48 protein-coding genes and 1 pseudogene (2 of these 49 running past the window's edge) are annotated in these 57,671 nt (G+C 74.2%); 24 read left to right on the top strand and 25 right to left on the bottom strand.

The features are described 5' to 3' along the window. Both QPK52_RS09350 and QPK52_RS09355 read right to left on the bottom strand, forming a co-directional pair. Positions 1-626: pseudogene (locus QPK52_RS09350) on the bottom strand (DeoR/GlpR family DNA-binding transcription regulator); it reaches 401 nt to the left of the window's first position. Between the two features lie 159 nt (positions 627-785). Beyond that, positions 786-2,234: an NAD(P)H-quinone dehydrogenase gene (locus tag QPK52_RS09355; RefSeq protein WP_410540264.1), complete on the bottom strand. Its 1,449-nt coding sequence runs from the start codon at positions 2,232-2,234 to the stop codon at positions 786-788. A gap of 143 nt (positions 2,235-2,377) precedes the next feature. Between QPK52_RS09355 and QPK52_RS09360 the strand changes: the two genes are divergently transcribed. The 3 genes from QPK52_RS09360 to QPK52_RS09370 all read left to right on the top strand — a co-directional run bounded on the left by QPK52_RS09360 (position 2,378) and on the right by QPK52_RS09370 (position 5,652). Next, positions 2,378-2,815 carry a gamma-glutamylcyclotransferase gene (locus tag QPK52_RS09360; protein ID WP_093661664.1) on the top strand — a complete coding sequence of 146 codons (438 nt, stop codon included), beginning with the start codon at positions 2,378-2,380 and terminating at the stop codon, positions 2,813-2,815. 151 nt (positions 2,816-2,966) lie between these two features. Further along, a complete protein-coding gene (locus QPK52_RS09365) occupies positions 2,967-3,788 on the top strand; it encodes a purine-nucleoside phosphorylase (RefSeq protein ID WP_410536847.1) in 822 nt (273 codons plus the stop codon). 199 nt (positions 3,789-3,987) lie between these two features. After that, positions 3,988-5,652 carry a phospho-sugar mutase gene (locus tag QPK52_RS09370; RefSeq protein WP_410540265.1) on the top strand — a complete coding sequence of 555 codons (1,665 nt, stop codon included), beginning with the start codon at positions 3,988-3,990 and terminating at the stop codon, positions 5,650-5,652. Between the two features lie 84 nt (positions 5,653-5,736). Here the strand turns inward: QPK52_RS09370 and QPK52_RS09375 are convergent, their stop codons facing one another. After that, on the bottom strand, positions 5,737-6,363 hold the full coding sequence (locus tag QPK52_RS09375; protein WP_410536849.1) for a PH domain-containing protein: 627 nt from the start codon (positions 6,361-6,363) through the stop codon (positions 5,737-5,739). Between the two features lie 145 nt (positions 6,364-6,508). On the opposite strand from QPK52_RS09375, the gene deoC reads away from it, so the two are divergent. The 3 genes from deoC to QPK52_RS09390 are packed head-to-tail and all read left to right on the top strand — an operon-like array spanning position 6,509 to position 9,850. Continuing rightward, entirely contained in the window at positions 6,509-7,516 is a 1,008-nt protein-coding gene (deoC, locus tag QPK52_RS09380; RefSeq protein ID WP_410540266.1) for a deoxyribose-phosphate aldolase, read from the top strand. 5 nt (positions 7,517-7,521) lie between these two features. After that, positions 7,522-8,958, top strand: a complete 1,437-nt coding sequence (locus QPK52_RS09385) for an aldehyde dehydrogenase family protein (RefSeq protein ID WP_410536851.1) — start codon at positions 7,522-7,524, stop codon at positions 8,956-8,958. Continuing rightward, positions 8,951-9,850 (top strand): aldehyde dehydrogenase family protein, encoded by a 900-nt coding sequence (locus QPK52_RS09390; protein ID WP_410536853.1) that lies wholly within the window; start codon positions 8,951-8,953, stop codon positions 9,848-9,850. Before QPK52_RS09385 ends, QPK52_RS09390 begins: the two co-directional genes overlap by 8 nt. A gap of 30 nt (positions 9,851-9,880) precedes the next feature. On the opposite strand, the gene QPK52_RS09395 is transcribed toward QPK52_RS09390, so the two are convergent. After that, complete coding sequence (locus QPK52_RS09395) at positions 9,881-10,348, bottom strand: hypothetical protein (RefSeq protein ID WP_410536855.1); 468 nt, start codon at positions 10,346-10,348, stop codon at positions 9,881-9,883. A 119-nt stretch (positions 10,349-10,467) separates the two neighbouring features. Between QPK52_RS09395 and QPK52_RS09400 the strand changes: the two genes are divergently transcribed. Beyond that, positions 10,468-11,115: an ATP-binding protein gene (locus tag QPK52_RS09400; RefSeq protein ID WP_410536857.1), complete on the top strand. Its 648-nt coding sequence runs from the start codon at positions 10,468-10,470 to the stop codon at positions 11,113-11,115. A 117-nt stretch (positions 11,116-11,232) separates the two neighbouring features. On the opposite strand, the gene QPK52_RS09405 is transcribed toward QPK52_RS09400, so the two are convergent. Continuing rightward, positions 11,233-11,991: a SigE family RNA polymerase sigma factor gene (locus QPK52_RS09405; protein ID WP_410536858.1), complete on the bottom strand. Its 759-nt coding sequence runs from the start codon at positions 11,989-11,991 to the stop codon at positions 11,233-11,235. A 203-nt stretch (positions 11,992-12,194) separates the two neighbouring features. On the opposite strand from QPK52_RS09405, the gene afsQ1 reads away from it, so the two are divergent. The 5 genes from afsQ1 (at position 12,195) to QPK52_RS09430 (ending at position 16,201) form a co-directional block, all read left to right on the top strand. Then, positions 12,195-12,872 (top strand): two-component system response regulator AfsQ1, encoded by a 678-nt coding sequence (gene afsQ1, locus QPK52_RS09410; protein WP_173915081.1) that lies wholly within the window; start codon positions 12,195-12,197, stop codon positions 12,870-12,872. Between the two features lie 88 nt (positions 12,873-12,960). After that, positions 12,961-14,616: an ATP-binding protein gene (locus QPK52_RS09415; RefSeq protein ID WP_410536859.1), complete on the top strand. Its 1,656-nt coding sequence runs from the start codon at positions 12,961-12,963 to the stop codon at positions 14,614-14,616. Beyond that, on the top strand, positions 14,613-15,245 hold the full coding sequence (locus QPK52_RS09420) for a hypothetical protein (protein ID WP_410536861.1): 633 nt from the start codon (positions 14,613-14,615) through the stop codon (positions 15,243-15,245). The genes QPK52_RS09415 and QPK52_RS09420 overlap by 4 nt, the downstream gene beginning before the upstream one ends. A 110-nt stretch (positions 15,246-15,355) precedes the next feature. Then, entirely contained in the window at positions 15,356-15,910 is a 555-nt protein-coding gene (locus tag QPK52_RS09425) for a VanZ family protein (RefSeq protein WP_410536863.1), read from the top strand. Positions 15,911-15,997: 87 nt separating this feature from the next. Then, positions 15,998-16,201 (top strand): PspC domain-containing protein, encoded by a 204-nt coding sequence (locus tag QPK52_RS09430; RefSeq protein WP_410536864.1) that lies wholly within the window; start codon positions 15,998-16,000, stop codon positions 16,199-16,201. Positions 16,202-16,338: 137 nt separating this feature from the next. Here QPK52_RS09430 and QPK52_RS09435 read toward each other — a convergent pair whose 3' ends face one another. Together QPK52_RS09435 and QPK52_RS09440 are read right to left on the bottom strand one after the other, a co-directional pair. Continuing rightward, on the bottom strand, positions 16,339-16,707 hold the full coding sequence (locus QPK52_RS09435; protein WP_410536866.1) for an ATP-binding protein: 369 nt from the start codon (positions 16,705-16,707) through the stop codon (positions 16,339-16,341). Positions 16,708-16,872: 165 nt separating this feature from the next. Then, entirely contained in the window at positions 16,873-18,012 is a 1,140-nt protein-coding gene (locus QPK52_RS09440; protein WP_410536867.1) for an adenosine deaminase, read from the bottom strand. Positions 18,013-18,177: 165 nt separating this feature from the next. Between QPK52_RS09440 and QPK52_RS09445 the strand changes: the two genes are divergently transcribed. Further along, on the top strand, positions 18,178-18,933 hold the full coding sequence (locus QPK52_RS09445) for an alpha/beta hydrolase (protein WP_410536869.1): 756 nt from the start codon (positions 18,178-18,180) through the stop codon (positions 18,931-18,933). A 57-nt stretch (positions 18,934-18,990) separates the two neighbouring features. Here QPK52_RS09445 and QPK52_RS09450 read toward each other — a convergent pair whose 3' ends face one another. After that, positions 18,991-19,899, bottom strand: coding sequence for a LysR substrate-binding domain-containing protein (locus tag QPK52_RS09450; RefSeq protein ID WP_410540268.1), 909 nt, complete (start codon positions 19,897-19,899; stop codon positions 18,991-18,993). A gap of 158 nt (positions 19,900-20,057) precedes the next feature. On the opposite strand from QPK52_RS09450, the gene QPK52_RS09455 reads away from it, so the two are divergent. After that, positions 20,058-21,308 (top strand): MFS transporter, encoded by a 1,251-nt coding sequence (locus tag QPK52_RS09455; RefSeq protein WP_410536870.1) that lies wholly within the window; start codon positions 20,058-20,060, stop codon positions 21,306-21,308. Between the two features lie 464 nt (positions 21,309-21,772). After that, entirely contained in the window at positions 21,773-22,438 is a 666-nt protein-coding gene (locus tag QPK52_RS09460; protein ID WP_410536872.1) for a fascin domain-containing protein, read from the top strand. A gap of 68 nt (positions 22,439-22,506) precedes the next feature. Here the strand turns inward: QPK52_RS09460 and QPK52_RS09465 are convergent, their stop codons facing one another. From QPK52_RS09465 to QPK52_RS09525, 13 genes are all read right to left on the bottom strand, one after another. Further along, complete coding sequence (locus QPK52_RS09465; protein ID WP_410536874.1) at positions 22,507-25,068, bottom strand: alpha-L-arabinofuranosidase C-terminal domain-containing protein; 2,562 nt, start codon at positions 25,066-25,068, stop codon at positions 22,507-22,509. Between the two features lie 145 nt (positions 25,069-25,213). Continuing rightward, a complete protein-coding gene (locus QPK52_RS09470; RefSeq protein ID WP_410536875.1) occupies positions 25,214-25,744 on the bottom strand; it encodes a hypothetical protein in 531 nt (176 codons plus the stop codon). 67 nt (positions 25,745-25,811) lie between these two features. Further along, complete coding sequence (locus QPK52_RS09475) at positions 25,812-27,092, bottom strand: thymidine phosphorylase (RefSeq protein ID WP_410536877.1); 1,281 nt, start codon at positions 27,090-27,092, stop codon at positions 25,812-25,814. 96 nt (positions 27,093-27,188) lie between these two features. Continuing rightward, positions 27,189-27,545: a cytidine deaminase gene (locus QPK52_RS09480; protein WP_093661752.1), complete on the bottom strand. Its 357-nt coding sequence runs from the start codon at positions 27,543-27,545 to the stop codon at positions 27,189-27,191. A 72-nt stretch (positions 27,546-27,617) separates the two neighbouring features. Further along, entirely contained in the window at positions 27,618-28,883 is a 1,266-nt protein-coding gene (locus tag QPK52_RS09485) for an ABC transporter permease (protein ID WP_093661622.1), read from the bottom strand. Continuing rightward, positions 28,880-30,016: an ABC transporter permease gene (locus QPK52_RS09490; RefSeq protein WP_410536879.1), complete on the bottom strand. Its 1,137-nt coding sequence runs from the start codon at positions 30,014-30,016 to the stop codon at positions 28,880-28,882. Before QPK52_RS09490 ends, QPK52_RS09485 begins: the two co-directional genes overlap by 4 nt. Next, positions 30,013-31,539 carry an ABC transporter ATP-binding protein gene (locus QPK52_RS09495; RefSeq protein WP_410540269.1) on the bottom strand — a complete coding sequence of 509 codons (1,527 nt, stop codon included), beginning with the start codon at positions 31,537-31,539 and terminating at the stop codon, positions 30,013-30,015. Before QPK52_RS09495 ends, QPK52_RS09490 begins: the two co-directional genes overlap by 4 nt. 398 nt (positions 31,540-31,937) lie before the next feature. Then, entirely contained in the window at positions 31,938-33,002 is a 1,065-nt protein-coding gene (locus QPK52_RS09500; RefSeq protein WP_410536881.1) for a BMP family lipoprotein, read from the bottom strand. 476 nt (positions 33,003-33,478) lie between these two features. Beyond that, positions 33,479-34,726 (bottom strand): amidohydrolase, encoded by a 1,248-nt coding sequence (locus QPK52_RS09505; RefSeq protein ID WP_410536882.1) that lies wholly within the window; start codon positions 34,724-34,726, stop codon positions 33,479-33,481. 169 nt (positions 34,727-34,895) lie between these two features. Beyond that, positions 34,896-35,954 (bottom strand): hypothetical protein, encoded by a 1,059-nt coding sequence (locus QPK52_RS09510; protein ID WP_410540270.1) that lies wholly within the window; start codon positions 35,952-35,954, stop codon positions 34,896-34,898. A 216-nt stretch (positions 35,955-36,170) separates the two neighbouring features. Then, the gene (locus QPK52_RS09515; RefSeq protein WP_093661611.1) at positions 36,171-37,106 is read right to left on the bottom strand and encodes an N-acetylneuraminate synthase family protein; all 936 of its coding nucleotides are present in this window, start codon (positions 37,104-37,106) and stop codon (positions 36,171-36,173) included. A gap of 2 nt (positions 37,107-37,108) precedes the next feature. Next, a complete protein-coding gene (locus QPK52_RS09520) occupies positions 37,109-38,329 on the bottom strand; it encodes a cytidylyltransferase domain-containing protein (RefSeq protein WP_410536884.1) in 1,221 nt (406 codons plus the stop codon). A 47-nt stretch (positions 38,330-38,376) separates the two neighbouring features. Beyond that, positions 38,377-39,747, bottom strand: coding sequence for a DUF6716 putative glycosyltransferase (locus QPK52_RS09525; RefSeq protein ID WP_410536886.1), 1,371 nt, complete (start codon positions 39,745-39,747; stop codon positions 38,377-38,379). Between the two features lie 187 nt (positions 39,748-39,934). Here QPK52_RS09525 and QPK52_RS09530 point away from each other — a divergent pair, with 187 nt between their 5' ends. The 3 genes from QPK52_RS09530 (at position 39,935) to QPK52_RS09540 (ending at position 42,772) form a co-directional block, all read left to right on the top strand. Then, positions 39,935-40,927 (top strand): glycosyltransferase family 2 protein, encoded by a 993-nt coding sequence (locus QPK52_RS09530; RefSeq protein WP_410536888.1) that lies wholly within the window; start codon positions 39,935-39,937, stop codon positions 40,925-40,927. Continuing rightward, positions 40,924-42,279 carry a hypothetical protein gene (locus QPK52_RS09535; RefSeq protein ID WP_410536890.1) on the top strand — a complete coding sequence of 452 codons (1,356 nt, stop codon included), beginning with the start codon at positions 40,924-40,926 and terminating at the stop codon, positions 42,277-42,279. Before QPK52_RS09530 ends, QPK52_RS09535 begins: the two co-directional genes overlap by 4 nt. A gap of 340 nt (positions 42,280-42,619) precedes the next feature. After that, on the top strand, positions 42,620-42,772 hold the full coding sequence (locus tag QPK52_RS09540; RefSeq protein WP_107436782.1) for an SCO1431 family membrane protein: 153 nt from the start codon (positions 42,620-42,622) through the stop codon (positions 42,770-42,772). 46 nt (positions 42,773-42,818) lie between these two features. Here QPK52_RS09540 and QPK52_RS09545 read toward each other — a convergent pair whose 3' ends face one another. Next, positions 42,819-44,429 (bottom strand): methylmalonyl-CoA mutase, encoded by a 1,611-nt coding sequence (locus QPK52_RS09545; protein ID WP_410536892.1) that lies wholly within the window; start codon positions 44,427-44,429, stop codon positions 42,819-42,821. 269 nt (positions 44,430-44,698) lie between these two features. Between QPK52_RS09545 and QPK52_RS09550 the strand changes: the two genes are divergently transcribed. Further along, positions 44,699-45,643: a L,D-transpeptidase family protein gene (locus QPK52_RS09550; protein ID WP_410536894.1), complete on the top strand. Its 945-nt coding sequence runs from the start codon at positions 44,699-44,701 to the stop codon at positions 45,641-45,643. Positions 45,644-45,902: 259 nt separating this feature from the next. Here the strand turns inward: QPK52_RS09550 and QPK52_RS09555 are convergent, their stop codons facing one another. Then, positions 45,903-47,093: a hypothetical protein gene (locus QPK52_RS09555; protein ID WP_410536896.1), complete on the bottom strand. Its 1,191-nt coding sequence runs from the start codon at positions 47,091-47,093 to the stop codon at positions 45,903-45,905. Next, positions 47,090-47,734, bottom strand: a complete 645-nt coding sequence (locus tag QPK52_RS09560) for an RNA polymerase sigma factor (protein WP_410536897.1) — start codon at positions 47,732-47,734, stop codon at positions 47,090-47,092. Before QPK52_RS09560 ends, QPK52_RS09555 begins: the two co-directional genes overlap by 4 nt. 548 nt (positions 47,735-48,282) lie before the next feature. Here QPK52_RS09560 and QPK52_RS09565 point away from each other — a divergent pair. The 5 genes from QPK52_RS09565 (at position 48,283) to QPK52_RS09585 (ending at position 56,893) form a co-directional block, all read left to right on the top strand. Further along, entirely contained in the window at positions 48,283-51,048 is a 2,766-nt protein-coding gene (locus tag QPK52_RS09565; RefSeq protein ID WP_410536899.1) for an FG-GAP-like repeat-containing protein, read from the top strand. A gap of 238 nt (positions 51,049-51,286) precedes the next feature. Continuing rightward, entirely contained in the window at positions 51,287-51,916 is a 630-nt protein-coding gene (locus tag QPK52_RS09570) for an RNA polymerase sigma factor (protein ID WP_093661593.1), read from the top strand. Then, complete coding sequence (locus tag QPK52_RS09575; protein ID WP_410536901.1) at positions 51,913-53,154, top strand: hypothetical protein; 1,242 nt, start codon at positions 51,913-51,915, stop codon at positions 53,152-53,154. The genes QPK52_RS09570 and QPK52_RS09575 overlap by 4 nt, the downstream gene beginning before the upstream one ends. 53 nt (positions 53,155-53,207) lie before the next feature. Next, complete coding sequence (locus tag QPK52_RS09580; protein ID WP_410536902.1) at positions 53,208-55,985, top strand: alpha/beta fold hydrolase; 2,778 nt, start codon at positions 53,208-53,210, stop codon at positions 55,983-55,985. Beyond that, positions 55,982-56,893 carry an ABC transporter permease gene (locus QPK52_RS09585; RefSeq protein ID WP_410536903.1) on the top strand — a complete coding sequence of 304 codons (912 nt, stop codon included), beginning with the start codon at positions 55,982-55,984 and terminating at the stop codon, positions 56,891-56,893. Before QPK52_RS09580 ends, QPK52_RS09585 begins: the two co-directional genes overlap by 4 nt. Before the next feature lie 122 nt (positions 56,894-57,015). On the opposite strand, the gene QPK52_RS09590 is transcribed toward QPK52_RS09585, so the two are convergent. Next, positions 57,016-57,671, bottom strand: partial view of a beta-N-acetylhexosaminidase gene (locus tag QPK52_RS09590; RefSeq protein WP_410536904.1) — the 3' portion only. 973 nt of this gene lie beyond the right edge of the window; only the last 656 of its 1,629 coding nucleotides appear in the window; its start codon lies beyond the right edge, outside the window; the stop codon is at positions 57,016-57,018.

Consider the following 57,671-nt stretch of genomic DNA (forward strand, 5'->3'; position numbering starts at 1 on the left):
ACGGTCTGGAACATCGTGTCGACGCCCAGCTTGGTGTGGTCGGCCAGGACGACCACCTCCGCGGCGGCCTGCACCAGCGCCCGGTCCACGCTCGCCGACAGCATGTTGGAGGTCGACAGGCCGCGCTCGGCCGTCAGCCCGCTGCCGGACAGGAAGGCGCGCGAGACCCGCAGCCCCTGGAGGGACTGCTCGGCGCCGCTGCCGACCAGCGCGTAGTCGGCGCCGCGCAGCGTGCCGCCGGTCATCACGACCTCGACGCGGTTGGCGTGCGCCAGCGCCTGCGCCACCAGCAGGGAGTTGGTGACCACCGTCAGGCCGGGAACGCGCGCCAGGCGGCGGGCCAGTTCCTGCGTGGTCGTCCCGGCGCCGACGACGACGGCCTCACCCTCCTCCACGAGGCCCGCGGCGACGTCGGCGATCGCGCTCTTCTCCGCGGTCGCCAGGTGCGCCTTGTGCGGGAAGCCGGATTCACGTGAGAAGCCGCCGGGCAGCACCGCACCGCCGTGCCGGCGGTCCAGCAGCCCTTCCGCCTCCAGCGCCCGGACATCACGACGCACGGTCACTTCGGAGGTCTGGACGACACGTGCGAGTTCGCGGAGCGACACGGCTCCGTTGGCCCGCACCATTTCGAGGATCAGTTGACGACGTTCTGCAGCGAACACGGAACAGACAGTAACCCGCGCGACCGTCTGCTTTCAGCTGTTTCCGCTGAATAACGGAAATTGTTCGTAGGCGGAACCCTGCCGTGGTATACGCGGACGGCCCGGTGGAACCCGGGCCGCCGGTCAGCCGCCCTCGGCCGCCTTCCGCGTCTGCAACTGCCGCGCCACCTCGGCGATCGAACCCGACAGCGAGGGGTAGACCGTGAAGGTGTTCGCGATCTGCTCGACCGTCAGGTTGTTGTCGACCGCGATCGAGATCGGGTGGATCAGCTCGCTGGCGCGCGGCGCGACCACCACGCCGCCGACCACGATCCCCGTGCCCGGACGGCAGAACAGCTTCACGAAACCGTCCCGCACGCCCTGCATCTTCGCCCGCGCGTTGCGCAGCAGCGGCAGCTTGACGGCGCGGGCGTCGATCCGGCCGGCGTCCACGTCGGCCTGGGTGTAACCGACGGTGGCGATCTCCGGATCGGTGAAGACGTTCGCCGAGACCGTCTTGAGGTCCAGCGGGGCCACCGTCTCGCCCAGGAAGTGGTACATCGCGATCCGGCCCTGCATGGCCGCGACCGAGGCGAGCGCGAACACGCCCGTGCAGTCGCCGGCCGCGTAGACGCCGGGCGCGGAGGTGCGCGAGACCCGGTCGGTGCGGATGTGGCCCGAGTCCTTCAGCGTCACCCCCGCCTCCTCCAGGCCGATGCCCGTGGTGTTGGGGACGGCGCCGACGGCCATCAGGCAGTGGCTGCCGGTGATGACCCGGCCGTCGGAGAGGGTGACCTCCACCCGGTCCCCGACGCGCTTGGCGGAGGCGGCCCGGGAGCGGGACATCACGTTCATGCCGCGGCGACGGAAGACGTCCTCCAGCACGACCGCCGCGTCCGGGTCCTCGCCCGGCAGCACGCGGTCGCGCGAGGAGACCAGCGTCACCCGGGAGCCGAGCGCCTGGTAGGCGCCGGCGAACTCGGCGCCGGTGACGCCGGAGCCGACCACGATCAGCTCCTCGGGCTGCTCCTCCAGGTCGTACACCTGCGTCCAGTTCAGGATGCGCTCGCCGTCGGGCCGGGCGTCGGGCAGCTCGCGCGGCTTGCCGCCGGTGGCGATGAGCACGGCGTCGGCCGTCAGCTGCTCCTCCTCGCCCCCGGCCGTCTCCACGACGACCTGCCGCGTGCCGTCGGCCGCCTGGCCCGGCTCCAGCCGGCCGCGGCCGCGCAGCACGCGGGCGCCGGCGCGGGTGACGGCCGCGGTGATGTCGTGCGACTGGGCCAGCGCCAGGCGCTTGACGCGCCGGTTGACCTTGCCCAGGTCCACGCCGACGACCCGGGCCGGGCTGTCGGGGTCGGGGGTGCCGTCCTCGACGATGATGCCGAGCTCCTCGTAGGAGGAGTCGAAGTTCGTCATCACCTCGGCGGTCGCGATGAGCGTCTTGGAGGGGACGCAGTCGGTCAGCACCGACGCGCCGCCCAGACCGTCGCGGTCGACGACGGTCACTTCCGCTCCGAGCTGCGCGGCCACCAGCGCCGCCTCGTAGCCGCCGGGTCCACCACCGATGATCACGATCCGAGTCACGTACTCCAGTCTCGCACGCGCCCTTCCGGCGGCCGCCACCACCCGCCGTGCGCATGACGGCTTACACGGCGGTGCGCATGACAGGACACACGGCGGTGCACACGGCGGCGGTCCGCCCGGGTGGCGGAGGCCGCTGCCTATACCCTCGTCGCATGTCGCTCTACGCCGCATACGCCGGAAACCTCGACGCCCGGCTGATGTCCCGCCGCGCCCCGCACTCGCCGCTGCGCGGCACCGGGTGGCTCAGCGGCTGGCGGCTGACCTTCGGCGGCGAGCACATGGGCTGGGAGGGCTCGCTGGCGACCATCGTCGAGGCCCCGAAGGCGACGGTCTTCGTCGCGCTCTACGACATCGCGCCCATGGACGAGGACTCCATGGACCGCTGGGAGGGCGTCGGCATGGACATCTACCGCCGCATGCGGGTGCGGGTGCACACCCTGGACGGCGAGGAGCCGGCCTGGTGCTACGTCCTCAACGGCTACGAGGGCGGGCTGCCCTCGGCCCGCTACCTGGGGGAGATCGCCGACGCGGCGGAGTCCGCCGGGGCCCCGCACGACTATGTGACGGAACTGCGCAAGCGCCCCTGCTGAACGGAGCGGACGGACCGCACGGGCCCTCCGCCGGCCGCCTGCGGACACTTAAGGGCATTCCGGTCCGCCCGGGTCCACTTTCAGCCGCTTCCGGGACCACTCCCGGACACCCGTCTACGCGCGTAGGCGATTACCGGCTACCCTCATCGGCGTGAACGCTTCTGCCACCACCGACTACTCCGGCGACCCGTACGCCGCCGCGGGCACCGCAGCGGCCCGCCTGCGCGAGCTGACCGGCGCGGAGACCCACGACGTCGCCCTGGTCATGGGCTCGGGTTGGGTGCCGGCCGCCGATGCGCTCGGGGAGCCGGAACACGAGTTCCCGGTCACCGACCTGCCCGGCTTCCCGCCGCCGGCGGTCGAGGGCCACGCCGGAAAGGTCCGCTCGCACCGCCTCGGCGACAAGCGGGCGCTGGTCTTCCTCGGCCGCACCCACTACTACGAGGGCCGTGGCGTCGCGTCCGTCGTCCACGGGGTCCGCTCGGCCGTGGCCGCGGGCTGCAAGACCGTCGTGCTGACCAACGGCTGCGGCGGACTGCGCCCCGGAATGCGCCCCGGCCAGCCGGTCCTCATCCGGGACCACATCAACCTCACCGGCGTCTCGCCGATCGTCGGCGCCAACTTCGTCGACCTCACCGACCTGTACTCGCCGCGGCTGCGCGCGCTGTGCCAGGAGGTGGACGCCACCCTGGAGGAGGGCGTCTACGTCCAGTTCCCCGGCCCGCACTACGAGACGCCCGCCGAGATCGGCATGGTCCGGGCGATCGGCGGCGACCTGGTGGGCATGTCCACCGTCCTGGAGGCGATCGCCGCCCGCGAGGCGGGCGCCGAGGTGCTGGGCGTCTCCCTGGTCACCAACCTCGCCGCGGGCATGACCGGCGAACCGCTCAACCACGAGGAGGTCCTCCGGGCCGGCCGCGACTCGGCCACCCGGATGGGCTCGCTGCTGGACCGGGTCCTCAGACTCATCTGATCCGGTCCGGCGCACCCCTCGGTACGGGCCCCCACCGGGCCCCTCGGACAGCCCACCCCGCGGCGGGTCCCGCCGGCTTCCCGGGTACCGGTGGACATCGGAGGAGCCCGCGCCCACCGGCGCGGAGCGCAGCGAAGCAGGAGCGGCGTACGGCGCCGCCCACAGGCGACACGCGAGAGGCGGAGAGACCGTGGCAACCGTGCACGAGGACCTGACCGCGCAGGCGCGGTCCTGGCTGGCCGAGGACCCCGACCCGCAGACCCGTGCGGAACTGGCCGCCCTCATCGAGGCGGGAGACCTGGAGGAGCTGAAGGCCCGCTTCTCCGGCACCCTCCGGTTCGGCACCGCCGGGCTGCGCGGGGAGCTGGGCGCCGGCCCGATGCGGATGAACCGCGCGGTCGTCATCCGCGCGGCCGCCGGGCTCGCGGCGTACCTGCGGGCGCACGGACACGGCGGCGGCCTGGTCGTCGTCGGCTACGACGCCCGCCACCGGAGCGAGGACTTCGCACGCGACACCGCGGCCGTGATGGTCGGCGCCGGCCTGCGGGCGGCCCTGCTGCCGCGCCCCCTGCCCACGCCCGTACTGGCCTTCGCCGTCCGGCACCTGGGCGCCGTCGCGGGCGTCACCGTCACCGCCAGCCACAACCCGCCGCGCGACAACGGCTACAAGGTCTACCTCGGCGGGGGCTCCCAGATCGTGCCGCCCGCCGACGGGGAGATCGCCGACGAGATCGCCTCCGTCGGCTCCCTCGCGGACGTCCCCCTGGCCGGGTCCGGCTGGGAGGTGCTGGGCGAGGAGGTCGTGGACGCCTACCTGGAGCGCGCGGTCTCCGTCCTCACCCCCGGCGGTCCCCGGGACGTGAAGGCGGTCCACACCTCGCTGCACGGTGTGGGCGGCGCCACGGTCGCCGCCGCCTTCGAGCGCGCGGGCTTCCCCGTCCCGGTGCCGGTGGCCGAGCAGGCCGATCCCGACCCGGACTTCCCCACCGTGGCCTTCCCCAACCCGGAGGAGCCCGGGGCGATGGACCTGGCCTTCGCCACGGCCCGCGAGCACCGGCCGGACCTGGTGATCGCCAACGACCCCGATGCCGACCGCTGCGCGGTGGCCGTCCCCGACCCGGATGCGGACGCGGGCTGGCGGATGCTGCGCGGCGACGAGGTGGGGGCGCTGCTGGCCACCCACCTGGTGCACAAGCGGGCGCGGGGGACCTTCGCCACCACGATCGTCTCCTCCTCCCTGCTGTCGCGCATCGCCGAGGCGGCGGGCGTGCCGTACACCGAGACGCTGACCGGCTTCAAGTGGCTGGCCCGCGTCGACGGGCTGCGCTACGCCTACGAGGAGGCGCTGGGCTACTGCGTGGACCCCGAGGGCGTGCTCGACAAGGACGGCGTCACGGCGGCGCTGCTCGTCGCGGAACTGGCCGCCGAGCTGAAGGGGAGCGGGCGCTCCCTGACCGAGCTGCTGGACGACATCGCGGTGGAGTACGGCCTGCACGCCACCGACCAGCTCTCGGTGCGGGTGGAGGACCTGTCCGTGATCGCCGGAGCGATGCGCCGGCTGCGCCAGGCGCCGCCGGCCGGCCTGGCCGGCCTGACGGTGCTCGCGGCCGAGGACCTGAGCCGGGGCGCCGGGGACCTGCCGCCGACCGACGGCCTGCGCTACCGGCTGGCGGGCGATCCCCGGCAGCGGGTGGCCGGCGCCCGGATCGTCGTCCGCCCCAGCGGCACGGAGCCGAAGCTGAAGTGCTACCTGGAGGTGGTCGTCCCCGTGGCGGACGCCTCGGAGCTGAGCGCGGCCCGCGCCACGGCGGAGCAGGTGCTGGGCGCCCTCAGGACGGATCTCGCCGCCGCCGCGGGCATCTGACGTACGCCGGCCGGGGCCGGCCGCCCGGCGGCGTGGGAAGCCCCGTCGACCGCCCGCGCGGCGCCGCGCGGGCGGTCCGGGACCTCAGCCCAGGAAGAGCAGGACCAGCAGGGCCGCTCCGCCGACCGCCGCCGGGACGATGATCTCGTAGGCCCAGCGGACGCTCGGGGCGCCCTGCGCCGCCTCGTCCGAGGCGTGGCGCTCGGCCAGGACGCGGATCTCGTCCACCGCCTGGTCCGCCTGGGCCCGGTAGCCGCCGGTGTCGGACATCCCCGGGGCGAACACCGCCCCGGGGCCCGACAGGTTCGCCGAGGCCGCGCCGCCGCCCCGGCTCTGCCGGAGCGCCTTCTTGCGCTGGCGCAGCGAGACCGGGATCGCCCACATCTGGTACTTGCCGTCGCCCGCGAAGACCTCGGCGGAGTAAGCCGCCCGTACGCCCTCGACCGACGCCCACGGCAGCGTGATCGTGCGGAACGGGTTGCGCACCCGCAGCCGCTCGCGCCCGGCGTACACGGCGGGCCGCAGGGAGAAGGCGAAGATCAGCGGCACGAACGCCACCAGCGCGGCCAGCGAGATCCACCGGGTGCGGCCCTCCCCGTTGGCGATCCCGTCGGCGGCCAGCAGCACGACGAGCGCCAGCAGCAGCGTGCCCCCCACCATCCCCATGGCCGAGCGGTAGGTGTGGTCCGCGTACCCGGTCTGCTCACTCATGCCTCCGATTCTGCACGACACCGCCGCACGGGCGTCCGGCCGGTGGGGCGCCTCACGGGCCGGACGTGCGCCCGTGGGGGCCCGGCCGGGATACGGGGAGGGGATGACAGTTTGCTACGCGCGTAGATATGCTCATCTGGTGACCATGTCTGCTTCGTCTCCCACCGCACCTCCCGCACCGCCTCCCGCCGCGCCCTCCGCACTGGCGGACGCGACCGCCTCCGACGCCGCGCTGCGCCGCTTCCTGCACGGCCTGCCCGGGGTCGACGCCGTCGGCCTGGAAGCCCGCGCGGCCCAGCTCGGCACCCGTTCGATCAAGACCACGGCGAAGGCGTACGCCATCGACCTCGCCATCTCGATGATCGACCTGACGACCCTGGAGGGCGCCGACACCCCGGGCAAGGTCCGGGCGCTGTGCGCCAAGGGCGTCAACCCCGACCCCACCGACCGCACCGTGCCGAAGGTCGCCGCGATCTGCGTCTACCCGGACATGGTGGCCACCGCCAAGGAGGCCCTGGCCGCCGCCGGCGGGCAGGACGTCAAGGTCGCCTCCGTCGCCACCGCCTTCCCCTCCGGCCGCGCCGAGCTGAACGTCAAACTGGCGGACACCCGCGACGCGGTGGCGGCCGGCGCCGACGAGATCGACATGGTGATCGACCGGGGCGCCTTCCTCTCCGGCCGCTACATGAAGGTCTTCGAGGAGATCCGGGCCGTGAAGCAGGCCTGCGCCCGCCCCGGCCGCGAGGACGCGCACCTGAAGGTGATCTTCGAGAACGGCGAGCTGTCCACGTACGACAACATCCGCCGCGCCTCCTGGCTGGCGATGCTCGCCGGGGCCGACGTCATCAAGACCTCCACCGGCAAGGTCGCGGTCAACGCCACCCCGGCGAACACCCTGGTGATGCTGGAGGCCGTGCGCGACTTCCGCGCCGCCACCGGCACGCGGATCGGGGTCAAGCCCGCGGGCGGCATCCGCACCACCAAGGACGCGGTTCGGTACCTGGTGATGGTGAACGAGGTCCTCGGGGACGACTGGCTGCACCCCGACTGGTTCCGCTTCGGCGCCTCCAGTCTCCTCAACGACCTGCTGATGCAGCGCCAGAAGCTGACCACCGGGCGCTACTCCGGCCCCGACTACGTGACGGTGGACTGATCACGATGAGCCCCATGTTCGAGTACGCACCCGCGCCCGAGTCCCGTGCCGTGGTGGACATCGCCCCCTCCTACGGCCTGTTCGTCGACGGCGAGTTCCGCGAGGCCGCGGGCGGCAGGTCCTTCAAGACCCTCTCGCCGTCCACCGAGGAGGTCCTGGCCGAGGTCGCCCACGCCGGAGCCGAGGACGTGGACGCCGCCGTGGCCGCCGCCCGCCGCGCCTTCGCCTCCTGGTCGGCGCTGCCCGGCTCCGAGCGCGCCAAGTACCTGTTCCGGATCGCCCGGATCATCCAGGAGCGCTCGCGCGAGCTGGCCGTCCTGGAGACCCTGGACAACGGCAAGCCGATCCGCGAGACCCGCGACGCGGACCTGCCGCTGGTGGCAGCGCACTTCTTCTACCACGCGGGCTGGGCCGACAAGCTCGCCCACGCCGGATACGGGCCGGACCCGAGGCCGCTGGGCGTGGCCGCCCAGGTCATCCCGTGGAACTTCCCGCTGCTGATGCTGGCCTGGAAGGTCGCCCCGGCGCTGGCCTGCGGCAACACCGTGGTCCTCAAGCCCGCCGAGACCACCCCGCTGTCGGCGCTGTTCTTCGCGGACGTCTGCCGCCAGGCGGGGCTGCCGAAGGGCGTCGTCAACATCCTCACCGGCGACGGCTCCACGGGAGCGGCGCTGGTGGCGCACGAGGGCGTCGACAAGGTCGCCTTCACCGGCTCCACGGCCGTCGGCAAGCAGATCGCGCGCACGGTCGCCGGGACGCGCAAGAAGCTCACCCTGGAGCTGGGCGGCAAGGGCGCCAACATCGTCTTCGACGACGCGCCGATCGACCAGGCCGTCGAGGGCGTCGTGAACGGCATCTACTTCAACCAGGGCCAGGTGTGCTGCGCGGGCTCGCGCCTGCTGGTCCAGGAGTCGGTGCAGGACGAGCTGCTGGAGGCGCTGCGGCGCAGGCTGTCCACCCTGCGGGTGGGCGATCCGCTGGACAAGAACACCGACGTCGGCGCGATCAACTCCGCCGAGCAGCTCGCCCGCATCACCGAACTCGCCGACAGCGGCGAGGCCGAGGGCGCCGAGCGGTGGTCCCCGGCGTGCGAACTGCCCGAGCGGGGCTTCTGGTTCGCGCCGACGGTCTTCACGAACGTCACCCAGGCCCACCGGATCGCCCGCGAGGAGATCTTCGGCCCGGTGCTGTCGGTGCTGTCCTTCCGCACCCCCGACGAGGCGGTGGCCAAGGCCAACAACTCGCAGTACGGCCTGTCCGCCGGCGTGTGGACGGAGAAGGGCTCGCGCATCCTGGCGATGGCGAACAGGCTCCGGGCCGGCGTGGTGTGGGCCAACACGTTCAACAAGTTCGACCCGACCTCGCCGTTCGGCGGCTACAGGGAGTCGGGCTTCGGCCGCGAGGGCGGCCGTCACGGTCTGGAGGCGTACCTCGATGTCTGAGCAGTCCGGCAACCCCGGCGGCGCCGCGCGCACGCGGCTGGGCGTCCTGAAGACCTACAAGCTGTTCGTCGGGGGGAAGTTCCCCCGGTCCGAGAGCGGACGGGTGTACGAGGTGACCGACACACGCGGCAACTGGCTGGCCAACGCCCCGCTCGCCTCCCGCAAGGACGCCCGGGACGCGGTGGTCGCGGCCCGCAGGGCGTTCGGCGGTTGGTCGGGGGCGACCGCCTACAACCGCGGTCAGGTCCTCTACCGGATCGCCGAGATGCTGGAGGGCCGCCGCGAGCAGTTCACCGCCGAGGTGGCCGCCGCCGAGGGGCTGTCGAAGGCGAAGGCCGCGGCCCGGGTGGACGCGGCCGTGGACCGCTGGGTGTGGTACGCGGGCTGGTCCGACAAGATCACCCAGGTCGCGGGCGGCGCCAACCCCGTCGCAGGCCCGTACTTCAACCTCTCCACGCCCGAGCCGACCGGTGTGGTCGCCGTGCTGGCCCCGCAGGAGTCGTCCCTCCTGGGCCTGGTCTCGGTGCTGGCCCCGGTGATCGTCAGCGGCAACACGGCCGTCGTCGTGGCCAGTGAGCGCGCGCCGCTGCCCGCACTGTCGCTGGCCGAGGTGCTGGCCACCTCCGACCTGCCCGGCGGGGTGGTCAACGTCCTGTCCGGGCGGACCGCGGAGATCGCCGCGCCGCTCGCCGCCCACCAGGACGTCAACGCGATCGACCTGGCGGGCGCGGACGCGGATCTGGCCAGGGAGCTGGAGACGGCCGCCGCGGACAACCTCAAGCGGGTGCTGCGCCCGGCGGACGCGGCCTCCGACTGGTCCGCCGACCCGGGCACCAAGCGGATGCTGGCCTTCGTCGAGACCAAGACCGTCTGGCACCCCGTCGGCGTCTGACGGGCCGTCCGTCCGGGGCCGGACGCCCGCTCAGCCGGGCAGCAGCCCCGCCACCGGGCCCGTCACCGGAAGGGTGCGGACCGTGCCCCCTTCGCTGATCGGCCCCGTGACGGCCCCGCTGCTCACCGGCCGGAAGTCGGCGATCTGGGTGCCGACCGTGTTGTCCAGCGGGTCGACGCCCGTGCCCGCCAGCGGGTCGATCCGCGCGTCCTTGACCGGGCGCGCCGCACCGGCCGTCGCGTGCTCGGCGGCTCCCACGCCCTCGGCCAGGCCGTGCACGCTCGACCCGAGCGAGTCCGGCGAGAGCGCCGACGTCAGGCCCGAGAGCTGTACGGGCGCCCCGGCGCCCTGCCCGGGAGCCGCGGCCGCCGCCCCCGCGCCTGCGGCCACCGCGGCCCCGGCCGCGGAGACGGTCAACCCGGCCCGCAGCAGGGCGCGCCGGACGCCGCTGCTCCCCGCTTGCCTCTCCCGTGCGTGACGGCGGCGCTGAGCGGTCATCGGTACACCTACCAAGAGAACTCGAAGACTGTGACTGTACGGTCACGCAGCGTATACGAGCCGGGCGTCACACGCACACGCGTACCGGCGCCCCTGTGGATGGCCGACAATGGTCATCCGTGAGCTCCCACGACACCGCCCGCGTGATCCTGCTGACCGGCCCCTCGGGCTCCGGCAAGTCCTCGCTCGCCGCCCGCACCGGGCTGCCCGTACTGCGCCTGGACGACTTCTACAAGGAGGCCGGCGACCCCACCCTCCCCCGGCTCGCCGGCGGCGGCCCGGTGGACTGGGACCACCCCGGCTCCTGGGACGCCGACGCGGCGGTGGCGGCGATCGCCGCCCTGTGCGGGAGCGGCCGGGCCACCGTCCCGGTCTACGACATCTCCACGAGCGCCCGGACCGGTGAGGACGCGCTGGACCTGCGCGGCGCGCGCCTGTTCGTCGCCGAGGGGATATTCGCCGCCGAGATCGTCGCACGCTGCCTCGGACTGGGCCTGCTGGCCGACGCGCTGTGCCTGCGCGGCCGCCCCTCCACAACCTTCCGGCGGCGGCTGGTGCGCGATGTGCGCGAGGGCCGCAAGTCGCTGCCCGTCCTGGTGCGCCGCGGCTGGACCCTGATGCGCGCCGAGGGCTCGATCGTCGCGCGCCATGTCGCCCTGGGCGCCCATGCCTGCGGCCGGGACGAGGCACTGGCGCGGATCGAGGCGCTCGGTGCGCCCGGGAGGCGTACGCGCGGACGTGAGCGCCCGGGGGTCGTGCGCGTGTGAGAGCGGGCCGGGCCGGACCCCCGGCCGGCCCGGCCCGCTCACGGAGCACCCCCGTGCTCTCCCCCGTGTCCCCCCGCTTGTCCCCCGTGCCCCCCGTCTTCCTTCGGCGCCGGTGCGTCAGGCGACCAGCTCGCCGAAGCTCTCCTCCAGATCGCGCCCGAAGCTGAGCGCCTCGTCGCCGCGCAGCCGGCGCAGGGAGCGCCAGATGCTGCTCTTGACCGTGCCGACGCTGATGTTCAGGATGTCCGCGATCTCCGGGTCGGTACGGCCCTCGTAGTAGCGCAGGACCAGCATCGTGCGCTGGAGTTCGGGCAGCCGCGCCAGCGCCTGCCACAGCACCGCGCGCAGTTCGGTGCCGCGCATCGCGTCGCTCTCGCCGGCCGCCTCGGGCAGCTCCTCGGTCGGGTACTCGTTGAGCTTGCGGCGCCGCCAGGCGCTGATGTGCAGGTTCGTCATGGTGCGGCGCAGGTATCCGCCGACCGCGGCCTTGTCGGTGATCCGGTCCCAGGCGCGGTAGGTGGAGAACAGCGCGCTCTGCAGCAGGTCCTCGGCCTCGTGGCGGTCCCCCGTGAGGTGGTACGCGGTGGCGTACAGGGAGGCGCGGCGCTCGCGGACGTAGGCGGTGAACTCCGCTTCCGTCACACCCCCCCGGCGCCGCTCCCCCGGTGCCTCCCCGTGCGCTTCCTCCCCCCGGATCCCCCCCGGGACCGGCTCGGGCGCGGCGGCGATGTGCGCCGGCCGCCTGCGGCCGGTACCCCGGTCGCACCCCGGAGCCCCCGCCGAGCCGGACTTCTCCCCGCCCTGCGCCGGAACCACGGGAGTGTGCAGACGCGTGTGGATAACCGCGCTGGTGATGTTGCGGTGCAGTGTGTTCATCTCGCGCCCCCCTTTGTGGAACCGGCCTGTGTGCTCGATCCGTGCCGAGTACGCGGAATACACTGCCGGGGCAGTTTCATCGCCGGGTCCGCCGTCTGTCACAGGGGTGTCACAGAGACGGGTTGGACCGTGACCCGTCCGTGTTCGCGCTCCGTTCACCGGCCGGTCGAAGCACGGGCACCGGATGCGCCAGAATGGCGCGCGTGCCTTTCCTGTTGCTGATCGAGGACGACGAGGCCGTCCGTACCGCCCTGGAGATGGGGCTGACCCGGCAGGGCCACCGCGTGGTGACCGCTGCGTCGGGCGAGGACGGCCTCAAGCTGCTGCGCGAACAGAGGCCCGACCTGATCGTGCTGGACGTCATGCTGCCCGGCATCGACGGTTTCGAGGTGTGCCGCCGCATCCGGCGCACGGACCAGCTGCCGATCATCCTGCTGACCGCGCGCAGCGACGACATCGACGTCGTGGTCGGCCTGGAGTCCGGCGCGGACGACTACGTGGTCAAGCCGGTGCAGGGGCGGGTGCTGGACGCCCGCATCCGCGCGGTGATGCGGCGCGGCGAGCGGGAGGCGAACGACTCGGCGACCTTCGGCGCGCTGGTCATCGACCGCTCGGCGATGACGGTGACGAAGAACGGCAGGGACCTCCAGCTCACCCCGACCGAGCTGCGGCTGCTGCTGGAACTGAGCCGCCGCCCCGGACAGGCCCTGTCGCGGCAGCAGTTGCTGCGGCTGGTGTGGGAGCACGACTACCTCGGCGACTCCCGGCTGGTCGACGCGTGCGTCCAGCGGCTGCGCGCCAAGGTCGAGGACGTCCCCTCCTCGCCGACGCTGATCCGCACGGTGCGCGGCGTCGGCTACCGGCTGGATCCCCCCGCGTGACAGGGGCGCACGAGGCCGGCGGACGTCCGGCGCCGATACCCCGGCCCGCGCCCGCGCCCCGGCGCGGCCGAGCCCGCCGGGAGGTGCCGTGAGCGGCTCCCGGGACAGGATCGCCGGGTCGCTGCGGCTGACGAGCCTGCGGCTGCGGCTGGTGGTGGTCTTCGCGCTGGTCGCGCTGACCGCCGCGGTGGCCGTCTCCGGCATCGCGTACTGGATCAACCGCGACGCCGTCCTGACCCGGGCGCAGAACGCGGCGCTCAACGACTTCCGCGAGTCGCTGGGCGACAACGCCGGGGCCATGCCCCGCCGTCCGCCCTGCGACGCGCTGCGGGACACGGCCGGCGCCATGGCCAACACCACCCAGCGGTACGAGGTGGTGCTGATCGGGGAGCAGGCCGACGGCTCGCGGTGCGAGGCGGTGTCCGACCCGGAGTTCACCCTGGAGGACGTGCCCGGGGCGCTGCGCTCGGCGGTCGCCGAGAAGCGCCCGGTCGACGCCGTCAACAAGGCCCCGTACCACCTGTACTGGCAGCGGATCACGGTGGGGGGCGAGCCGTATCTGGTGGGCGGTGCGACCGTGATCGGCGGCGGGCCGACGGGCTACATGTTCAAGTCGCTCGCCCCCGAGCGGGACGACCTCAACTCCCTGGCCTGGTCGCTGGGGATCGCCACCGCGCTGGCCCTGGTCGGCTCCGCCCTGCTGGCGCAGGCCGCCGCCACCACGGTGCTGCGGCCGGTGCAGCAGCTGGGCGAGGCGGCGCGGAGGCTGGGCGAGGGGAAGCTGGAGACCCGGCTGAGGGTGTCGGGGAAGGACGAACTGGCCGAGCTGTCCAGGACGTTCAACCGCACCGCCGAGGCGCTGGAGCAGCGGGTGGCCGAACTGAGCGCCCGCGAGGAGTCCAGCCGCCGCTTCGTGGCGGACATGTCGCACGAGCTGCGCACTCCGCTGACCGCGATCACCGCCGTCACCGAGGTCCTGGAGGACGAGATCGACTCGCTCGACCCGATGGTCGCGCCCGCGGTCACCCTGGTCGTCAGCGAGACCCGGCGGCTGAACGACCTGGTGGAGAACCTGATGGAGGTCACCCGCTTCGACGCGGGGACGGCCCGCCTGGTGCTCGACGACGTCGACGTCGCGGACCAGGTGACGGCCTGCATCGACGCCCGGGCCTGGCTGGACGCGGTCGAGCTCGACGCCGACCGCGGCATCACGGCGCGGCTCGACCCGCGCCGCCTGGACGTGATCCTGGCCAATCTGATCGGCAACGCGCTCAAGCACGGCGGCTCCCCGGTGCGGGTGTCGGTGCGCACCCGCGAATCCGCGGCGGAGGGCGCGGAGCCGGACGGCGATCCGGGCGAGGGACCGGGCGAGGACGAGCTGGTCATCCGGGTCGCCGATCGCGGCCCCGGCATCCCCGAGGACGTGCTGCCGCACGTCTTCGACCGCTTCTACAAGGCCAGCGCCTCCCGGCCCCGCTCCGAGGGCAGCGGGCTGGGGCTGTCGATCGCCATGGAGAACGCCCACATCCACGGCGGTTCCATCACCGCCGGGAACGCGCCCGAGGGGGGCGCGGTCTTCACCCTGCGGCTGCCGCGCGACGCCAGCCACCTCGCGCCGGAGCAGGACAGGGACCGGGACCGGGCCACGGCCACGGACACGGACACGGCCACGGACAGGGACCGGGACACGGACGCCGCCCCGGGCCCGGACGGCGGCGGGGAGCACCGGGAGGACGGACGATGAGCACCACGCGCCGTACGGCCCCCGGCCTCCGCGCGACCGCCGCGGCCCTGGCCGCGCTCGCGCTGGGCGGGTGCGGCATACGTTCCACGCCCGTGCCGGTGGACGCCGGCCCGGCGCCGTCGCGGGCCTCGTGCGCGGCCCCCGCCGCCGAGGAGGAGCGGCGCCCCGGCGACGGGACCGTCCGGGCGGACGTCTTCCTGGTCTGCGGCGGCGCCGTCTCCGCGGTGGAGCGCACCGTGCCGCTGGGCGGCTCGGAGCCCGGCCCGGACACCCGGCTGGAGACGGCCCGCGAGCTGCTGGACGAATTGCGGGAGAACCCGTCCCGGGCCGAACGGGAGGCGGGCTTCGGCAGCTCGGTCCCCGGGGAACTGGAGATCGGCGGGCCCGGGGACGGCGACCCCGAAGGGACGCTGCGGCTGAGCCGGGACCCCGGCGGACTGCCGTCCTTCGCGCTGGCCCAGATCGTCTGCACGCTCACGGGCACGGCCGCCGCCGGCCAGGAGGACTCGGTGGTGCTCGGCGGCCCGGCGCGGGACGGCGGCGGGGATCCGCCGCTGCGCTACTCCTGCACCGAAGCGCTGCGCGGCAGCCCGGAGGCGGCGAAGACCGCGGGCACTCCGCTCCCGTAGGCGCCGGGCGCCGGCCGCCCGCGCCCGTCTCCGCGCCCGGTGCCCGCGCCGCGCACCGGCGTGTCCGAGAGTGCGGAACCGCCGCGTGCGCCGTGTGCGTCTGTGTCGCCGTGCAGCGTCATCACCCCGGCGGCTCCGCCGCCCACCGCATCCGTGCAGCGGGCCTCGTACTCCTCTGCTGCCACCTGCTGTTCGTCGGCTGGCTGACGCTGCGGCCCCTGTCCGTTCCCTGGGTCTCCCCCGCGAACCTGCGGCCCTTCGCCTCGATCCACGCCGATCTGGCGGACGGCCCCCGGGCGGCGCTGGAGGGCATCGGCGGCGGGCTGGCGCTGCTCGCCCCGCTGGGGGTGCTGCTGCCGATGGCGGCGGGCCGGGTGGCATCGCGGCTGGGCTCGTGGGCGCGTACGGTCTTCGCCGCGGCGATGATCTCGCTCGGCATCGAGCTGGTGCAGCCCGCGGTGCCGGGGCAGGTGGCGGACGTGGACGCGCTGCTGCTCAACACCACGGGCGTGGCCCTGGTCCATCTGCTGTGCTACCCGGCGCTGCGCGCCCGGCTGCGTGCGGCGGCGCGGCAGGAGGGCTCCGGCGCACGGCGGCCCGGCTCCCCCGGGAAGGGGGATCAGGGTGCGCCCCCGAGGACTTCCAGGGTCGGGATCGCACCTTAGAGGGAGGCTTTCGCCCGTAACGCTCGCCTACGGTGGATCTGTCCCCGCCGAGCGACGGCGTTCCGTCAAGAGCGAAGGAGTCCCGCCATGGCAGCAATCGTCCGCCCCAGCGACGACCGGATGATCGGCGGTGTGTGCGCCGGACTGGCCCGCCGCTTCGGCACCACCCCGAACACGATGCGCGTGATCTTCCTGGCCTCCTGCCTGCTGCCGGGGCCGCAGTTCCTGCTCTACATCGCCCTGTGGGCCCTGCTGCCCGACGAGCGGAAGGCGCACCGCACCGGCTGGTGACGCGCTCGCCCGCACACGCCCGCGCACAGGGGAACGGGCCGCGCGCCGGGGACGGCCCGGTGCGCGGCCCGTGGCGCCTCCCGTGGGTGGGGTGGAGGGAGGGGGGAGGCGCCGGAAGGGGAGAAGGGGGAGGCGCGTCAGCCCAGCAGTTTGCCGGTCTGCAGGGCGCCGGTGAGCTTGCCCGTCGGCAGGTTGAGCATCGTCGGCTTCTCCGGGCTGCCCAGCGGCAGGCCGCCGAGCAGGTCACGCACCGGGTCCTGCTTCTTGGTGTCGGGCTGCTGCCCCGCCCTGCCCTCGGCGGGAGCGGGAAGCGTCCTGGCCTGCTGGGGCGCGTCGGGGGCGGGCAGCGTCCTGGCGACCTCCTGCACGGGCAGGCTCTTCACCGCGCCTCCGGCGGTCTTGCCGAGCCCCAGGGTGTCCGCCGCGGAGGCGGTCCCGGCACCGGCGGCGGCGAAGGCGGCGCCGAGCACGGCGACACCGATCGTCTTCATCGTTCGCTGCTTCATCAGCTGGTACGTCCTCGTGTGGATGGCTTGAGCGGCCTCGCGAACGTAGCCAGGGCGCCGCACTCGCCGCAAACACCCCGAAACGGCCGGACGCCCGCCTCCGCCGTCGCGCCCGGCCGCCTCCCATCCCCTCCCCCGGCCGTCTCCGACCGGAGGAACCGCTGGTCACAGGCCCTTGGCGGCGGCCTCCCGGAACAGCCACTCGGCCTTCAGCTCGGCGTATCCGGGCTTGATCACCTCGTTGATCATGGCCAGACGTTCATCGAAAGGGATGAACGCGGACTTCATGGCGTTGACGGTGAACCACTGCATGTCGTCCAGCGTGTAGCCGAACGTCTCCACCAGGTGCCCGAACTCGCGGCTCATGCTGGTGCCGCTCATCAGCCGGTTGTCGGTGTTGACGGTGGCGCGGAAGCGCAGCCGCCGCAGCAGCCCGATGGGGTGCTCGGCGTACGAGGAGGCCGCTCCGGTCTGGATGTTGGAGGTGGGGCACAGCTCCAGCGGGATCCGCTTGTCGCGCACGTACGCGGCGAGCCGGCCCAGTTTCACCGTGCCGTCGCCGGCGGCGTGGATGTCGTCGATGATGCGCACCCCGTGACCGAGCCGGTCGGCGCCGCACCACTGGAGCGCCTGCCAGATGGACGGCAGCCCGAACGCCTCGCCGGCGTGGATGGTGAAGTGGTTGTTCTCGCGCTTGAGGTACTCGAAGGCGTCCAGGTGGCGGGTGGGCGGGTGGCCCGCCTCGGCGCCCGCGATGTCGAAGCCGACGACGCCCGCGTCCCGGTACCGGTTGGCCAGTTCGGCGATCTCCAGCGAGCGGGCGGCGTGCCGCATGGCGGTGAGCAGGACGCCGACGCGGATGCGGTGACCGGCCTCGCGGGCCCGGCGCTCGCCCTCGCGGAAGCCCTCGTTGACGGCCTCGACGACCTCCTCCAGTGTCAGCCCCGCCTCCAGGTGCTGCTCGGGGGCGTAGCGCACCTCGGCGTAGACCACGCCGTCGGCGGCCAGGTCCTCGGCGCACTCGGCCGCGACCCTCACCAGCGCCTCGCGCGTCTGCATCACGGCGCAGGTGTGGGCGAAGGTCTCCAGGTAGCGCTCCAGGGAGCCGGAGTCGGCCGCCTCGCGGAACCAGGTGCCCAGCGCCTCGGGGTCGGTCTCGGGCAGACCGCCGTAGCCGCACTCGCGGGCGAGTTCGGCGACGGTGGCCGGGCGGAGGCCGCCGTCGAGGTGGTCGTGGAGCAGCACCTTGGGGGCGCGGCGGATCTGGTCCGGGGTGGGGGCGGTGGTGACAGTCTCGCTCGTCATTGCCGCACTCTAGCGCCTACGCGCGTAGATATCACCCTCGGCAGGTGCCGTCCCCGCCCGTACGCCGCTCGCACACAGCCCGCACGCGCACTCGGACGCTTTCGATACCCAACGGTGACCGCCCGGCACCGCTCGTACACCCCCTCTTCTGCCATCGTTTTCGCCGTGACTCAGCAGGCGTTGCCGCGTCGGGATGCGCGGCTGGGGCGGGCGTTCGGTGACGACCACGCGGTACAGGGCGTGGTCCTGCTGCTCCCGGGAGGGATGGCCGCGAGCACGCGCGGCCGCTCCCGCCGGGCCGCGGCGGCGATGATGCCGCTGGCGCGGCGGCTGGCGCGGGCGGGGGAGGGACACGACGTGGCCGCGCACGTCCTCCACTACCGCTACCGCGGCTGGAACGGCGCGGACGCCCACCCCGCACGGGACGTCGAGTGGGCGCTGGAGGAGGTCGTACACCGCTACGGCGACGTCCCCGTGTGCCTGGTGGGCCGGGACATGGGCGCCCGGGCGGCGCTGCGGGCCGCGGGCCACCCGGCGGTGGTCTCCGTCCTGGCGCTCGCCCCCTGGCTGCCGGAGACGTCCGAGGACGGCGGAGAGGAACCGGTGCGGCAGCTCGCCGGCCGGCGGGTGCTGATAGTGCACGGCACGGACGACGAGCACACCGGGCCGGACCTCTCCTACCGGCTGGCCGTGCAGGCCAAGAAGATCAACCCGGACGTCTGCCGCTTCGAGGTCCACACCGACGGCCACGCGCTGCGCCAGCACCGCGCGGAAGTCCTCGCGCTGGTCGAGGACTTCGCCCTGGGCTCGCTGTGCGACCGGGGCTTCGCCCGCCCGGTGGCCGACGCGCTGGCGGCCCCGCCCCCACTGGGCCTGCGGATGCCGCTGGCGGCCGGCTTCGGCCGCTCCCTGCGCCACTGAGCGCGCTCTCCGGCGCGTACGGCCGCCCCACGGGCTTCCTGGCCCCCCACGGGCCCCTTACGCCAGCAGCCGCCCCCGGCGGCTGAGCAGGAACGCCCGGAACGCCGCCACCGGCGGGGTGTCCGGGCGGCCGTCCACCCAGGCCACCCCGATCTCCCGCACCGCCCGCGGCTGGGTGACCGCCAGTTCCCGCACCCCCGGCCGGGGCACGGCCGGGGGCGGCAGCAGGGCCACCCCCAGTCCGGCGGCGACCAGCCCGCGCAGCGTCTCGGCCTCCTCCCCCTCGAACGCGATCCGGGGCTTGAAGCCCGCCTCGGCGCACAGCGCGTCGAAGATCCGCCGCATCCCGTAGCCCGGCTCCAGGGTGATGAACGGCTCCTCCGCCGCCTCCGCCAGCCGCACCCGCCTGCGCCGCGCCAGCGGGTGCTCCTCGGGCACGACCAGCCGCAGCCGCTGCTCGTCCAGCCGCCGCGCGGCCAGATCCGGGGCGTCCGGCACCGGAGAGGTCAGGCACAGGTCCAGATCCCCGGCGCGCAGCCGCTCGATCATCGCCTCGCCGTACGTCTGCACCAGCGAGAAGCGAACCCGGGGGTGGTCGGCGCGGAAGGAGCGGATCAGCCCGGGCACGGTCTCCGACCCCAGCGTGTGCAGGAAACCGAAGGCCACCTTGCCCGAAGCCGGGTCCGCGTCCGCCCGCACCGCCTCCGCCGCCTGCTCCACCGAGGCCAGCGCCCGCTCCACCGAGGCCAGGAACGTACGCCCGGCGGGCGTCAGCGCGACCGTCCGCCCCCGCCGCGCGAACAGCGCGACCCCCAGATCGCCCTCCAGCCGCGCCATCGCCCGGCTGAGCGTGGACTGCGGCACCCCCAGCTCGCCGGCCGCCCGCGTGACGTGCTCGTGCCGGGCCACGGCGACGAACTGCGCCAGCCTCGGGGTGAGCACGGCGGCCCAGGAGCCGGGGTCGATGTGGGGGGCACCGCTGGATGTGTCGGATGTAACCGAGATGTCTTTTCCGTTGCCGACCGGTGACACGACACCCTCCCATCTCGCCTTATGCGTCTCTGCATGAAGACCAGGGCCTTTGTGCATTGGACGCATCAGGTCGTTGATCGTACGTTCGAGGCATGCCTTCCGTCGATACCGGGGCACCTGCCCGCACAGGTGCCTCTCCCGAGCGTTTCCCGTCCTCCCCCCGGCGCATCAGCCTCGCCCTCTTCGCCGTGGGCCTGGCCACCTTCGCCCTGCTGTTCTCCACCCAGCCCCTGCTGCCCGCGCTCTCCGCCGACTTCGGCGTGACGCCGGGGCAGGCGAGCTGGACCGTCTCGGCCGCCACCATCGCCCTGGCGGTGGCCGTGCTGCCGCTGTCCGCCCTCTCCGAGCGCTTCGGACGGCGCACCCTGATGACGGGCTCCCTGGCGGTCGCGGTCGCGGTGGCGCTGGCTCTGCCCTTCGCCCCCAGCATGGAGGTCCTGATCGCGCTGCGCGCCCTGCAGGGCGCGGCGATCGCGGGCATCCCGGCCTCGGCGACGGCGTACCTGGCGGAGGAGGTACGGCCCGCCGCGCTGGTCGGGTCGATCGGCCTGTTCGTGGCGGGCAACAGCGTCGGCGGAATGACCGGCCGCGTCCTCACCGGCTGGGTCGCCGAGGGCTGGGGCTGGCGCACCGGGCTGGCGGCGGTCGGCGCGCTCGCCCTGCTGTGCGCCCTCGCCTACCGGCTGCTGATCCCCCGGGCGCACAACTTCGCCCCGGCCTCACTGCGTCCCGCCGAGCTGCTGAACACCGTGCGCGGCCACCTGTCCGACGGGCTGCTGGTACGGCTGTACACCCTCGGCCTGCTGTTCATGGCCGTCTTCGGCGCGGTCTACACCGTGGTCGGCTACCGGCTGACGTCCGAGCCCTTCGGCCTCTCCCAGGGCCTGGCCGGCTCGGTCTTCGTGATCTACCTCGTCGGCACCGTCTCCTCGGCCGCCGCCGGGCGCCTGACCGGACGGCTCGGCCGCCGCGGCGCCCTCTACCTGGCCATCGGCGCCACCGCCACCGGCCTGCTGCTGACCCTCGGCGACACCCTCGCGGCCGTACTGCTGGGCCTGGTCCTGGTCACGGCGGGCTTCTTCGCGGGCCACGCGGTCGCCTCCGGCTCGGTGGGCCGCACGGCGAAGACGGGCCGGGCCCAGGCCTCGGCGCTGTACCAGATGGCGTACTACGTCGGCAGTTCCCTGGGCGGCACACTGGGCGCGATCGCCTACCACGCGGCGGGCTGGAGCGCGACGGTCGCCTTCTCCCTGACCGCCCTGGTCCTCGCCGCGGGCGTCACCCTCTACGCCACGCGCCGCGCGGTGGTCCGGCGGCGGCTGGAGGTCGCCCGCGGCTGCTGAGCCCCGTCCCGCGGGTGTCTTTCCGGCCGGTTCGGCCGGCGGGGAGGACGCCCGTGTCGGCCTCCGGGTCGGAGGGGGTTCCGGCGTGCGCCGGCGCGTGGTGGGGGCGGGCGCCCGGAGAACGAACGCCCTCCTCCGCGTTAATCCGGGGTTGCGGAATCGGTCTCACCGGGGGAATTCCTTTCCGATTCGGAAGTCGAACGGAATGAGCCCGCTGAAGGACGGCGTCCGCCGATAGGCTGGCGCCGCCTCGTGGAGCAGAGCGGGGCAGCCGCGGGAGCGCCCGAGGAGAGGGGGCTCCGATCGCGGTTCCGGGGGGATCAGCGAAAGCAGGGGGAAGTTCATCGCGCGGACGGCCGCGCCTTCCGGCGCGCGCAGACGCCCGAAGGCGCCGAATCCGCTTTTCCGCCGCCCCGGAATCATCACCGCCGATTCACCGAAGGTGAGGACGACCCGTGCGACGCATGACCTCCGTTCTTCTGGCCCTGAGCGCTCTGGTGGGGGCCTCCGCGCTGACCGCCCCGGCGGCCGGAGCCGCCCCGCAGACCGGCCGCCCGGCCGCCGCGCAGACCGCCGTACCGGCCGGCTGGGAGGTGGTCGAGGGTGATGAGATGGCCGCTCTGAACGGCAAGCGCTCCTCCGCCGCCCAGGGCCTCACCGCGCAGGACGCCGCCGCGGACGAGGTCTCCCTCATCGCGATGCAGTCGGTCCGCAACGAGCTGTTCGTCGCTGCCGAGAAGAACTACCCGGCCCCCAACACCGGTGCGCTGCGCGCCCGTTCCGCCACCGTCGGCGGCTGGGAGGGCTTCGCCTTCGAGTGGGACCAGACCACCGAGACCTACGCCCTGAGGTCGCTGGCCAACGACCGCTACGTGGCGGTGGAGAAGAACTTCACCGGCAGCTCCCAGAACCTGCTGCGCGCCCGCTCCACCGGTGTGGGCGGCTGGGAGCGGTTCGTCGTGTACTACAACGAGACGCTGGACCGCTGGGCCCTCCAGTCCACGCTGAACGGCCTCTTCGTCGCCATGGAGAACGGCTACACCGGCTCGCTCCAGTACGCGCTGCGTGCCCGTTCCGCCCAGATCGGCGGTTCCTGGGAGGAGTTCGTCCTGTACGACCTGGGCGCCTGAGCCCGGCCGGACCGGAGGTGCCCGTACCCCACGTCCCGGGGGTACGGGCACCTCCTTGCGAGCCCGGCCTACCGCGTGTGCTCCGCGATGCGCATGAACGTGATCGAGTGGGGCGGGAAGGTGTGGGTGAAGGCGGTGTCCACACCGCCGATCACCGACTCCTCCGGTCCGATCGGCCGCTCGTCGGCGGTGTTGACCGCGTCCGGGTCGCCGCGCAGGACGGTCAGGCGGGCAGTCGGCCCGACGGCCGCGCCCGGCCCGAGGTCGATCCTCGTACGGGCCGGGGCCTCCTGCGCGTTGACGACCTTGACGATCAGCTCGCCGGTCGCCTCGTCTCGGGTGACGACCTGGCGGAAGGGCTCGGCGACCGCGTCGTCGGTGAAGCTCCCCCACTCCTGGCCGTCGAGGTGGAGGGTCACCTGGCGGCCGCGGACCTCGATCCGGATGTCGTAGGTGCGGCCGGTCTCGATCACCGTGCCGTCCTCGATCATCGTCTGCTTGCCGCCCCCGGCCGACTTCTCCACCGCCGAGCGGGTGTTGTTCCAGCCGCCGAGGTTCCACCAGTAGTGGTTGCCGGTGTCCTTGACGCCGAAGGCGATCAGGAAGCCCTCGCGGCCCTCGCGCTTGGTGGCCTTCACATGCAGGTCGTAGTCGCTCCAGTCGGGGTCTCCGGCGGTGACCAGGGTGTCCTCGGCGGCGGTGTCGCTCTGGACGTACGCGCCGCCCTCCACCGCCCAGCTGCCGCGCCCGGCGGCCTCGGTCCACCTGCCCGCGCCGCCGGAGAAGTCGTCGGCGAACAGCTCCTCGCCGTCCGCCGAGACGACCCGGACGTCGTCGTAAGCGGCGCCGGTGGCCCAGGTGGACAGGCCGACCGCGCCGGTGATCGGGCCGCCGGCGACCGGGGTGGACGACGCCCGGCTCGGCACGACGCGGTCGCCGGTGTTGGTCATGAACAGCTTCTGGGTCTCGTAGCTGGTCGAGCCCCAGGAGCGGGCGTTGTCGAACCAGATCAGGTCCGGGCTCCACTGCACGTAGCCGGTGTTGGCCAGCAGGGGCGCGTAGGCGGCCATCTTCACGATGTCGGCGTTGCGCTCCAGGCCGGTCATGAACGCGGCCTCGGCCATGGAGTTGCGGAAGCGGTTGTCCTGGGAGGCGTACTCGCCGAGGAACACCTCGGGCCCGTGGCGGTCGTAGGAGTCGTAGCGCTCGTTGTTCTCCAGGAACCAGCCCGGGCTGTTGTAGTAGTGCTCGTCGACCATCTCCACGCCGGAGGCGCGGGCCAGTTCCCAGGCGCGGTCGAACACGGCGCCGGAGTCGTCGGGGCCGGAGTTGGCGATGACCGTGATCTCGGGGTGCTCGGCCTCGACGGCCTCGCGGAAGGCGGCCAGCCGCTCGTAGTAGGCGTCGGGCAGGTTCTCCTCGTTGCCGACGGCGAGGTGGGTGAGCCCGAAGGGCTCGGGGTGGCCCATCTCGGCGCGCAGGGCTCCCCAGGTGGAGGTGGCGGGGCCGTTGGCGAACTCGATCAGGTCCAGGGTGTCGGCCACGTGGCGGCGCAGCAGTCCGGGGTCGTCGGTGGCCCGGTTCTCGCCGCAGCCGGTGACCAGGGCGGGGACGACGGGCAGCGGCATCGCGCCGATGTCCTCGGCGAACTGGAAGTACTCGTAGTAGCCCAGGCCGTAGGACTGGTTGTAGCCCCAGAAGTTGGCGTTGACGGCCCGCTCCTCGACGGGACCGACGGTGTCCTTCCACTGGTAGGAGCGGCGGCGTTCCCAGCCCGGTGCCTCGTACGCCCGGTGGCTGCCGGTGTTGACCAGGCAGCCGCCGGGGAAGCGCAGGAAGCCGGGCTCCAGGGCGGCGATCTTCTCGGCGAGGTCCTTGCGCAGTCCGTTGGCGCGGCCCTTGTAGGTGTCGCGGGGGAAGAGCGAGACCATGTCGAGGCGGAGCGTGCCGGCGCCGCCGGCGGCCACGGTCAGGCGCCCCTCCGTGCTGGTGGCGCGGGCGGTGAGGGTGCCGGTGTACTTCGTCCAGTCATCGCCGCGCACGGTGCGGCGCAGGGGGGCGGCCAGGGCCTGGCCGGAGGCGTCGTGGAGGGTGACGGTCAGCGGGGTGCCGCGCCCGGCATCGGTGCGGGCCCACACGGAGAAGTCGTACTTCCCGCCTTCCTCCACGGCGATCCCGGAGTTGTACCCGGTGTTGGTGACGCCGTAGCGGGCGCCCGCGCCGCCGGTGCCGCCGAGGTCGAGGCGGAGGTGGTTGCGGTTGCGCTCGTTCAGCCGGTGCTCGTCGTCCACGACCCGCGCGGTGCCGGTGGCGCCGCCGGTGGCGGCCCCGGTCCAGGCGGTGAGGCCGGTGTAGGAGGGGTTGTCGGCGGGGGCGTACTCGAAGGAGCGGTTCTGGACGAGTTCGGCGTACAGCCCGCCGTCGGCGGCGCGGTTGATGTCCTCGTAGAAGACGCCGTACATCCGCTCGCCGATCTCGGGACCGTTGCGGGTGCGGTCGACGTCCAGGGTGTGGTCGACGGGGTCGGCGGCCGGGGCTCCGGCGGCGGGCGCGGCGGCGAGCGTGCCCATGAGGAGCACGCCGGTGAGGAGGGGGATGAGGGGGGATGGTCTGGGTCGTGTGCGCGGCATGAGGCTCCCGACTCTTCGTCGTTCGAAATCTCGTACGCTGACCAGAACTTCGAACGTGAAGATAGGCATCTTCGGTACGGCCGTCAACGCCCCGCGCGGTGAACGGTTTCCGCGCCCGTGGCCGCGCCCCGCCGCCGGCGCGGGGCTACGGTTCCGGCGTCGCCGGGGACGGCCTCCGCGAGCGGCGGTCCCGGGCGGCGGCCAGATCGCGCGCGAGGTGGGAGCGGCGCGGGCCGTGCCGGCGCAGCATGCGCAGATCCTCGGCGGTGTCGTACATGAGCTGGAGGTGGAAGTAGTTCACGTGCTCCAGCACAGCGAACAGCGCGAACCCCAGCCCCGGCCAGGTGCCGCTCCCGGGGTCGTCGGCCACGGCCCGGGCGGTGAACAGCACTCCGGCCGCCAGCAGTACGGCGTTGACCGTGCGGGCCGCGGCGAAGGCCCCGGCGGCGGGCAGCGGCGCTCCCGGGACCGCGATCTGGCGCAGCTTCGCCAGCCAGTACCCGGCGCCTTCCAGAAGGAGGAGCGCGAACAGCCCGAAACCCACGGCGTTCACGGCCGTCGCCGGGAGGCCGAGCACACCGGACCAGACGAAGGCCTGGAGCGGGACGTTGAGCAGTTCCAGAGCGGCCAGCGACCGCAGCCGCCGCCGGACCCGGGCACGGGAGCGGTGTTCCACCCGAGGAAGGATGCCACCCGCCCCCCGCACAGCGTGCCGGGGGGCGGGTGGCCGGGACGGGCAGGCGTCAGGCGATGCGGTCGAGGATCAGGGGGGTGGGCTCGAAGGGGGCGCCGGCCCCGGCGATGCCGACCGCGTCGCCGGTGAGCGCTTCGAGCGCGTAGTCGAAGCGCTCGGGGGTGTCGGTGTGGAGGGTCAGCAGCGGGGCCCCGGCGGTGACCCGGTCGCCGGGCTTGGCGTGCAGTTCCACCCCGGCCCCGGCCTGCACCGGGTCCTCCTTGCGGGCGCGGCCCGCACCCAGGCGCCAGGCGGCGACGCCGACGGCGTACGCGTCCAGCCTGGTGAGGACGCCGGAGGTCTCGGCGCGCAGGACGTGCCGCTCGCGGGCGACGGGCAGGGGCGCGTCCGGATCGCCGCCCTGGGCGGCGATCATGCGGCGCCAGTGGTCCATCGCCGAGCCGTCGGCCAGCGCCTTGGCCGGGTCGGCGTCCGGCAGTCCGGCGGCGTCGAGCATCTCGCGGGCCAGCGCCAGCGTCAGCTCGACGACGTCGGCCGGGCCGCCGCCGGCCAGGACCTCCACCGACTCGCGGACCTCCAGGGCGTTGCCCGCGGTCAGGCCGAGCGGGGTGGACATGTCGGTGAGCAGGGCGACGGTGCGCACCCCGTGGTCGGTGCCGAGCCCGACCATGGTGGAGGCCAGCTCCCGGGCGTCTTCGAGGTTCTTCATGAACGCGCCGGAGCCGACCTTGACGTCCAGGACGAGCGAGCCCGTCCCCTCGGCGATCTTCTTGGACATGATCGAGGAGGCGATCAGCGGGATCGCCTCGACGGTGCCGGTGACGTCGCGCAGCGCGTAGAGCTTCTTGTCGGCCGGGGCCAGCCCGTCGCCGGCCGCGCAGATCACCGCTCCGACCGAGCGCAGGACGTCCATCATCTCGTCGTTGCTCAGCAGCGCCCGCCAGCCGGGGATGGACTCCAGCTTGTCCAGCGTCCCGCCGGTGTGGCCCAGGCCGCGCCCGGAGAGCTGGGGGACGGCCGCGCCGCAGGCGGCGACCAGCGGGGCCAGCGGCAGGGTGATCTTGTCTCCGACGCCTCCGGTGGAGTGCTTGTCGGCGGTGGGCCGGGGCAGGGCGGAGAAGTCCATCCGCTCGCCGCTGTCGATCATCGCGGCGGTCCAGCGGGCGATCTCCCGGCGCTCCATGCCGTTGAGCAGGATCGCCATGGCCAGGGCCGACATCTGCTCGTCGGCGACCTCGCCGCGGGTGTAGGCGTCGATGACCCAGTCGATCTGGGCGTCGCTGAGACGGCCCCGGTCGCGCTTGGTGCGGATGACGGAGATGGCGTCCATCGGTCGGTGGTCCTCCTCGGGAGGGGTCGGGGGCACGGGCTCGGTGACCGGCCGGCGGTCGGCCGGGGACGGCGACCGGGGATCAGCGGCCGGGGATCAGCGGCCGTCCGCGTCGGCGAGGTCGTCGGGGCCGAAGGCGTCCGGCAGGAGGTCGGACAGCGGCCGGACGCCGGAGGCGGTGTCGACCGCCAGGTCCGGGCCGCCGTGCTCCCACAGCAGCTGGCGGCAACGGCCGCACGGCATCAGGATCTCGCCGCGGCCGTCGCAGCAGGTGAAGGCCACCAGCCGGCCGCCGCCGGTGGCGGCCAGCTCCGAGACCAGGCCGCACTCGGCGCACAGCGCGACGCCGTAGGCGGCGTTCTCCACGTTGCAGCCGCCGACGATCCGGCCGTCGTCCACCAGCGCGGCGGCGCCGACCGGGTACTTGGAGTACGGGGCGTAGGCCCGGGACATCAGCTCCCGGGCCCGCTCCCGCAGCGCCGGCCAGTCGGCCCGGCCGGCGCCTGTCGTACGGGACTCGCTCACCTACTTGCCCTCGCCCTTCCGGTAGGCGTGCCCGTTGGCCTTCGGCATCCGCAGCCGCTGCGCGGACATGGCCAGCACCAGCAGCGTGGCGACGTACGGGGCGGCGCTGACGAACTGGCTGGGCACCTGGTCCACCGAGGAGTACCAGACGAACAGCACCAGGCCGGTGACCGCCGCGACCGCGCCGGTCAGGTACTTCTTCCGGTAGATCGCCCATGCGGTGGCCAGCACCAGCAGGATCGCCAGCAGCAGGAGCAGGGCGTGGACGTTCTGCCCGCCGCCGCGCAGGTTGAGGCTGTCGGTGTAGCCGAAGAGGCCGGCGCCCAGGGCCAGTCCGCCCGGCATCCAGTTGCCGAAGATCATCGCGGCGAGGCCGATGTAGCCGCGTCCGCCGGTCTGGCCCTCCAGGTAGATGTTGGAGGCGACCTCGGCGAGGAACGCGCCGCCCATGCCGGCGAAGCCGCCGGAGATCATCACGGCGATGTACTTGTACTTGTAGACGTTGACGCCCAGGCTCTCGGCCGCGATCGGGTTCTCGCCGCAGGAGCGCAGCCGCAGGCCGAAGCCGGTGTTCCACAGCACCCACCGGCTGAGCGGGATCATGGCCACGGCCACGATCGTCAGCAGGGAGAGGTTGGTGACCAGCCCGCCCAGCAGCCCGGCGACGTCGGAGACGACGAACCAGTGCTTGGCGTTGAGCGCCGTCAGCGCGTCGGAGACCCCGGGGACGGTGATCTGCCCTATCGACTCGATGGGCGGGGACTGCTTGCTGGTGCCGCTCTCCATCTCGGCGAAGGTGAAGCTGGACAGGTAGCGGGTGGCGCCGACGGCGAGGATGTTGATCGCCACACCGGAGACGATGTGGTTGACGCCGAAGGTGACGGTGGCGATCGCGTGCAGCAGACCGCCCAGCGCGCCGCCGACGATGCCCATGACCACGCCCGTCCACGGGCCCCACTGGACGCCGGCCCAGGCGCCGAACCAGGTGCCCAGGATCAGCATGCCCTCCAGACCGATGTTGATCACACCGGCCCGCTCGGCCCACAGGCCGCCCAGTCCGGCCAGCCCGATGGGCACGGCCAGCCGCAGGGCGGTGGAGGTCTGCCCGACGGAGGTTATGCCGTGGGCCCCGGTGATCAGCCGTACGGCGGAGACCAGCACCAGCAGGCCGGCGATCACGAGCATCCACTCGGCCAGGGTCAGCCGGCGGCGGGCGGGCTTCTTCGGCTGCTGTGCGGCCGGCCGCTTGTCGAGGACGGTGCTCATGCCGACACCTCCTTGCGGTTCTTCGGACCGGTGCCGTCGCCCTCGCCTGCGGCGGCGGCCTCGGCGGCGAGTTCCTCGCCGACCTTCTGCTGCTGGCGGCGCAGACCGTAGCGGCGCACGGACTCGTAGCTGATGACGACCGCCATCACGATCAGGCCCTGCATGATCGTGGCGATCTCCTTCTCGTAGCCGTTGTAGTCGAGCGTCGGCGAGGCCTTGTCGAGGAAGGCGATGAGCAGCGCTCCGAGGGCTATGCCGAGGGGGTGGTTGCGGCCGAGCAGGGCGATGGTGATGCCGGTGAAGCCCACGCCCGCGGGGAAGTCCAGGCTGTAGGTGTGGGCGTCGCCGAGCAGGACGGGCATGCCGGCCAGACCGGCGACCGCGCCGGAGATCAGCATGCTGGTGAGCACCATGCGCCTGGCGTCGACACCGCTGGCGCTCGCGGCGCTGGCGCTGGCGCCGGTGGCGCGCAGGTCGAAGCCGAACCGGGTGCGGTTGAGGACCAGCCAGTACAGCAGGCCGCACAGGGCGGCGACGGCGGTGAAGCCGTAGATCTCGCCGGCCTCGCCCAGGTCGATGCCGGGGAACCAGCCGGATTCCGGTATCAGCCCGGTGGTGAGGTTGTTGCCGCGCTGCTCGCCGAACTGGGCGGGCAGGACGAGGTAGGCGATGATGCTGGTCGCGATGGAGTTGAGCATGATCGTCGAGACGACCTCGCTCACCCCGCGGGTGGTCTTCAGGATGCCCGCGATACCGGCCCAGAAGCCGCCCACCAGCATCGCGACGACCAGGATCAGCGCGATGTGCAGGGGCCCGGGCAGGGTGACCGAGGCGCCGACGAGGGCCGCGGCCATCGCGGCGAGCCGGTACTGCCCGTCGACCCCGATGTTGAACAGGTTCATGCGGAAGCCGACGGCCACCGCGAGCGCCGCCAGGTAGTACGTGGCGGCCTGGTTGACGATGAGCACCTGGATGTCGGCGTGCATCGCGTACTCGACCATCAGCACGTACGGCTGGACGGGGTTCAGACCGGAGGCGACCAGCACCACCGAGGTCAGCAGCACGGCGACGACGATGGCCAGCACCGGTCCGCCGACGGCCAGGATCAGCCGGTCCTTGTCGAACTTCTTCATCGGTCCTCTCCCCCGTCCCGGCCCGTGGCGGCGGTCCCGGCGGCTGCGGCGGCGGCCTCGACCGCCGCCTCGTCGTCGAGACGGCCGGAGGCCGCGCCGGTCATGGCGGAGCCCAGGGCCTCAGGGGTGATCGTGGCGGGGTCGGCTTCGGCGACCAGTCGGCCGCGGTACATCACGCGCAGGGTGTCGGACAGGCCGATCAGCTCGTCGAGGTCTGCGGAGATCAGCAGGACGGCCAGGCCGGCGCGGCGCGCGGTGCGGATCTGGTCCCAGATCTGCGCCTGCGCGCCGACGTCCACGCCGCGCGTGGGGTGGGCGGCGATCAGGAGCCGGGGTTCGTGGCTCATCTCGCGGCCCACGATCAGCTTCTGCTGGTTGCCGCCGGACAGGGAGGCCGCGGTGACGTCGATGCCGGGGGTGCGCACGTCGTACTCGGCGACGATCCGCTCGGTGTCGGCGCGGGCGGCCTTGATGTCCAGCCAGGGCCCCCGGCTGTTGGGGGGTTCGGTGACGTGCCCGAGTATGCGGTTCTCCCACAGGGGGGACTCCAGCAGCAGCCCGTGGCGGTGGCGGTCCTCGGGGATGTAGCCGACGCCGCCCTCGCGGCGGCGGCGGGTGGGCCAGCCGGTGATGTCCTCGTCGCCGAGGACGATGGTCCCGCCGTCGGCCTGGCGGATGCCGACCAGCGCCTCGATCAGCTCGGTCTGGCCGTTGCCCTCCACACCGGCCAGGCCCAGCACCTCGCCCTTGTGGATGGTGAAGGAGACGCCGTCCAGGACGGTGCGGGCGCCGTCGACCGGGTCGTACCCGGTGAGGGTGAGGCCGTCCACCCGGAGCATGGGGGTCTCGGTGACGGTGGACTCGCGGGTCTCCGGGGAGGGCAGCTCCGCGCCGACCATCAGCTCGGCGAGCTGCTTGACGGTGACGTCGCGGGGGCTGACGGAGGCGACGGTGGTGCCGCGCCGGATGACGGTGATGTCGTCGGCGACCGAGAGCACCTCGCCCAGCTTGTGCGAGATGAAGATGACGGTCAGTCCCTCGGCCTTCAGCTCGCGGAGGTTGGCGAAGAGCGCGTCCACCTCCTGCGGCACGAGCACGGCGGTCGGCTCGTCGAGGATGAGGATGCGGGCGCCGCGGTAGAGGACCTTGAGGATCTCCACGCGCTGGCGGTCGGCGACCCCGAGGTCCTCCACCATGGCGTCGGGGCGGATGCCCAGGCCGTAGGCGTCGGAGATCTCCCTGATCCGGGCGCGGGCCTTCGCCCCGATCCCGTACAGCTTCTCGCTGCCCAGGACGGTGTTCTCCAGGACGGTGAGGTTGTCGGCCAGCATGAAGTGCTGGTGGACCATGCCGATGCCCCGGGCGATGGCGTCACCGGGGTCGGAGAAGCCCACTTCCTGCCCGTCGACGGCGACGGTGCCCTCGTCCGGCTTCTGCATGCCGTAGAGGATCTTCATCAGGGTCGACTTGCCCGCGCCGTTCTCGCCGACGATGGCGTGCACGGTCCCCTTGCGGACGGACATGTGGATGTCGTGGTTGGCGACGACACCGGGGAAGCGCTTGGTGATCCCGGTCAGTTCGACTGCGGGAGGACTGCTGGACGCGTTGATGGTGCACTCTCCTCGGGCTAAGGAGCGGCTCGTAGGGAGCACGGCGGCGGGGACGGATGGCCACGGGATGGGCCGGGGGTGGGCCGCCGGGCCGTGCGGGTGAGGGCGACGCTACCGCCTCGACGGTTGACTACGCGCGTAGAGCGCATTCCGTGCAGCGGGCCCGGCCGGAGGAGGGCCGCCGCCGTGAGCGGTACGGCCCTCCTCGGCCGGGCCCGTGCCGGGCCGCGCGGGCGGTGGCCGGACGTCCGGGCGGGCGTCCGGCCCCGCTTCCGCTCCGGCGCCGGGCCGGATCGGTCGGGCGGGAGGGGTCAGGACCCGGTGCCGACCTTGATCTCGCCGCTGATGATGTCCTCCTTGGCCTTCTTCACGGCCTCCTGGAGTTCGGTCATCTCGGTGAAGGCCGGGTTGGAGTCGGCCAGGCCGACACCGCCGGACTCCAGGTCGAAGCGGCTCTCGCCGCTCATCGGCTCGCCGTCCTGGACGGACTTGACCAGGTTGTAGACCGCGCCGGAGACGTCCTTGGTCATGGAGGTCAGGATGCTGTCCTTGTACTTGGCCAGCGTCTTCTGCTCGTACTGGTCGGAGTCGACGCCGATGACCCACTTGTCCTTGGCGGCGGCCGCCTCGATGACGCCCTGGCCCGCGAGGCCGGCGGCGTGGTAGATCACGTCGGCGTCGGCGTCGAGCTGGCCGCGCGCGGCCTCCTTGCCGAGGTCCGGCTTGGAGAAGCCGTCCATGTTCGGCGGCTGGGTCAGGTACTGGGTCTTGACCTGGATGGACTTGTCGGTGTCCTTCACGCCCTGGACGAAGCCCGCCTCGAACTTCTTGATCAGCGGGACCTCGACGCCGCCGACGAAGCCGACGACCTTGGACTTGGTGGCCTTGGCCGCGGCCACGCCCGCCAGGTAGGAGCCCTGCTCCTCGCTGAAGACCAGGTTGGCGACGTTGTCCGCCTTGACGGTGTCGTCGTCGATCAGGCCGAAGGTGGTCTTCGGGAACTTCTCGGCGACCTCCTCGATCGGCTTGGCATAGGCGAAGCCCACGCCGATCACGGGGTTGTAGCCCTGGCGGGCCAGGTCGGTCAGGCGCTGGACCTTGTCGGCGTCCGACTCGCCGTCGGAGGGCTCGACGTCCTCGCCGCCGATGCCGAAGTCCTTCTTCGCCTTCTCGAAGCCGTTGTAGGCGGCGTCGTTGAACGACTGGTCGCCGCGGCCGCCGACGTCGTAGGCGAGGGCTATGCCCTTGCCCTTCTTGGCGGAGTCGGAGGAGTCCGAGGAAGAGGACTCCGTGGATGTGCTGCCACACGCGGTGGCGCTGAGGGCGAGGGCCGCGGCGGTGCCGACCGCGGCAGCGAGCTTGCTTACCCGGCGCAAGAGGACTTCCCTTCGCTCGAAGCGCCTCCGTTGGCGCTGGCTTCCGCCGCATCGTAACGCGCGTAGATGCCAGGAAAAGGGCTCTTGCGGAGCCGTTATCAGTTCGGTGTTAACAGCTGGTGCCCGCACCCTTGTGGAGGGTGACGCGGGGGTCTCCTCCGGGGTGCCGGGCGCCTCGGACGGAGTGCGCCGTCCCGGTCCGCCGGTGGGGGCGCCGGGCCCCGGCTTTCCGTCCGGCCCCCGTCCCACCTGCGCTTTCCCTGCCGCTACAGGGACCGGACGGCAGGACGCCGCGGATCCGGACACCGCGCGGGAGGAGCGGCGGCCGGGGCCGGGGCGCCCCGCCGGCCGGCGGCCGGGCACCGGCGTGAGACTGATCACGTGCCGGCTCCTTCCCGGCCCGGGCCGGGCAACCGCCCGCGGGGCGGCGGCCCTTGGCCGTCCCGCCCCGCCGTACGGCCCCGGGCGTCCGCGCCCTACTCGCGTTCGGCGTCGAGCAGGGCGGCGGCCGTGAACAGCTCCACGCCCGCGGCGATCGCGCTCTCGTCGACGTCGAAGTCGCCCTGGTGCAGGTCGCGCGGCGCGCGATCGCCCGGGGGGCGCACTCCCAGCCGGGCCATCGCGCCGGGCACGTGCTCCAGGTACCAGGAGAAGTCCTCGCCGCCCAGGCTCTGCTCGGTGTCCTCGACCGAGCCGTGGCCGCGCCGGGCGACCATGGCATCGCGCAGCAGCTCGGCGGTGGTCCGCTCGTTGACCACCGGGGGGACGCCGCGGATGTAGTTGAGCTCGAACTTGGCGCGGTGCAGCGTCGCGACCTCGTCGATCGCCGCGTGCACCAGGTCGGGCGCGATCCGCCAGGCGGGCAGGTCCAGGCAGCGGATGGTGCCGGACAGCTCGGCGTGCTGCGGGATGACGTTGGGGGCGTGCCCCGCCTCCAGCCGCCCCCAGGTCAGGGCGAGCCCGGCGCGGGTGTCCACACGGCGGGAGAGCACCGCCGGGACCTCGGTGACGATCTTGGCCGCCGCCGTGACCAGGTCGGTGGTCAGGTGCGGGCGCGCGGTGTGCCCGCCGGGGCCGTCGAGGGAGAGTTCCAGCCGGTCGCAGGCGGAGGTGATGGGGCCGGCGCGCAGGCCGATGCGCCCGGCCTCGACCTTGGGGTCGCAGTGGACGGCGACGATCCGGCCGACGCCCTCCAGCACCCCGGCCTCGATGGCGTCGGTCGCGCCGCCCGGCAGCACCTCCTCGGCGGGCTGGAACAGCAGCCGCACCGAGTGCGGCAGCCCGCCGCGGCGCGCCAGGTCGGCCAGGACGAGGCCGGCGCCGAGCACCGCGGTGGTGTGCACGTCGTGGCCGCAGGCGTGCGCCCGGTCCGGGACCGTCGAGCGGTACGGGACGGTCTTGGTGTCGGGGATGGGGAGCGCGTCGATGTCGGCGCGCAGCGCCAGCATCGGGCGCACGCCGCGCTTGGCGTCCACCCCGCCGGGGTGGATGTCGCAGATCAGCCCGGTGCCGCCGGGGAGTACCCGGGGGGTGAGCCCGGCCTTCTCCAGCCGCTCCTTCAGGGCGGCGGTGGTCCGGAACTCCTGGTGGCCCAGCTCGGGGTGCATGTGCAGGTCCCGGCGGAAGGCGATGAGCTCGGCACGGAGGGCCTCCGGCACGGCGCCGGGCAGCGGCGTCTCACCGGTGGTCCGGATACTGGACTCTGGCGACAACAACTGGCTCACCCTGTCGAGGGTAAGCCCAGGTGACAGCCGTGTGCAGGGAGAACGATGAAAGTTCACCCTCCGTAGGGGAGAAAAAACGGATCGGGGACCGCATACGGCCTGGTGCGGATGGGTATGACCTCGGATTCCGTCCGGCCCGGCCCGTTCCGGTATGTGGGACGGAACGCGATCACGAGGCGGGCGGGGCCGACGGCAGCCGCCGCGCCCCCCGCGCGGTTCCGGTGACGCCGGAGAGGAACCCCCGGGCGCGCGGCGAGGCGCCCTCCGTCAGCCAGGCCGGGTCCACGTCGCAGACCGCCACCGTCACCCCGGTGCCGGCCAGGGCCAGCGGGAGGGTGTGGACGACGGTGGAGGGGAAGCTCAGGATGGTGCGGCCGATGGGGCCGCGGCGGGCGACCAGTTCCAGCGGGAGGTCCGGCCGTACGATCTCAAGCCCCGTCCCGGCGGCTATGCGGTGCAGCTTCCGCGCGCTCTCGCGGCGGTGGGCGAAGTAGCGGGTGGCGCCGTGGGCCCGGGCCAGGGAGGCGACGGCCTCCAGATATCGCTCGGGGTCCACCACACCGGTCTCGACCAGCGAGGTGCCCACCAGATCGGTGCCGCCGGTGAGCGCGGGCGGGCCGAAGCGGGCGCGGGTCCAGGCGAAGTCGTTGCGGACGACCGGCACGTGCTCGGGCGCCTCGACCGGCATCGAGCTGAACACCTCGACCCGCCGGTGTGCCGACGGCGTCATCCGGCGGCGGGCGGAGGCGGAGACGGGCGCGAAGAGCGCGGCGCGCGCTCCTCCCGCCCCCTTGCGGTGCCAGCGCACCAGGCGCTCGCCGCGGGCGAGCTGGGTGACGAACTCCATGGTGGCCGTCCCGTCGTCGACCACCACCACACCCCCCGGTACGTCCGGTGCGGTTCCCTCGGCGCGGGCGAGGGAGAGCAGCAGCTGCACGTACCGCGAGAACGGGTCGCCCACCACGATCCGCTCGGCGCGGCGCAGCGGGCCCAGCAGGGAGGCGACCGTCCTCAGCGGCGCGCCCGCGCCGCCGCGCGCCTCCTCCCAGCGGACCGCGATCCCCTCGTCGCGCGCCAGCTCGGCCATCCGCCGCAGCTGGCCGCGCGTCATCGCCTCCCGCGGCGGCAGGACGACGACGGTGAGGTCGCCGCTCCCCTCCCCCGCACCCTCCGGGCGGGCCCCCCGGTACGCGGTGTGGGCCCACTCCAGGACGTTGAGGAGCTGCACCGGGCTCTCGACGAAGGCGAGGGTGCCCGAGCGGCGCCCGGTGCGCCCCGGGCGGCCGGGGTCTTCGGGACCCCGGGGGAAGCGGCCGGGACGCGCCCCCCGACGCGCCTCGGCCGCGCCCGTCCTCCGGGCCGGCTGCGGCGGGACCCCTCCCGGGGTCCCGCCGGGGACTGCGCCTGCGCTCACCGTGATCGCCCCGTCAGCCCGTCGTTCCCGTCAGACCGCTGCCGGCTCGCGGCCGGCGGCGGCCTCCTCGGCCTCGGCAACGACGCCCTTGACCCGGCGCAGCTTCCTCATCGGCCCGATCTCGCTGTCGTAGACCCGCTTCACACCGTCGCCGAGGGACTCCTCGATGGTGCGGATGTCGCGCACCAGGCGCTGCAGGCCCTGCGGCTCGACGGAGGCGGCCTGGTCCGAGCCCCACATCGCGCGGTCCAGGGTGATGTGGCGCTCGACGAAGGCGGCGCCCAGCGCGACGGCGGCCAGCGTGGTCTGCAGGCCCGTCTCGTGGCCGGAGTAGCCGATCGGGACGTTGGGGTACTCGGCCTGCAGGGTGTGGATCATCCGCAGGTTGAGCTCCTCGGCCTTGGCCGGGTAGGTGCTGGTGGCGTGGCACAGCACGATGTTCTCGCTGCCCAGCACCTCCACCGCGTGCCGGATCTGCTTCGGCGTGGACATGCCGGTGGAGAGGATGACGGTGCGGCCGGTGGCGCGCATGGCGCGCAGCAGCTCGTCGTCGGTCAGGGAGGCGGAGGCGACCTTGTAGCAGGGCACGTCGAACTTCTCCAGGAAGGCGACGGACTCCACGTCCCACGGGGAGGCGAACCAGTCGATGCCCTTCTTCTTGCAGTAGGCGTCGATGGCCCGGTAGCCCTCCTCGTCGAACTCGACGCGGTGGCGGTAGTCGATGTAGGTCATCCGGCCCCAGGGGGTGTCGCGCTCGATGTCCCACTGGTCGCGCGGGGTGCAGACCTCCGGGGTGCGCTTCTGGAACTTCACGGCGTCGCAGCCGGCGTCGGCGGCGGCGTCGATGAGCGCGAACGCGTTCTCCAGGTCGCCGTTGTGGTTGATGCCGATCTCGCCGGTGACGTAGACCGGGTGGCCCGGGCCCACGGTCTTGGCGCCGAGGGTACGGAGGCGGGGGCTGGTCATGCTCAAGACAGTTCCTTTCCGAGGATCCACGAGGCGATCTCGCGGATCGCACCGGCCCCTCCGGGAGTGGAGGTGACCGCGCGGGCTGCGCCGCGTACGACGTCGTGGGCGCCGGCCACGGCGACGGGCCAGCCGACCAGGCCGAAGCACGGCAGGTCGTTGACGTCGTTTCCGACGTAGAGCACGCGCTCCGGCGCGATGCCCTGCTCCTCGCACCACTGCTTGAGGGCGAGGTCCTTCCGGTCGACGCCGTGGAGCACGGGGATCCGCAGCTTGCGGGCCCGTGCGGCGACCACCGGGTTCTCCTCCGTGGACAGGATCAGCAGCGGCAGTCCGGCGCGGCGCAGGGCGGCGATGCCGAGCCCGTCGCCGCGGTGGACCGCGACCGTCTCCCGTCCGTCGGAGTCGACGTACACCCTGTCGTCGGTCTGGGTGCCGTCGAAGTCGAGTACGACCGCGTCGACGTCGTCGCGGGCCGGAAGCGCGCCGGGGCGCCCGTCCGTCCCGCCGTCGAGCAGCGGTGCGAGCGCGCGGGCGCGGGCGAGGTCGTGCGGGTCGTCGACCTCCAGCACGCGCGCCGGGTCGGTCCGCACCAGTTCGGTGCGGCCGAAGAAGCGGTGCCCGGCCTCGCGGAAGCCGCCGGCGCGCATCGCGTACGCGGCACCGGTCTCCAGCAGATCCTGCGGCCGGTCCTGGCGGCGGGGGCGGTACGCCTTGTCGTGGTTGACGCCGTGCCCGCCTTCCGTGCCGTCACCGCCGTCGCGCCAGACGAAGCCGTGGAAGGGGGCGACGGTCAGCGCGCTGTCGGCACCGCCGGCCACCGCGGCGGCCACGCCCTCGACGTCCTCGCGGGTCAGGAAGGGGCTGGTGCACTGCACCAGCAGCACCACCTCGGCCTCCCGTCCGTGCCGCTGGGCGTGGACGTCCATGGCGTGCAGGACGGCGGCCTCGCTGGTGGCGGTGTCGCCCGCTATGCCGGCGGGCCGCCGCACGACCTCGGCGCCCGCGCCGCGGGCGGCCTCGGCGATGGCCTCGTCGTCGGTGGAGACGACCGTGTGCGTCACGCCCCGCGCGGCCAGGCACTCCCGTACCGCGCGGACGACCAGCGGCACTCCCCCGACGGGGGCGAGGTTCTTCGCGGGCACGCCCTTGGATCCGCCGCGGGCGGGGATCACGGCGAGAACGACGGGGGTGCCGGGTGCGGCGGGGGTTGCGGGGGACACGGGGGCGGCTCCTTGCCGGTCTGGGGTTCGGGGGGTGTCGGGCGCGCTCACAGCTCCCCCATCCGGCGGATGACCGGCGCCACGCGCTGGACGCCGTGGCGGTACGCCCCGCGCGCCGCGTCCCGCACGGCCGCCCGGACGGCCCGGCGCAGCCCGGAGGCCGGCCGGCCGGCCTCCCCTCCCGCCCGGGGCGCGCCCGAGGGGTCGAGCCCGTGGCGGGCGAGGATGCCGGGGAGGTAGCCGGGTGCGGTGGCGAGCGTGTAGTAGGGGGTGATCGGCGGCAGGGCGGGGCGGGCGAGGAGGTCCGCGACGCGTTCGCGGGCGGCGTCGAAGGCCGCCTCGTAGGGGCCGTCGGCGGCGACGCCCTGACGGGCCGTCCACGCCGGGTCGGCCTTCGGCAGCAGCCCGGAGTCGAGCTGGTCCCAGGAGGCCAGGCAGCCGGAGCCCACGAAGTGGTGGTTGCCCAGCGCCTCGCGGACGCCGAGGTCGGTGAGGACGGCGGTGGGGATGCCCCGGTGCAGCGACTCCAGGGCGGCGGTGGAGCTGACGGTGACCAGCAGGTCGGTGCGGTCCAGCACCTCGCCCATGTGGCCGTAGACCAGGCGGCAGTTGTCCGGCAGTCCGCCGGGGATACGCGCCGCGAGCTTCTGGTAGGGCTGCTCCTCGATGTGCGTGGTGTGCTCGCCCGGCCTGCTGCGCAGCTTGACCAGCACCTCGCGGTCCGGGTGGCGGCGGGCGTGCCCGGCGGCGCGGCGCAGCAGGTACTCGCGGTCGGCGCGGGAGGCGGGGACGGACGGCTGGACGGCGAAGACGACCGTGTACGGCCGCTCGTCCGACTCCCGGTACGGCTCGCCGCCGAGGAAGGGCAGCGCGCACTCCACGACGCCGCCGGCGTCGGCGCCGACCCCCTCGTAGACCGCGCGGAAACGCTCCGCGTCGTGGGCGGAGTTGGCCAGGACGACATCCGCGCCGTGCCGCAGCAGCAGCCCGTCGGCGAGCTTCTCGTAGACGACGCCGACGTAGCCGGTGACGGTGACCGGGCGGCGCCCGCTCCCGCCTAGGCGGTGGGACAGGCCGTGCAGCATCGCCTGGACGGTGCCGCCGACGCAGGAGAGCACCACCACGTCGTACGCGTCGCGGTCGGCCTCACGCAGGAACTCCGCGGCCGTCACCTCGCGCAGCGAGGCGGCGCGCACGCCCACCTCGTCGAGCTGGCGGGCGGTCGGGGTGGCCCGGCCGCGCAGCAGCAGTCCGTCGATGCGCGCGCCGGGGGCGATGCGGTGCGCGGTGAGCGCACCCCATTTCCAGCGGGTGTCGGAATCGGCGAGCACGGCGATACGCGTTGCGTTGTCCGATGCGTTGTCCGAGACGCCGTCCGAGGCGCTGTCCGGGGAATCCGAAGCGGTACGTGATGGCACGTCGATGACGCTAGAAAGACATTCCGATTCTCGGCCCAACGCGAATACAACAGACGGTTAACAGCACACCGACGGAAGGCCAACCAGCCTTCCGGAAAGCGGGGTTCACCGTTCCGCCACCGCGATTTCACCCGCCCGTACGCCCCTGGACAGCACCGATGGCGATCGGCCCCCTAACCTCTCCGGAGTGGTCAAGCTCTCCGTCATCGTGCCGTTCCGCAATGTTCGGCCGTACGCCCCCGACACGCTCCGGAGTCTGCGCGCCAACTCGGCGGACTTCGGAAAGGGGGACATCGAATTCATTCTGGTCGACGACTTCTCGACCGACGGCACCTCGGAACTCCTGGAGCACGCGGAAAAGGAAATCCCCGGCGCGGTCGTCGTACGCCACCGGCGGCAGGGAGGCGTGGCCCGCGCCCGCAACACCGGCCTGGACGCGGCGCGCGGACGGTACGTCGCCTTCCTCGACGGCGACGACTGGGCGGCCCCCGGCCACTACCGCGAACTGCTCGCCGCCGCCGAGTCGCTGGGCTGCGACTTCCTGCGCACCGACCATGTGCGCAGCACCGGCCGCAGACGCACCCTGGCCCGGGTCCCCGAGGGCCGCCGGGGCACCGTGCTGGACCCGCGCGACGCCATCCTCCCCGCGCACCGCACCACCGCCGTCGACTACGCCTACGCCTGGGCGGGCGTCTACCACCGGCGGCTGCTGGACCGCGGCCTGCTGCGCTTCGACGACGGCCTGCACACCGCCGAGGACCGGCCCTGGATCTGGCGGCTGCACCGCGAGGCGGCGTCCTTCGCCGTGGTCGGCCTGACGGGCGTCTTCTACCGGCGCGGGGTGGCCACCTCGCTCACCCGGACCGGCGACGAGCGGCAGCTCGACTTCCTGCGCGCCTACGACCTGCTGGTGGAGGAGACCTCCCGGGACCGGGAGGCCGCCGCGCTGCTGCCGAAGGCCGTGCGCACCTACTGCGCGGTCATCCACCACCATCTGACCGGTGACCGCTTCGAGCCGCGGCTGCGCCGCACCCTGCGCGCCCGCTGCGCGGCGGCCCTGCGCCGGATGCCCGGCGACCTGGTCTCGCAGGCGCTGGACTCCATGGACGCCGAGCGCGCCGCGCGGCTGCGCCGGCTGCGCCGCCGCCCCGCCGCGTCCCCGGTGGAGGCCGCCCGATGACCGCGCCGCGAAACACCTCCCCCGTACGGCTGCTGGTGGCCTCCACCCCGCACGGCGCGGCGCTGCTGGCCGCCGCGGCGGACGCGGGCCTGCTGGGGACGGTCCGCGAGCGGCTGCTGCTGGTCGCGAACACCGCCCCGGTCCCCGAGACCGTCCCCGCCCCGGACGCCCTGCCCGGCTTCCGGCCGCTGCGCGACCGCTTCGGCCGGGTGCTGTCCTGGAACGCCGCCGTCGCCCCGCTCCACCCCGGCGCCTGGGCACCGCGCCCCGACGACGCGCCCCTGTGGGAGAGGCAGTTGCGCTCCCTGTGGGGACTGGGCGACGCGGCGGTCGAGCTGGTGGTGGAGCGCGTCGAGGCCGGCCCGGGGCAGGCGCTGGCCCGGATCTTCCCCGACGCCCCGCTGGATGTGTACGCCACCGGGCTGTCGGCCTACGGGCCCACCCCCGGCCGGCTGGACCCGCTGGTGGGCACCCGGGTGCGGCGGCTGCTCCACCCCGGCCTGGTGCCCGGGCTGCGGCCGCTGCTGCTGGCGGAGTTCGGCGTCCCGGCCGAGGAGGTGCCCGGCCGGGCGCTGCGGGCCGTCGCCGCCCGGGCGGCACGGGAACTGCCGGACCCGGGCGCGCCGGAGGGGGCGGCGCTGCTGCTCGGACAGGACCCGCACGCTCCCGGCGCACTCCCTCCGGGCGAGGAGGAGCGGGTGTACGGGCGGCTGCTGGACGGTCTGCGGGAGGCGGGCCACCGCGCGGTGGTCCTCGCGCCCCATCCCGCCGCCCCCGCGCACCGGGTGCGGGGGGTCGCGCGGCGGGCGGCGGAGCTGGGCCTGGAGCTGTACGAACCGCAGGACGCGCAGCCGGTGGAGGCGCTGTACGAGCGGCTGCGCCCGGCGCTGGTGACCGGACGCTCCTTCGGGGCGCTGCTGGCCGCGAGCACGCTCCACGGCCTGCCCGCCTCCCACGGCGGTACGGCCGTCCCGCCCGCCGGCGCGGCCGCGTACGAGGGGGGCGGGCCGGTCGCGGCGGTGATCGCGGACGCGCTGCTGCCGGACGGGGCCGGCGGGCCGGACGGGCCCGGGCCGGCCGATACGGCCGAACTGGCCGAACTGGCCGGGCTGGTGCGGGCGGTGGCCTTCTGCGCGCAGCCGCGGGTCAACCCCGGGCTGCGCGGTGAGACCGAGCGATTCCTGGCCGCCCGTCCCGAGGAGCGCGTGCGGCGCTGGTTCCCGCGCCGGCTGCTGGCCTCCCTCGCCCTGCCCGGCGGGCTCCCCACCGGGCTGGGGACGGTCGTCCGCAATCCGGCCGTACGGCGCGCGGCGCGGCGGGCCCGCGCGCTGGGACGGAGGGCCCGCCGGTGAACCGACCGTGCGGAAGGCATCCTTCCGGGGACCGGCACGGGGGCTCGTACGGGGGTCCGCGCAGCGGCTCGTACGGCCGGCGCGGCGCGTGTCGTTCGTCACAGCCGTACGGCCGCCCGGGCTCCGCCGGGCCCATCCCCGCAGGGTGGACGGTGTGTTGGGGGCGGATCGCCCACCGGTGCCCGGCCGCGGGGTGATCTGCGTCTCTGTTTAAACGGTGCGGCTCCCCTCATCCTGGAGATCCGCGACGCCCATTCGCGGCGATCACGGACACAGGCACACCAACGGCGCACCGGAGCCCCGCACACCGGCGCGCCACGAGGCGAGACGAGGACACACCATGGGCCACACGACGGCGGCGAGGATCCCGGCACCCTGGCTCCGTACCGGCGGACCCTCCGAGGAGGACCGCGAGAAGCTGGTCGAGCAGGCGCTCGGCTGGACGCTCACCGTGCTGGTCTCCGTGATCGTCACCGGGCTCGGCCTGCTCTAGCACCCCCGGCGGGGCCCGCGACGGCGGGCCCCGCGACGGGGCGCGGTCAGAAGGCGTCGGTGGGAACGTAGGCGCCCCACACCTCCCGCAGGGTGTTGCAGACCTCGCCGACGGTGGCGCGGGCCCGCAGCGCCTCCTTCATCGGGTACAGCACGTTGTCGCTGCCCTCGGCCGCCTTGCGCAGCTCGGCCAGCGCCCCGTCCACGGCCGCCCGGTCGCGCTCGGCGCGCAGCCGCGCCAGCCGCTCGGCCTGCTGGGCCTCGATGGCCGGGTCCACCCTCAGCGGCTCGTACGGCTCCTCCTCGTCGAGCTGGAACCGGTTGACGCCGACGACGACCCGCTCGCCGGAGTCGGTCTCCTGGGCGATGCGGTACGCGCTGCGCTCGATCTCGCCCTTCTGGTAGCCGCGTTCGATGGCGGCCACCGCGCCGCCCATCTCCTCGACCTTGCCCATCAGCTCCAGCGCGGCGGCCTCGACCTCGTCGGTCATCGACTCCACCACGTACGACCCGGCGAAGGGGTCGACGGTCGCGGTCACGTCGGTCTCGTAGGCCAGCACCTGCTGGGTGCGCAGCGCCAGACGGGCCGACTTGTCGGTGGGCAGCGCGATGGCCTCGTCGTAGGAGTTGGTGTGCAGCGACTGGGTCCCGCCCAGCACCGCGCCCAGGCCCTGGACGGCCACGCGCACCAGGTTCACCTCGGGCTGCTGCGCGGTGAGCTGCACGCCCGCGGTCTGGGTGTGGAAGCGCAGCATCATCGACTTGGGGTTCCTGGCGCCGAACTCCTCCTTCATCACCCGCGCCCAGATCCGGCGGGCGGCGCGGAACTTGGCCACCTCCTCCAGGATCGTGGTGCGCGCGACGAAGAAGAACGACAGCCTCGGGGCGAAGTCGTCCACGTCCATCCCGGCCGCCACCGCCGTGCGCACGTACTCGATGCCGTCGGCGAGGGTGAAGGCGATCTCCTGCGCGGGCGTCGCCCCGGCCTCGGCCATGTGGTAGCCGGAGATGGAGATGGTGTTCCAGCGCGGGATCTCGGCCCTGCAGTACTTGAAGATGTCCGCGATCAGCCGCAGCGAGGGCTTGGGCGGGAAGATGTAGGTGCCGCGGGCGATGTACTCCTTGAGCACGTCGTTCTGGATGGTGCCCGTCAGCTTCTCCGACGGCACGCCCTGCTCCTCGGCCACCAGTTGGTAGAGCAGCAGCAGGACGGCGGCGGGGGCGTTGATCGTCATCGAGGTGGAGACCTCGCCCAGCGGGATGCCGTCGAACAGCACCCGCATGTCGTCGATCGAGTCGATCGCCACGCCGACCTTGCCGACCTCGCCGTGCGCGATGGGGGCGTCGGAGTCGTGGCCCATCTGGGTCGGCAGGTCGAAGGCGACCGACAGGCCCATGGTGCCGTTGGCGATCAGCTGCTTGTAGCGGGCGTTGGACTCCACCGCCGTGCCGAAGCCGGCGTACTGGCGCATCGTCCACGGCCGCCCGGTGTACATCGTCGGGTACACGCCCCGCGTGTACGGGTACGAACCCGGCTCGCCCAGCTTCGCCTCCGCGTCCCAGTCCCGGAGCGAGTCGGGTCCGTAGACCGGCTCGATCGGCAGCCCGCTCTCGGTGAGCCGGGCCCTGCCAGCTCCGCGGCCAGTCTCGCGTGCCATGTTCGGTGCCTCCCGTTTCGTCGCCCTGTCCGATACGGACTGTAGCGATCGGCGGGAGAGCGGCGGGAGAGCCACAGCCTGGGACCTTGCTCACAAACGAGCGGGGTGGTGCGCGGACGGGCTCGCGCGGGTGCCGCGCGCGGAACCGCCGGGGGGGGTGGCCGGACGTCCGCGGTTCGGGCAGTCTGGCTGCCGGGAACCCACACAGGTGGGGAAGACCGGTGAAGGTCCGGCGATTCGAGGGGGTTTCGATGTCCCGGGGGGAGTCCATGTCGCACAGATCGGTGGGCCGCACCGCACTCGCCGCGGCGGCCGCGGTGCTGCTGGGGGCGGGGTGCACGGCGCAGCAGACGGGCACGGAGTCGCGGGCGCCCGCGGCGGTAACGGCGCCGCCGCCCGCACCGTCCGTGACGCGGAGCACGCCCGCGCCCGCGCCGACGCCCACGACAACGGCGCCGTCCACACCGTCCGCTCCGTCCGCGAGCCGGGAGGAGGCGCGGGGCACCTCGGCGCCGCCTGCCGCGGCGCCGCCGGCGACCGCCTCGCCGCCCGCGGCGCCGTCGGCGTCCGCTCCGCCGTCCGCCCCCGCGCCGATGATGCGCGAGGGCGCGCAGGGCGAGAGGGTCCGCGAACTCCAGGCGCGGCTACGCCAGGCCGGGCACTTCGACCTCAACCCGACCGGCTACTACGGCCCGGTCACCACCGCGTCCGTCTCCGCCTTCCAGAAGCGGCGCGGCCTGACGGCGGACGGCCAGGTCACCCGGGACACCTGGAGCGCTCTGACGGCGCGGACGAGGACCCCCACGCGGGCGGAGCTGTACCCGCCCACCACCCGGCCGATATCCGACCCCGACCCGAGGTGCCTGACGGGCCGGGCGCTGTGCATCAGCAAGGAGAGCCGGACGCTGGCCTGGATGATCGACGGGAAGGTCGTCTCCGCGATGGACGTGCGCTTCGGCTCGGAGCTCACCCCGACCCGCGAGGGCGAGTTCGGCGTCACCTTCAAGAGCCGTGACCACCACTCCACGATCTACGACACCCCGATGCCGTACGCGCTGTTCTTCAGCGGGGGCCAGGCGGTGCACTACTCCGCGGACTTCGCCGCCAACGGCTACAACGGCGCCTCGCACGGCTGCGTCAACGTACGGGACAAGGAGAAGATCGCCGCGCTCTTCGAGCAGGTGAGGGTGGGCGAGAAGGTGATCGTCTACTGACGTCGCCGGCGCCCTGCGGAACGGGGCGCGGGCCGGTGTGAAGAGGCGCGGGCGGGGCCGGGGGAACGTGCCCCGCCCGCGCTACGCGCATCCCGCAGGTACGGGGGGAACCTTGGGTGGCGCGCTCGCCGATGACCAGTCGGCTTGTTCTGTACTGCGTCCGCGACCCGAAAAGTGTCACACCCCCCGGGCGGCGGCCGCGGTGACGCCGGTCACACGGCTCCCGGCACGCGCTCCGGGGTGTGGATCCGGCCAGGGTTCAGGACGTGGGAACGGCCGTCGCGGAGCCCCGGGACGCGTCCGGTGCCCGCGGGATCCCTCCGGGCTCGGAGGGACCGGTGGGCGCCGCGGGGCCGGTGGGGCCGGCCTTCCCGGTGTCGGCGGGGAAGGTGTCGCCGCCCTCCTCCTCGGGCAGCGTGTCGCCGCTCTCCTCGGGGACGGCGTCCCCGCCCTCGGCGCCGTCCCCGGTGCCGTCCCGGCCACCCGTGGCGGGCCCCGCGGAATCGCCCGTGCCGGAGGACCCGCCGGACGATCCCCCGGAAGACCCGCCGGAGGATCCACCGGACGTGCTCCCGCCGGAGGATCCGCCCGAGGCGGAACCGCCGCCCGTACCGCCGCCGGTGCCGCCGGTCGCCGCGCCGGACCGGCGGCAGTGGCCGTCCACCCGGTCCGGGCCTCCCAGGGCCCGCTCCAGTTCGGCCCGTTCCCGCCTGGCCAGCTCGCCGTCCAGGAACTTCCCGCACAGTTCCTCCAGGCGTGCTTCCGCCTGGGGGGACCGGACGGTGGGAACCCCGGCCCGGTCGCCCGCGCCGTCCCTCCCCGGGACGGGCGGGCCGCTCTCCGCCGGCCGGCCGCCGGGGCCGGGGCCGGCGCCGGCCGGATCGCCTTCGCCCGGGGCTCCCGGGCCGCCGCGCTCCTCGCCTTCCCGTCCGCCGTCCGCGCCCGGGCGGCCGGAGAGGGAGTCGGCGGTGCCGGCCGGCGGCGGGAGGAGCCCGTCCGGCTCGGCGGACACGCTCGTCGCCGGGGCGGGTGATCCGTTCCCTCCGCCGAACGGCGCGGGCAGCACCCCGCTGCCGGCCGCTATGGCGACCCCGCCGAGCACTCCGCCGAGTGCCAGCGCGGCGAGGCCCGTCCTCAGGGGGCGGCCGAGCGACCGCAGACGGCCGCGGCGCTCGGCGGCCGCGGCTCCGGGCCGTGCGCGGGCCGCCCGGAAGGCCGCCAGCGCGGCGGCCTCCCCGGGCAGCTCACCGTCGTCACGTGCGCCGGGCACGGCGGCAGGACCGGCTGTGGCGGCAGCGGTCGCGGGGACGGCGGCGAGTCTTTCGAGGGCCTCGGCCAGTGCCGATGCGCCCGGCTCGTCCGCGGACAGCGGGGGGTGGGCCGACCGTCCGCGCAGCAGACGCTCCGCGGTCTCCTCGTCCAGCCAGTCGTACCGGTCGTCGGCCCTCACGTTTCCCTCAGCGTCCGTCTGGCCTTTTCCGTCACACTCCGTGCGGCTCCGGCCCTGAGTGCGGGCACCCCGTCGCCGACCCCTTCCTCCCCCTCCAGCAGCTCCGCCAGCTTCCGCAGACCCCGGTGCGCGGCGGTGCGCACCGCGCCCGGCCTCTTGCCCAGCACCTGTGCGGCGCCCTTGGCGTCCAGACCGACGACCACCCGGAGCACGACGGCCTCGGCCTGGTCGCGCGGCAGCCGGGAGATCAGGGCCATGGTGCGCCCGGTGCCGATCGATTCCAGAGCCTCGTCGAAGGTGTCGGATCCGGCGGGCAGCACCGCCAGTTCGTTGTCGTCGTCGACCGGGCTGGAGGCGGGCCGCCGCCCCCGCGCCCGGATGTGGTCGAGCGCGCGGTTGCGGGCGATCCGCGCCGTCCAGCCGCGGAAGCGGTCGGCGTCCCCGTCGAACCGGCCGATGTCCCGGGCGATCTGCAGCCACGCCTCGGAGGCGACGTCCTCCGCGTCCGCATCCGGGACCAGCGTCCGCACGTACCCCAGCAGGCGGGGATGCACGGCGCGGTAGACGGTGCGGAAGGCGCATTCGTCCCCCTCCCGCGCCGCCCGCACCGCTGCGGTGAGTTCCGCGTCTTCCCCCTGCACGCCTTAGTCCTGCCCCACTTCGCGATGTAGCGCTCGCCCGCGCTCCTGGCCGAGCGCGGTCCCGCCATGATGCTTCGATCTGCGTCGATGCGAAGCAGAACGCTACGACCTAGTGTGCGCTCCCGTCCATGCGGGCGGGGCGGTAGTTACCGAGATGAAGACGGCGGGGAGGACACGCGGACGGGCGGCGGAGACCGGGCGGAGGGAGTGTGGGAGCAGGGGACGCGGGGGGAGTAACAGTTTTCGGCCCCCCGGCGCTGAGGGTTGTGACGGGCCTCGCTCGGCGCGGCGGTCCGCACTCGACGACGGCCGGGGTCTCTCCTGTGGGGGGTGGCGACCCCGGCCGTCTTCGCATGCCCGGCCCGGTCACGGGCCCGGTCCTGTAACGGTTGAGCACCCCCCGCTTTCCCGGAGTGACACCTCCTCTACGGTGAGCGTTCACCGAAGGGTCCCGTGACGGACGCGGGGCGAGCGAGTCTCCGGACGAACGATCCAGACGACAAGGGGCGGGACATTTGAGTCCGCGAAGAACACGAGCGCGCAGAACATTGAGTCTGAAGAGGCGGACCTGGCTGACCCTGGGTGCCGTCGCGGTGGGCGGAGCCGGCGTGGTGACCGTCGCCGTGGCCAACCCGCCCGAGGACAACGGGAATCCCGTGACCGCGTCGCCGGTCAAGGTGTACTCCGTGAACCTGAAGACCAGGGGCGAGGGGCACAGCGGCGTGACCCGCCGCGACACCAAGCCGTTCAGCCTGCTGGGCATCTCCTGGCCCCGGGCGACCGCGGAGATCGGCGGCCGGGCCGAGGTGCGCACCCGCGACATCGAGACCGGCGAGTGGACACCGTGGCAGGAACTGGACCTGGACATCCACGTCCCCGAGGGCGAGGAGGGCCGGGAGGCCACGGCCCGCGGCGCGACCGCGCCCCGCTGGGTCGGCCCCTCCGACGGCGTCGAGGCCCGGGTGGTCTCCGCCGACGGGCAGACCGGTGACGAGTTCCCCGCCGGGATGCGGCTGGACCTGGTCGACCCGGGCGTGACGCCGCGCGAGGCCGAGAAGGCGAACGCGGCCGACCTCGGCCCGGCGGCCTTCGAGACGGCCGTGGACACGGGCATGCGGCCCGCCGCCTACGTCGCCGAGGACCCGGTGCCCACCGCCACCGCGAGCGACCCGGCGGACGGCGCCTCGGCGTCGCCCGGTGAGCCGTCGCCCACCGAACCGGCGCCCACGGGGACGGAGTCCACCGCTCCGGGCACCACCGAGCCCACTCCCACCGGGACGGAGCCCACCGAGCCGGGCGCCACCGGGAGCCCGACGGCCGACCCGTCGCCGACCCCGACCGTGCCGGCCGCACCCGAGTCCACGGTCACCCGGCCGCCGATCGTCTCGCGCGCCGCCTGGGGCGCCGACGAGTCCATGGTCGAGGAGCCCTCGGCGTACCTGGAGGACGGCATCAAGGCGGCCTTCGTCCACCACACGGCGCTCGAGGACATCAACTACACCTGCTCCGACTCGGCCGCGATCGTGCGGTCGCTGATGACGTTCCACGTCAAGAGCAACGGCTGGAACGACCTGGGCTACAACTTCCTGGTCGACAAGTGCGGCACGATCTTCGAGGGCCGGCACGGCGGCGTCGACCTGCCCGTGGTGGGCGCGCACACCTACGGCTTCAACAGCTACTCCACCGGCATCGCGGTGATCGGCAACTACGCCGCGGGCGACGTGCCCACCCCCGATGTGACCGGCGCCGTCGCCAGGGTCGCCGCCTGGAAGCTCGGCCAGTACGGCGTGGACCCCACCGGCAGGGTGACGCTCACCGCCATGGGGAACACCGGCGTGTGGAAGGAGGGCGAGCAGGCCACCCTGCGCACCGTCTCCGGTCACCGCGACGGCTACAACACCGCGTGCCCGGGCCAGGCGCTGTACGACGCGCTGCCGGAGATCCGGCGCTTCGCCGCGAGCCCGGCCGCGAGCTCCGCGGCCCCCACCGCCGACTTCAACCGCGACGGCATGGGCGACATGGCCGTGGGCACCCCCCGCGCCGCCGTGGGCGGCAAGGCCAAGGCCGGCACCGTCAGTGTGGCGCCCGGCGGCGTGGACGGCCCGGTGGCCTCCACCAGGGTCACCCTCTCCCAGTCCAGCCCGGGTGTCCCCGGGGCCTCCGAGACCGGTGACAGCTGGGGCGCGGCGGTCGCGTACGGCGACGTCAACGGCGACGGGCACGCGGACCTGGCGGTCGGCGCGCCCGGCGAGGACGACACGGTGGGCAACACCGACTCCGGCGCGGTGACCGTCCTGTACGGCCCCGGCTTCACCAAGGCCAAGTGGCTGGAGGCGGCCACCGCGGACCGCACCGGCGGAGCCCGGTTCGGCTCGACCGTCGCCGTCGGCGACTTCGACAGCGACGGCACCGCCGACGTCTTCACCGCCTCCACCCGCGGCCCGGCCGGCTGGTGGGCGTTCGACGTCGCCGACGGCACCGTGCGCAAGGGCGCCCTGAAGACCGGCACCACCGGCACCATCGACTCCCTGGCCTCCACCACCGGTGACTTCAACCGCGACGGCTACACCGACGTGGTCCTCAACCACCGGGACTCCGGCGGCACCGGCCGGCTCACGCTCCTCAACGGGTCGGCCGGCGGCCTGACCTACGTGGGCATGTCGTCCGTCAAGGGCGGCCGTTCGGTCGCCGCGGCGGACATCGACGGCGACGCGTACACGGACCTGATCGTCGGCCAGCCGTACGCCTCCGAGTCCAGCGCCTTCCGCGGCGGCCAGATCACCGTGCTGCCCGGTTCGCCGGACGGGCCGACCACCACCGGCCGGAAGGTGATCCACCAGGACACCTCCGGCGTTCCCGGGGCCGCCGAGGCCGGCGACGCGATGGGCTGGTCGGTCTCGGCGGGCGACGTCAACGGCGACGGGCGCGCCGACGTCCTCGCCGGCCTGCCCTTCGAGGACATCACCCGCGACGGCGCCAACCGCAAGGACGCCGGTATGGCGCTCCTGCTGTACGGCACCTCCTCGGGGCTGGGCACCTCCGGCGCCATGAGCCTCCACCAGGACACCTCGGGCGTCCCCGGGGTCTCCGAGACCGACGACCGGCTCGGGGCGGGCGTCCTGCTCGCCGACATGTCCGGCTGGGGGCGGGCGGATCTGGCCGTCGGCGCGCCGGGGGAGAACTCCTTCGACGGGACGATCCTCCAGTTCGACGCCGGCAGCCGGGGCGTCTCCACCTCGGGCGCCGTCTACTACGGCCGCTCGGCCATGGGTACGCCCGCGGGCGCCTGGCTGGGCTATCCGCTGGCTCCGTGAACGAGCCCCGAGTGAGCCGTGAGCGGGCCGTGAGCAGGCGGACGGCTCGCCGGTGAACGGCGGCCGGTGAACGGCCGGCCGCCGGTTGGCGGCACAAGGGGCCGGACGGGATCCCCGTCCGGCCCCTTCCTCCTTCTCCCGGGCGGCGTACGGGTGTTCGCGTTCGCGTCGGGCCGTCCCCGCCGACGCGGGGCCGCCGTGTCGACGTGTCGCACGGGAGCGTGGAAGGATCCCGTCCGTGAGTGATTCGGCGGACGGCGGCAACGGGATCCACCCGGAGCGCACCGGGGATCTGAACGCTGCGGTTCTCGGTGTGCGGCGGGGAGACGAGGCCGCCTTCCGCGCCGTCTACCGCTGCCTCAACCCCGAACTCCTGCGCTACGCGGCCGTCATCGTCGGTCAGGACGCGGAGGACGTCGTGGCCGAGACGTGGTTACAGATCGCCCGGGACGTGCTGCGCTTCGAGGGGGACGGCGCCTCCTTCCGCCGTTTCGCCCTGGCCGTCACACGGAACCGGGCCCGTGACGTCCTGCGTCGCAGGAGGAGGCGTGTGCAGGAGATCACCGTGCCGACCGACGAGCTGCCCGAACCGCGCGCGGCCGGCACCCCCGGCGGGGAGGCCGCCCCGGACACGGCGGAGGTGGCCGGGGCGAAGCTGTCGACACGTGAGATCGTCTCCCTCATCGGCACTCTGCCCGTTCCGCAGGCCGAGGCGGTACTTCTGAGGGTGGTCCTGGACCTGGACACGAAGAGCACGGCCGAGATCCTCGGCAAGCGGCCGGGGGCGGTGGCGATGGCGCTGTCACGCGGTCTGAAGAAACTGGCCCGGCTGGTGGAACGGCCCGAGGCAACGGCGGTACGGAGGTGAACGACCCGATGCGGGACGGGGAGGAAGGCGCCCGGGTGACCGAGGCCGCGCTGCGCCGTCTGATCGCCGAGGGCTCCCGGCCGGGCAACGGCCTGCGGGGTTCCGGTTCCAGGGGCTCGGGCGACCTGCCGTCGGACGACAGCCTGCGCGCCCTCGCGGCGGTCCTCGGCGCCGCGGTGCCGCCGCCGGGTTCCGGCGTGCTCAAGGGCGAGGAGGAGGCCCTGGCCGCCTTCCGGGCGGCCCGCGACGAGCGGGCGGCCGCCGATCCGGCGGCGGCCGGCCTGCGGGGCCGTCTCGCCCGGCTGGCGCGGCGCCTGGGCCGGACGCGCACGGGCGCGCTCGGCGTGGTCGTGGCCGCCGTGCTCGGCAGCGGGGTGGCGGTGGCCTCCGTCGGGGTCCCGTTCCTGCCCGGGAGCGGTCCGAACGGCGCGCCCGGCACCTCCCAGGCGCCGGACGCCGCCTCGACGCCTCCCGCCCCCGCGTCCCCGAAGGCGCCCACGACCGGGGAGGCCGGCCCGGCCGGGCCGCACCCCGACGGCTCCGGGCCCGGGGCCGTACCGCCCTCCGAGGCGTCGCCGCGGATCGTCGCGCTGTGCCGGGCCCAGGAGCGGAATCCGGGCAGCCCGGCCGGGGCCGCGCGGAAGCCGCTGGTCACCGCCGCGGGCGGACGCGACCGGGTCGCCGAGTACTGCGACGCGGTACTGGAGGGCCCGGCGGCCCTGCCGCCCCCCGCCGACGGCGGCCGGGGCGGCGCGAACCCGGGCAGCGGCGGTGACGGCAACAGCGGCGGCAGCGGGAACGACGGCGGGAACCCGGGCGGCAACGGCGGCGGGAACCCGGGCGGCAACGGCGGCGGGAACCCGGGCGGCAACGGCTCGGCGCCGGACACCCCGAACCGGCCCGGTGAAGCACCGGCCGATCCCGGCACGCCCGGCAGCGGCCGTCAGGACGCCGGCTCCGGCGGTCCCGGCAGCGGGAACGGCGGGAACGGGAATCCGGGCAACGGAGCCGGCCGGGGCAACGCCGACCAGGCCGGCACCCGCCCCGGCGACGGCAACGGCGGTGGCGGCCGGGACACCGGTAACCCCGGCAACGGCGGTGGCGACGGCGCCCGGGGTGACGGAAACCCGGGCAGCGGCAACGACAACGGCGCCGGCCCCCGGGCCGAGGCCGCGCGGGACCGGGGCGCCCCCGCGAACCGTCCCGCGGCCGCCCCGGCGGGCGGCGCCGCCCCCTGATCCCGCCCCGGGGCGCCCGGTGTGCCGGGCGGGACACCGCGTAGGGTCGGGCCATGGATCTCCGACTGCCCAGGCCCCGCCGACGGCTGCTCGCGGCGATCGCCGCCGCCGCCGTCCTCGCGGGGGGCGGTGTGTGGGCGGCCCTTCCGGACGACGCGCCCGCCGTACGCCACACCGAGCAGAAGCTCACCCTGCCCGAATCGCCGGAGCACGGGGGCGGCGGGAACGGCGGGGAAGGCCGGGACGGCGGGGACACCGTCCGGATCGACACCTCCTACTTCACCGCCGGCGACCCGGACACCCGCCGCCCGGCGGTCCTGCTGGGCCACGGCTTCGGCGGCAGCAAGGCCGAACTGCGCGGCCAGGCCGAGAAGCTGGCCCGCTCCGGCTACGCGGTGCTGACCTGGTCGGCCCGCGGCTTCGGCGCCTCCACCGGCCGGATCGGGCTGAACGACCCCGACCGCGAGGTCGCCGACGTCAGCGCCCTGATCGACTGGCTGGCGAAGCGGCCCGAGGTACGGCTCGACGCCGAGGGCGACCCCCGGGTGGGCGTGGCGGGCGCCTCCTACGGCGGCGCGGTCTCGCTGCTGGCCGCCGGGCACGACGAGCGGGTCGACGCCGTGGCCCCGCGCATCACCTACTGGGACCTGTCCGAGGCGCTCTTCCCGGACGGCGTCTTCAAGGAGCTGTGGACCGGGATCTTCTTCACCACCGGTTCCACTGTCGCGGGCGCCGGCGCCCCCACCGCCGGGCCCGCCTCCGAGCGGGCGGGCTGCGGCCGGTTCGCCACGGAGCTGTGCGCGATGTACGAGCGGGTCGCCGTCGCCGGGGAGCCGGACGAGGAGGCGCGCGAGCTGCTGCGCGAGCGCAGCCCGGTGGCCGTCGCCGACCGGATCGACGTGCCGGCGCTGATCGTCCAGGGCCGCTCCGACTCCCTCTTCCCACTCGGCCACGCCGACGCCATGGCGGAGGCGATCCGCTCCAACGGCGCGCCGGTGGCGGTGGAGTGGATCGCGGGCGGCCACGACGGCGGTCCCGACGAGACGGAGCGGCTGGACGACCGCACCCGCGCCTGGTTCGACCGCCACCTCAAGAACGAGAAGGGGGTGGACACCGGCCCGGCCTTCCGCGTCACCCGTACCGGCGGCATGGACACCACCGACGGCGAGACGCGGCTGCGGGCCGCCACCGCCGAGCGCTACCCCGGCCTGGCGGCCGGCGACCGGGCCGTAGGGCTGCGGGGGCGCGAGCAGACCTTCGCCAACCCGGCCGGCGGCGGCCCGCCCGCCGTCTCCGCCGTCCCCGGTCTGAGTGCCGTGGGCGGCGGGCTGTCGGACCTGGGCGTCGGCCTGTCGGTGGACTACCCCGGCCAGCACGCACGCTTCGAGTCGGCGCCGCTGGCCGAGGCCGTCCAGGTCACCGGTGCCCCCTCGGTGCGGGTGGAGGTCGCCTCCACGTCCGGGGAGGCGGTGCTGTTCGCCAAGGTCTACGACGTGGGTCCCGACGGGCGCCAGGTCCTGCCCTCGCAGCTCGTGGCGCCGCTGCGGGTCACCGGGGCCGGGGAGGGCCGGAGCGTGGAGGTGCGGCTGCCCGCGATCGACCACCGCTTCGAGGCCGGGCACCGCATGCGGGTGGTGTTCTCCGCCACCGACCTGGCCTACGCCTCGCCGGTCGAGCCCGCCGCCTACACCGTCTCCCTCGGGGAGGGCGGGCTGAGCGTGCCGACCGCGCCCGGCCTGGCCGTCGAGGCGGCCGGCACCCCGTGGTGGGTGTGGGGCCTGCCGTCGGCCGGCGCGGCCGTGGCGGCCGTGCTGCTGCTGACCGGACGCCGCCGCGGGGCCGCGTCCGGCACCTCCACCGCATCCGGCACCTCCACCGCGCCCGCCGCCGCACCGGAGGCGGATCCCGTACGCGAGGACGTCCCGCTGGAGATCACCGGCCTGTCCAAACGGTACGCGGGCTCGGCCGACCGCTACGCGGTGCGCGGTCTGTCCTTCCGGGTGGAGCGCGGGCAGGTGCTCGGCCTGCTCGGTCCCAACGGCGCGGGCAAGACCACCACCCTGCGGATGCTGATGGGCCTGATCACCCCCGACAGCGGTGAGATCAGGGTCTTCGGCCATGTGATCCGCCCGGGCGCGCCCGTGCTGTCGCGGGTCGGCGCGTTCGTCGAGGGCGCGGGCTTCCTGCCGCACCTGTCGGGCCGGGACAACCTCGAGCTGTACTGGCGGGCCACCGGCCGCCCCGAGGGGGACGCGCACATCGAGGAGGCGCTGGAGATCGCCGGGCTGGGCGACGCCCTGGAGCGCGCGGTGCGCACCTACTCGCAGGGCATGCGGCAGCGGCTGGCGATCGCCCAGGCCATGCTGGGCCTGCCGGACCTGCTGATCCTGGACGAGCCGACCAACGGCCTGGACCCGCCGCAGATCCGCGAGATGCGGGACGTGATGATCCGCTACGCGGCGGCCGGCCGTACCGTGATCGTCTCCAGTCACCTGCTGGCCGAGGTCGAGCAGACCTGTACGCACCTGGTGGTCATGGACCGCGGCGAGCTGGTGCAGGCGGGCCCGGTGGAGGAGATCACCGGCTCCGGCGACACCGTGCTCGTCGGGGTGCGGGGCCCGGTGCCGGAGGCGCTGCCGGAGAAGGTGGCGGCCCTGCCCGGTGTGGGTTCGGCCGTCGCCGTCGACGAGGGGCTGCTGGTGCGGCTCGACGGCGCCACCACCACGCGACTGCTGACCGAGCTCCTGCGGCTGGAGGTGCCGGTGGAGCGCGCCGGACCGCACCGCCGTCTGGAGGACGCCTTCCTCACCCTGATCGGAGGAGAGCGATGACCGCCACCGCCCCCGGCCCCACTCCCCCTTCCCCGCCCGCGCCGGGCCGGCCGGGCGTGGACCCGTCGGGTGCGGCGCCCGGCTACCACCCGCGGCGCACCCTGCCGCTGCGGGTGGAGGCGGTGCGCCAGCTGCGCCGCCGCCGCACCCTGGTGACCGGTCTGGTGCTGGCCGCGCTGCCGCTCGTGCTGATCGCGGCCTTCGCGATCGGCGGCGAGCCCGAGCGCGGCGGCCGGCGCATCAACCTGATGGACACCGCCACCGCCTCCGGGCTGAACTTCGCCGCCATGGCGCTGTTCGTCTCCGCCGGCTTCCTGCTGGTGGTGCCGGTGGCGCTGTTCTGCGGCGACACGGTGGCCTCCGAGGCGAGCTGGTCCTCGCTGCGCTATCTGCTGGCGGCCCCGGTGCCGCGCCGGCGGCTGCTGCTGAGCAAGCTGGTGGTGGCGCTGGTGTTCAGCGCGGCGGCGATGGCGCTGCTGCCGCTGGTGGCGCTGGCGGCGGGCTCGGCGGCGTACGGCTGGGGCCCGCTGGAGCTGCCCACCGGCGGCACGCTGCCGGCGGACGAGGCGCTGGGCCGGCTGGCGCTGGCGGTGGCGTACGTCTTCGTCGGCCAGCTCGTCACGGCAGGGCTGGCGTTCTGGCTGTCCACGGTCACCGACGCACCGCTGGGCGCGGTCGGCGGCGCGATCGGGCTGACGATCGTGGGCAACATCCTGGACGCTGTCACGGCGCTGGGCGACTGGCGCGAACTGCTGCCCGCGCACTGGCAGTTCGCCTGGGCGGACGTCTTCCAGCCGGAGCTGGAGACGGGCGGGATGCTGCGGGGCGCGTCGGTGTCCGTGGCGTACGCGCTGGTGCTGTTCGCCCTGGCCTTCCGCCACTTCCGCACCAAGGACATCGTTTCCTGAACCTCGCGCTCCGGTCCGTCCCCGAGCCGCCTCGCGATCACGGTCCGCCTCCCGGGCCGCCTCCCGAGCGGTACGGGCCCCCCGGGGTGCCGGCCTCTCCCCCTCCCCCGGGGTGCCGGCCCCTACGTCACCCGGTCCGACAGGTCGCGGAAGTCCTCCCACTCCAGGGCGGGCGGGGAGGGGTCCCACAGCTTCTGCGCCACGGCCCGCAGCGGCATCCGGATCCCCCGGGCGACCTCGGCCGCCGTCTGCGCGCCCGACAGGTCGCACCAGACGGCCAGCCGCCCGCCCACCACGCGGTCCGGCCCGGTCAGCTCCGCCGGCTCCGGCTCGGTGCCGCGCAGCACGGCCGGGGTCCACTCCTCGTAGATCCGCTCTCCGGTCGGATAGGTGAACTCGTTGGGCTCGCCGAGGACGTAGTAGAGGTACTCGTCGTTGAGGTTGACCACCTCCCAGCCCTCGCGCAGGTACTCCCCGGGCGGCCGGGCGCCGATCTCCTTGCCCGTCCAGTAGGCCACCTGCCTGGGGCGGCTCGGTTCGACGACCCCGCCGGCGTGCTGGCCGTCGTTCCACACCTGGGGTGTGAAGCCCGCCTTCCGCACGGTCTCGGCGCGGTCGTTGAGCCAGGCCGCGGCCAGGTCGCGCACCCGGGCCCGGGGGCCGTGCTCGCGGCGGGCGGCCTCGGCCAGCTCCGGGTAGGCGGCCTCGGGGTCGGAGCGCATCAGCGCCCGGTACTCGTCGCCGCCCAGGTGCCAGTAGGGGCCGGGGCCGGGCTGGT

Origin of the sequence: Streptomyces sp. KL2 (genome assembly GCF_046529545.1) — a bacterium.
GTDB lineage: Bacteria > Actinomycetota > Actinomycetes > Streptomycetales > Streptomycetaceae > Streptomyces > Streptomyces radiopugnans.

What these genes read in the sequence shown, in the direction of transcription:
- QPK52_RS09360 (WP_093661664.1), top strand. Translation starts at nt 2,378, where the DNA reads ATGTCGCTCTACGCCGCATACGCCGGAAACCTCGACGCCCGGCTGATG.
- QPK52_RS09375 (WP_410536849.1), bottom strand. Translation starts at nt 6,363, where the DNA reads ATGAGTGAGCAGACCGGGTACGCGGACCACACCTACCGCTCGGCCATG.
- deoC (WP_410540266.1), top strand. Translation starts at nt 6,509, where the DNA reads ATGTCTGCTTCGTCTCCCACCGCACCTCCCGCACCGCCTCCCGCCGCG.
- QPK52_RS09385 (WP_410536851.1), top strand. Translation starts at nt 7,522, where the DNA reads ATGAGCCCCATGTTCGAGTACGCACCCGCGCCCGAGTCCCGTGCCGTG.
- QPK52_RS09390 (WP_410536853.1), top strand. Translation starts at nt 8,951, where the DNA reads ATGTCTGAGCAGTCCGGCAACCCCGGCGGCGCCGCGCGCACGCGGCTG.
- QPK52_RS09395 (WP_410536855.1), bottom strand. Translation starts at nt 10,348, where the DNA reads ATGACCGCTCAGCGCCGCCGTCACGCACGGGAGAGGCAAGCGGGGAGC.
- QPK52_RS09405 (WP_410536858.1), bottom strand. Translation starts at nt 11,991, where the DNA reads ATGAACACACTGCACCGCAACATCACCAGCGCGGTTATCCACACGCGT.
- QPK52_RS09420 (WP_410536861.1), top strand. Translation starts at nt 14,613, where the DNA reads ATGAGCACCACGCGCCGTACGGCCCCCGGCCTCCGCGCGACCGCCGCG.
- QPK52_RS09430 (WP_410536864.1), top strand. Translation starts at nt 15,998, where the DNA reads ATGGCAGCAATCGTCCGCCCCAGCGACGACCGGATGATCGGCGGTGTG.
- QPK52_RS09435 (WP_410536866.1), bottom strand. Translation starts at nt 16,707, where the DNA reads ATGAAGCAGCGAACGATGAAGACGATCGGTGTCGCCGTGCTCGGCGCC.
- QPK52_RS09440 (WP_410536867.1), bottom strand. Translation starts at nt 18,012, where the DNA reads ATGACGAGCGAGACTGTCACCACCGCCCCCACCCCGGACCAGATCCGC.
- QPK52_RS09455 (WP_410536870.1), top strand. Translation starts at nt 20,058, where the DNA reads ATGCCTTCCGTCGATACCGGGGCACCTGCCCGCACAGGTGCCTCTCCC.
- QPK52_RS09460 (WP_410536872.1), top strand. Translation starts at nt 21,773, where the DNA reads ATGACCTCCGTTCTTCTGGCCCTGAGCGCTCTGGTGGGGGCCTCCGCG.
- QPK52_RS09465 (WP_410536874.1), bottom strand. Translation starts at nt 25,068, where the DNA reads ATGCCGCGCACACGACCCAGACCATCCCCCCTCATCCCCCTCCTCACC.
- QPK52_RS09475 (WP_410536877.1), bottom strand. Translation starts at nt 27,092, where the DNA reads ATGGACGCCATCTCCGTCATCCGCACCAAGCGCGACCGGGGCCGTCTC.
- QPK52_RS09480 (WP_093661752.1), bottom strand. Translation starts at nt 27,545, where the DNA reads ATGTCCCGGGCCTACGCCCCGTACTCCAAGTACCCGGTCGGCGCCGCC.
- QPK52_RS09485 (WP_093661622.1), bottom strand. Translation starts at nt 28,883, where the DNA reads ATGAGCACCGTCCTCGACAAGCGGCCGGCCGCACAGCAGCCGAAGAAG.
- QPK52_RS09490 (WP_410536879.1), bottom strand. Translation starts at nt 30,016, where the DNA reads ATGAAGAAGTTCGACAAGGACCGGCTGATCCTGGCCGTCGGCGGACCG.
- QPK52_RS09495 (WP_410540269.1), bottom strand. Translation starts at nt 31,539, where the DNA reads ATGTCCGTCCGCAAGGGGACCGTGCACGCCATCGTCGGCGAGAACGGC.
- QPK52_RS09515 (WP_093661611.1), bottom strand. Translation starts at nt 37,106, where the DNA reads ATGACCAGCCCCCGCCTCCGTACCCTCGGCGCCAAGACCGTGGGCCCG.
- QPK52_RS09535 (WP_410536890.1), top strand. Translation starts at nt 40,924, where the DNA reads ATGACCGCGCCGCGAAACACCTCCCCCGTACGGCTGCTGGTGGCCTCC.
- QPK52_RS09540 (WP_107436782.1), top strand. Translation starts at nt 42,620, where the DNA reads ATGGGCCACACGACGGCGGCGAGGATCCCGGCACCCTGGCTCCGTACC.
- QPK52_RS09545 (WP_410536892.1), bottom strand. Translation starts at nt 44,429, where the DNA reads ATGGCACGCGAGACTGGCCGCGGAGCTGGCAGGGCCCGGCTCACCGAG.
- QPK52_RS09550 (WP_410536894.1), top strand. Translation starts at nt 44,699, where the DNA reads ATGTCGCACAGATCGGTGGGCCGCACCGCACTCGCCGCGGCGGCCGCG.
- QPK52_RS09580 (WP_410536902.1), top strand. Translation starts at nt 53,208, where the DNA reads ATGGATCTCCGACTGCCCAGGCCCCGCCGACGGCTGCTCGCGGCGATC.
- QPK52_RS09585 (WP_410536903.1), top strand. Translation starts at nt 55,982, where the DNA reads ATGACCGCCACCGCCCCCGGCCCCACTCCCCCTTCCCCGCCCGCGCCG.